The organism is Ghiorsea bivora, assembly GCF_000744415.1.
GTDB lineage: Bacteria > Pseudomonadota > Zetaproteobacteria > Mariprofundales > Mariprofundaceae > Ghiorsea > Ghiorsea bivora.
The window spans coordinates 153,993-211,663 of the sequence record NZ_JQLW01000005.1; the positions used below are offsets into that span (position 1 = coordinate 153,993).

General features: G+C 42.2%; 60 protein-coding genes and 1 pseudogene (2 of these 61 cut by a window edge). 26 read left to right on the forward strand and 35 right to left on the reverse strand.

The features are described 5' to 3' along the window. On the forward strand, positions 1-1,262 hold the 3' portion of the coding sequence (gene yidC, locus DM09_RS01260; protein ID WP_038246969.1) for a membrane protein insertase YidC. Its footprint begins 337 nt before the window's first position; only the last 1,262 of its 1,599 coding nucleotides appear in the window; its start codon lies off the left edge, out of view; it ends in the stop codon at positions 1,260-1,262. Between the two features lie 92 nt (positions 1,263-1,354). Then, positions 1,355-2,680, forward strand: a complete 1,326-nt coding sequence (mnmE, locus tag DM09_RS01265) for a tRNA uridine-5-carboxymethylaminomethyl(34) synthesis GTPase MnmE (RefSeq protein ID WP_038246971.1) — start codon at positions 1,355-1,357, stop codon at positions 2,678-2,680. A 68-nt stretch (positions 2,681-2,748) separates the two neighbouring features. Here the strand turns inward: mnmE and DM09_RS01270 are convergent, their stop codons facing one another. The 9 genes from DM09_RS01270 to DM09_RS01310 form a co-directional block, all read right to left on the reverse strand. Then, positions 2,749-3,255, reverse strand: a complete 507-nt coding sequence (locus DM09_RS01270; protein ID WP_038246974.1) for a hypothetical protein — start codon at positions 3,253-3,255, stop codon at positions 2,749-2,751. Between the two features lie 66 nt (positions 3,256-3,321). Next, positions 3,322-3,828: a hypothetical protein gene (locus DM09_RS01275; RefSeq protein WP_038246976.1), complete on the reverse strand. Its 507-nt coding sequence runs from the start codon at positions 3,826-3,828 to the stop codon at positions 3,322-3,324. 11 nt (positions 3,829-3,839) lie between these two features. Next, a complete protein-coding gene (gene purN / locus DM09_RS01280) occupies positions 3,840-4,415 on the reverse strand; it encodes a phosphoribosylglycinamide formyltransferase (RefSeq protein ID WP_198401635.1) in 576 nt (191 codons plus the stop codon). Next, a complete protein-coding gene (locus tag DM09_RS01285; protein WP_038246978.1) occupies positions 4,405-5,112 on the reverse strand; it encodes an ABC transporter permease in 708 nt (235 codons plus the stop codon). The genes purN and DM09_RS01285 overlap by 11 nt, the downstream gene beginning before the upstream one ends. After that, positions 5,112-5,918 (reverse strand): hemolysin family protein, encoded by an 807-nt coding sequence (locus tag DM09_RS01290; protein WP_038246979.1) that lies wholly within the window; start codon positions 5,916-5,918, stop codon positions 5,112-5,114. The genes DM09_RS01285 and DM09_RS01290 overlap by 1 nt, the downstream gene beginning before the upstream one ends. Beyond that, positions 5,918-6,403 carry an rRNA maturation RNase YbeY gene (gene ybeY, locus DM09_RS01295; protein WP_232507713.1) on the reverse strand — a complete coding sequence of 162 codons (486 nt, stop codon included), beginning with the start codon at positions 6,401-6,403 and terminating at the stop codon, positions 5,918-5,920. The genes DM09_RS01290 and ybeY overlap by 1 nt, the downstream gene beginning before the upstream one ends. Continuing rightward, on the reverse strand, positions 6,381-7,337 hold the full coding sequence (locus DM09_RS01300) for a PhoH family protein (RefSeq protein ID WP_081881037.1): 957 nt from the start codon (positions 7,335-7,337) through the stop codon (positions 6,381-6,383). The genes ybeY and DM09_RS01300 overlap by 23 nt, the downstream gene beginning before the upstream one ends. Further along, entirely contained in the window at positions 7,327-8,697 is a 1,371-nt protein-coding gene (gene miaB, locus DM09_RS01305; RefSeq protein WP_051937890.1) for a tRNA (N6-isopentenyl adenosine(37)-C2)-methylthiotransferase MiaB, read from the reverse strand. The genes DM09_RS01300 and miaB overlap by 11 nt, the downstream gene beginning before the upstream one ends. A gap of 259 nt (positions 8,698-8,956) precedes the next feature. After that, positions 8,957-9,235 (reverse strand): peptidylprolyl isomerase, encoded by a 279-nt coding sequence (locus DM09_RS01310; RefSeq protein ID WP_038246981.1) that lies wholly within the window; start codon positions 9,233-9,235, stop codon positions 8,957-8,959. Positions 9,236-9,355: 120 nt separating this feature from the next. Here DM09_RS01310 and DM09_RS11280 point away from each other — a divergent pair, with 120 nt between their 5' ends. Beyond that, the gene (locus tag DM09_RS11280; protein ID WP_198401636.1) at positions 9,356-12,004 is read left to right on the forward strand and encodes a hybrid sensor histidine kinase/response regulator; all 2,649 of its coding nucleotides are present in this window, start codon (positions 9,356-9,358) and stop codon (positions 12,002-12,004) included. Positions 12,005-12,010: 6 nt separating this feature from the next. Here the strand turns inward: DM09_RS11280 and DM09_RS01320 are convergent, their stop codons facing one another. Beyond that, on the reverse strand, positions 12,011-13,603 hold the full coding sequence (locus DM09_RS01320; protein ID WP_038246982.1) for an ABC-F family ATPase: 1,593 nt from the start codon (positions 13,601-13,603) through the stop codon (positions 12,011-12,013). Between the two features lie 182 nt (positions 13,604-13,785). Between DM09_RS01320 and DM09_RS01325 the strand changes: the two genes are divergently transcribed. The 5 genes from DM09_RS01325 to DM09_RS01345 are packed head-to-tail and all read left to right on the forward strand — an operon-like array spanning position 13,786 to position 18,317. Further along, a complete protein-coding gene (locus tag DM09_RS01325) occupies positions 13,786-14,685 on the forward strand; it encodes a DNA adenine methylase (protein ID WP_038246984.1) in 900 nt (299 codons plus the stop codon). Next, the gene (locus tag DM09_RS01330) at positions 14,648-15,619 is read left to right on the forward strand and encodes a type II restriction endonuclease (RefSeq protein WP_232507714.1); all 972 of its coding nucleotides are present in this window, start codon (positions 14,648-14,650) and stop codon (positions 15,617-15,619) included. The genes DM09_RS01325 and DM09_RS01330 overlap by 38 nt, the downstream gene beginning before the upstream one ends. A 2-nt stretch (positions 15,620-15,621) precedes the next feature. Further along, positions 15,622-16,572, forward strand: coding sequence for a ParB/RepB/Spo0J family partition protein (locus DM09_RS10950; protein ID WP_051937892.1), 951 nt, complete (start codon positions 15,622-15,624; stop codon positions 16,570-16,572). Positions 16,573-16,577: 5 nt separating this feature from the next. Next, positions 16,578-17,423, forward strand: a complete 846-nt coding sequence (locus tag DM09_RS01340; protein WP_038246988.1) for a hypothetical protein — start codon at positions 16,578-16,580, stop codon at positions 17,421-17,423. 3 nt (positions 17,424-17,426) lie between these two features. Continuing rightward, entirely contained in the window at positions 17,427-18,317 is an 891-nt protein-coding gene (locus DM09_RS01345) for a DNA-methyltransferase (RefSeq protein WP_038246989.1), read from the forward strand. 3 nt (positions 18,318-18,320) lie between these two features. On the opposite strand, the gene DM09_RS01350 is transcribed toward DM09_RS01345, so the two are convergent. From DM09_RS01350 to purE, 11 genes are all read right to left on the reverse strand, one after another. Continuing rightward, positions 18,321-18,659, reverse strand: coding sequence for a phenylpyruvate tautomerase MIF-related protein (locus DM09_RS01350; RefSeq protein ID WP_038246990.1), 339 nt, complete (start codon positions 18,657-18,659; stop codon positions 18,321-18,323). A gap of 3 nt (positions 18,660-18,662) precedes the next feature. After that, the gene (gene folD, locus DM09_RS01355; protein WP_038246991.1) at positions 18,663-19,520 is read right to left on the reverse strand and encodes a bifunctional methylenetetrahydrofolate dehydrogenase/methenyltetrahydrofolate cyclohydrolase FolD; all 858 of its coding nucleotides are present in this window, start codon (positions 19,518-19,520) and stop codon (positions 18,663-18,665) included. Between the two features lie 2 nt (positions 19,521-19,522). Further along, a complete protein-coding gene (gene ilvN / locus DM09_RS01360) occupies positions 19,523-20,005 on the reverse strand; it encodes an acetolactate synthase small subunit (protein WP_038246992.1) in 483 nt (160 codons plus the stop codon). 141 nt (positions 20,006-20,146) lie between these two features. Continuing rightward, the gene (gene ilvB / locus DM09_RS01365) at positions 20,147-21,847 is read right to left on the reverse strand and encodes a biosynthetic-type acetolactate synthase large subunit (protein WP_038246993.1); all 1,701 of its coding nucleotides are present in this window, start codon (positions 21,845-21,847) and stop codon (positions 20,147-20,149) included. Between the two features lie 87 nt (positions 21,848-21,934). Further along, the gene (locus tag DM09_RS01370; protein ID WP_038246994.1) at positions 21,935-23,092 is read right to left on the reverse strand and encodes an anhydro-N-acetylmuramic acid kinase; all 1,158 of its coding nucleotides are present in this window, start codon (positions 23,090-23,092) and stop codon (positions 21,935-21,937) included. A 3-nt stretch (positions 23,093-23,095) separates the two neighbouring features. After that, positions 23,096-23,710, reverse strand: coding sequence for an SRPBCC family protein (locus DM09_RS01375; protein ID WP_051937894.1), 615 nt, complete (start codon positions 23,708-23,710; stop codon positions 23,096-23,098). Beyond that, positions 23,698-24,153 carry a TlpA family protein disulfide reductase gene (locus tag DM09_RS01380; RefSeq protein ID WP_038246995.1) on the reverse strand — a complete coding sequence of 152 codons (456 nt, stop codon included), beginning with the start codon at positions 24,151-24,153 and terminating at the stop codon, positions 23,698-23,700. Before DM09_RS01380 ends, DM09_RS01375 begins: the two co-directional genes overlap by 13 nt. 57 nt (positions 24,154-24,210) lie before the next feature. Further along, positions 24,211-24,927 (reverse strand): lysophospholipid acyltransferase family protein, encoded by a 717-nt coding sequence (locus DM09_RS01385; RefSeq protein ID WP_038246996.1) that lies wholly within the window; start codon positions 24,925-24,927, stop codon positions 24,211-24,213. Beyond that, on the reverse strand, positions 24,924-25,490 hold the full coding sequence (locus DM09_RS01390) for a D-glycero-alpha-D-manno-heptose-1,7-bisphosphate 7-phosphatase (RefSeq protein WP_038246998.1): 567 nt from the start codon (positions 25,488-25,490) through the stop codon (positions 24,924-24,926). Before DM09_RS01390 ends, DM09_RS01385 begins: the two co-directional genes overlap by 4 nt. A 35-nt stretch (positions 25,491-25,525) precedes the next feature. Further along, a complete protein-coding gene (locus tag DM09_RS01395; RefSeq protein WP_232507715.1) occupies positions 25,526-26,074 on the reverse strand; it encodes an L-threonylcarbamoyladenylate synthase in 549 nt (182 codons plus the stop codon). Between the two features lie 6 nt (positions 26,075-26,080). Next, positions 26,081-26,554: a 5-(carboxyamino)imidazole ribonucleotide mutase gene (gene purE, locus DM09_RS01400; RefSeq protein ID WP_038247000.1), complete on the reverse strand. Its 474-nt coding sequence runs from the start codon at positions 26,552-26,554 to the stop codon at positions 26,081-26,083. Between the two features lie 86 nt (positions 26,555-26,640). On the opposite strand from purE, the gene mtnA reads away from it, so the two are divergent. Together mtnA and DM09_RS01410 are read left to right on the forward strand one after the other, a co-directional pair. Further along, the gene (mtnA, locus tag DM09_RS01405) at positions 26,641-27,720 is read left to right on the forward strand and encodes an S-methyl-5-thioribose-1-phosphate isomerase (protein WP_038247001.1); all 1,080 of its coding nucleotides are present in this window, start codon (positions 26,641-26,643) and stop codon (positions 27,718-27,720) included. Between the two features lie 102 nt (positions 27,721-27,822). Continuing rightward, positions 27,823-28,431, forward strand: a complete 609-nt coding sequence (locus DM09_RS01410; protein WP_051937898.1) for a class II aldolase/adducin family protein — start codon at positions 27,823-27,825, stop codon at positions 28,429-28,431. Positions 28,432-28,436: 5 nt separating this feature from the next. On the opposite strand, the gene fliP is transcribed toward DM09_RS01410, so the two are convergent. The 8 genes from fliP to DM09_RS01450 are packed head-to-tail and all read right to left on the reverse strand — an operon-like array spanning position 28,437 to position 33,628. After that, on the reverse strand, positions 28,437-29,186 hold the full coding sequence (gene fliP, locus DM09_RS01415) for a flagellar type III secretion system pore protein FliP (protein WP_038247003.1): 750 nt from the start codon (positions 29,184-29,186) through the stop codon (positions 28,437-28,439). After that, a complete protein-coding gene (locus DM09_RS01420) occupies positions 29,176-29,469 on the reverse strand; it encodes a FliO/MopB family protein (RefSeq protein WP_051937900.1) in 294 nt (97 codons plus the stop codon). Before DM09_RS01420 ends, fliP begins: the two co-directional genes overlap by 11 nt. Then, positions 29,470-29,784 (reverse strand): FliM/FliN family flagellar motor switch protein, encoded by a 315-nt coding sequence (locus DM09_RS01425; protein WP_038247004.1) that lies wholly within the window; start codon positions 29,782-29,784, stop codon positions 29,470-29,472. It abuts the gene before it with no gap. Between the two features lie 25 nt (positions 29,785-29,809). After that, positions 29,810-30,811, reverse strand: coding sequence for a flagellar motor switch protein FliM (locus DM09_RS01430; RefSeq protein WP_038247412.1), 1,002 nt, complete (start codon positions 30,809-30,811; stop codon positions 29,810-29,812). 20 nt (positions 30,812-30,831) lie between these two features. After that, the gene (locus DM09_RS01435) at positions 30,832-31,356 is read right to left on the reverse strand and encodes a flagellar basal body-associated FliL family protein (protein WP_038247006.1); all 525 of its coding nucleotides are present in this window, start codon (positions 31,354-31,356) and stop codon (positions 30,832-30,834) included. Between the two features lie 19 nt (positions 31,357-31,375). After that, a complete protein-coding gene (locus DM09_RS01440; protein WP_038247007.1) occupies positions 31,376-32,071 on the reverse strand; it encodes an OmpA/MotB family protein in 696 nt (231 codons plus the stop codon). A gap of 2 nt (positions 32,072-32,073) precedes the next feature. Next, positions 32,074-32,853: an OmpA family protein gene (locus tag DM09_RS01445; protein ID WP_038247009.1), complete on the reverse strand. Its 780-nt coding sequence runs from the start codon at positions 32,851-32,853 to the stop codon at positions 32,074-32,076. A 16-nt stretch (positions 32,854-32,869) separates the two neighbouring features. Next, positions 32,870-33,628 (reverse strand): motility protein A, encoded by a 759-nt coding sequence (locus DM09_RS01450; RefSeq protein ID WP_038247010.1) that lies wholly within the window; start codon positions 33,626-33,628, stop codon positions 32,870-32,872. Between the two features lie 148 nt (positions 33,629-33,776). On the opposite strand from DM09_RS01450, the gene DM09_RS01455 reads away from it, so the two are divergent. From DM09_RS01455 to DM09_RS01465, 3 genes are read left to right on the forward strand one after another with little or no spacing between them, the layout of a single operon-like run. Beyond that, entirely contained in the window at positions 33,777-34,163 is a 387-nt protein-coding gene (locus DM09_RS01455; protein ID WP_038247012.1) for a SpoIIAA family protein, read from the forward strand. 48 nt (positions 34,164-34,211) lie between these two features. Beyond that, a complete protein-coding gene (locus DM09_RS01460) occupies positions 34,212-34,613 on the forward strand; it encodes a hypothetical protein (RefSeq protein WP_038247014.1) in 402 nt (133 codons plus the stop codon). A gap of 53 nt (positions 34,614-34,666) precedes the next feature. Then, positions 34,667-35,347, forward strand: a complete 681-nt coding sequence (locus tag DM09_RS01465) for a methyltransferase (RefSeq protein ID WP_051937904.1) — start codon at positions 34,667-34,669, stop codon at positions 35,345-35,347. 37 nt (positions 35,348-35,384) lie between these two features. Here DM09_RS01465 and DM09_RS11510 read toward each other — a convergent pair. Then, positions 35,385-35,594, reverse strand: a pseudogene (locus DM09_RS11510) (transposase); the annotation flags it as partial. Positions 35,595-35,790: 196 nt separating this feature from the next. Between DM09_RS11510 and DM09_RS01470 the strand changes: the two are divergent. Next, a complete protein-coding gene (locus DM09_RS01470) occupies positions 35,791-36,543 on the forward strand; it encodes a GGDEF domain-containing protein (RefSeq protein ID WP_081881039.1) in 753 nt (250 codons plus the stop codon). 84 nt (positions 36,544-36,627) lie between these two features. On the opposite strand, the gene DM09_RS01475 is transcribed toward DM09_RS01470, so the two are convergent. Together DM09_RS01475 and DM09_RS01480 are read right to left on the reverse strand one after the other, a co-directional pair. Then, positions 36,628-37,437 carry an ABC transporter permease gene (locus DM09_RS01475; RefSeq protein WP_051937906.1) on the reverse strand — a complete coding sequence of 270 codons (810 nt, stop codon included), beginning with the start codon at positions 37,435-37,437 and terminating at the stop codon, positions 36,628-36,630. After that, a complete protein-coding gene (locus tag DM09_RS01480) occupies positions 37,434-38,360 on the reverse strand; it encodes an ABC transporter permease (RefSeq protein WP_038247016.1) in 927 nt (308 codons plus the stop codon). Before DM09_RS01480 ends, DM09_RS01475 begins: the two co-directional genes overlap by 4 nt. 234 nt (positions 38,361-38,594) lie before the next feature. Between DM09_RS01480 and ileS the strand changes: the two genes are divergently transcribed. The 12 genes from ileS to DM09_RS01540 all read left to right on the forward strand — a co-directional run bounded on the left by ileS (position 38,595) and on the right by DM09_RS01540 (position 55,373). Further along, complete coding sequence (gene ileS / locus DM09_RS01485; protein WP_232507730.1) at positions 38,595-41,309, forward strand: isoleucine--tRNA ligase; 2,715 nt, start codon at positions 38,595-38,597, stop codon at positions 41,307-41,309. A gap of 40 nt (positions 41,310-41,349) precedes the next feature. After that, entirely contained in the window at positions 41,350-42,804 is a 1,455-nt protein-coding gene (locus DM09_RS01490; protein WP_038247019.1) for a DUF3375 domain-containing protein, read from the forward strand. Between the two features lie 150 nt (positions 42,805-42,954). Continuing rightward, positions 42,955-43,566 carry a DUF4194 domain-containing protein gene (locus tag DM09_RS01495; RefSeq protein ID WP_051937908.1) on the forward strand — a complete coding sequence of 204 codons (612 nt, stop codon included), beginning with the start codon at positions 42,955-42,957 and terminating at the stop codon, positions 43,564-43,566. Further along, positions 43,566-46,937: an ATP-binding protein gene (locus DM09_RS01500; protein WP_038247020.1), complete on the forward strand. Its 3,372-nt coding sequence runs from the start codon at positions 43,566-43,568 to the stop codon at positions 46,935-46,937. The genes DM09_RS01495 and DM09_RS01500 overlap by 1 nt, the downstream gene beginning before the upstream one ends. After that, on the forward strand, positions 46,934-48,142 hold the full coding sequence (locus tag DM09_RS01505; RefSeq protein ID WP_038247022.1) for a Wadjet anti-phage system protein JetD domain-containing protein: 1,209 nt from the start codon (positions 46,934-46,936) through the stop codon (positions 48,140-48,142). The genes DM09_RS01500 and DM09_RS01505 overlap by 4 nt, the downstream gene beginning before the upstream one ends. Positions 48,143-48,201: 59 nt before the next feature. After that, positions 48,202-49,359, forward strand: a complete 1,158-nt coding sequence (gene thiI / locus DM09_RS01510; RefSeq protein WP_038247023.1) for a tRNA uracil 4-sulfurtransferase ThiI — start codon at positions 48,202-48,204, stop codon at positions 49,357-49,359. Between the two features lie 40 nt (positions 49,360-49,399). Further along, positions 49,400-50,299 carry a cation diffusion facilitator family transporter gene (locus DM09_RS01515; RefSeq protein WP_038247418.1) on the forward strand — a complete coding sequence of 300 codons (900 nt, stop codon included), beginning with the start codon at positions 49,400-49,402 and terminating at the stop codon, positions 50,297-50,299. Then, the gene (locus tag DM09_RS01520; protein WP_081881040.1) at positions 50,296-51,882 is read left to right on the forward strand and encodes a DEAD/DEAH box helicase; all 1,587 of its coding nucleotides are present in this window, start codon (positions 50,296-50,298) and stop codon (positions 51,880-51,882) included. Before DM09_RS01515 ends, DM09_RS01520 begins: the two co-directional genes overlap by 4 nt. A 157-nt stretch (positions 51,883-52,039) precedes the next feature. Beyond that, the gene (tyrS, locus tag DM09_RS01525; RefSeq protein ID WP_038247025.1) at positions 52,040-53,224 is read left to right on the forward strand and encodes a tyrosine--tRNA ligase; all 1,185 of its coding nucleotides are present in this window, start codon (positions 52,040-52,042) and stop codon (positions 53,222-53,224) included. Beyond that, the gene (locus DM09_RS01530; protein WP_038247026.1) at positions 53,221-53,652 is read left to right on the forward strand and encodes a disulfide bond formation protein B; all 432 of its coding nucleotides are present in this window, start codon (positions 53,221-53,223) and stop codon (positions 53,650-53,652) included. The genes tyrS and DM09_RS01530 overlap by 4 nt, the downstream gene beginning before the upstream one ends. Beyond that, positions 53,649-54,305 (forward strand): DsbA family protein, encoded by a 657-nt coding sequence (locus DM09_RS01535; protein WP_038247028.1) that lies wholly within the window; start codon positions 53,649-53,651, stop codon positions 54,303-54,305. The genes DM09_RS01530 and DM09_RS01535 overlap by 4 nt, the downstream gene beginning before the upstream one ends. Next, on the forward strand, positions 54,306-55,373 hold the full coding sequence (locus DM09_RS01540; protein WP_038247030.1) for a hypothetical protein: 1,068 nt from the start codon (positions 54,306-54,308) through the stop codon (positions 55,371-55,373). 180 nt (positions 55,374-55,553) lie between these two features. Here the strand turns inward: DM09_RS01540 and DM09_RS01545 are convergent, their stop codons facing one another. The 3 genes in view from DM09_RS01545 to lgt are tightly spaced (at most 3 nt apart) and all read right to left on the reverse strand, a layout consistent with a single transcriptional unit that may run on beyond the window. Then, on the reverse strand, positions 55,554-56,309 hold the full coding sequence (locus tag DM09_RS01545; protein ID WP_038247033.1) for a tRNA threonylcarbamoyladenosine dehydratase: 756 nt from the start codon (positions 56,307-56,309) through the stop codon (positions 55,554-55,556). Beyond that, positions 56,306-57,052, reverse strand: coding sequence for a TatD family hydrolase (locus DM09_RS01550; RefSeq protein ID WP_038247035.1), 747 nt, complete (start codon positions 57,050-57,052; stop codon positions 56,306-56,308). The genes DM09_RS01545 and DM09_RS01550 overlap by 4 nt, the downstream gene beginning before the upstream one ends. A gap of 3 nt (positions 57,053-57,055) precedes the next feature. Then, positions 57,056-57,671 carry the 3' portion of a prolipoprotein diacylglyceryl transferase gene (gene lgt, locus DM09_RS01555; protein WP_038247039.1) on the reverse strand. 176 nt of this gene lie beyond the right edge of the window, so the window shows 616 of its 792 coding nt (coding positions 177-792); its start codon lies beyond the right edge, outside the window; the stop codon is at positions 57,056-57,058.

Sequence of the window (57,671 nt, forward strand, 5' to 3'; positions counted from 1 at the left end):
ACCCAGAAAAAATCAAACTTCTTTTGCAAAATGAATTTCATCAAGCTTATATCAACAGCGGCGTACTTACGCAAAAACTCGTTGAACCCTTCAAACTTGTTTCACTTCAAGATAACAATGGTACAACAGTGGCTCAATTTGAAGGTAAATTGAGCGATGGTTACATCTGGCAACGTACTTACACTTTAGAACAAGGTTCGTATGTTCTTAAAACAGAAGACCGTATCAAAGGCGGTGCTGGGCTTAAATTATACCTACAAGTCGTTGAGAAAAATCCAATTGAAGCTGCAACAAAAAATTACAATGAACATGATGGTCCGATTGGGTTGTTTAACGGTGATTTAGTTGAAGTGACTTATGACGAGTTGGATGAAACGGGTGAGAAAAAATTTGCATCCGTTGGCGGTTGGACTGGCATGATGACCCGCTATTTCATGAACACAATTTATGCTGCAGACCAAGAAGAACACTACCGTTATTATTTTAAAGGTGATGGCAGAGCATATCAAGCTGGGCTTATCCATGATGGTGTCGTGGATAATGGTGACATGGTATTTGAAAATAATATCTTTGTTGGCCCTAAATCTGTGCCCGAGTTAGAAAAACTTGGTGTAGGTCTTGATCGAGCGGTTGATTTCGGATGGTTAACGGTTATCGCCAAACCATTACACGAAGTCATGCTTTGGTTGCACCAATATATCCCTAACTATGGTTTGATTATCATCTTGATGGTGCTTGCCCTAAAAGCGATATTATTTATCCCAACACAAAGTGGTTATCGCTCTATGGCGAATATGCGCAAACTTCAGCCTGAAATGGCAAGGCTCAAAGACCGCTACGGTGATGATAGACAAAAAATGGGCCAAGAAGTAATGGCACTGTATAAGAAAAACAAAGTAAACCCACTGGGTGGCTGCCTACCTATCTTAGCACAAATGCCTATATTCTTTGCGCTTTATAAAGTACTCCTTATTTCTATCGAATTGCGCCAAGCGCCTTTCTACGGTTGGATACATGATTTATCCGTACAAGACCCTTATTTCGTATTACCTGTGTTAATGGGTATATCGATGTTTATCCAAATGCAGCTTAACCCTGCACCAACTGACCCAATCCAAGCTAAGGTAATGAAATTCTTACCCTTGTTTATGACGGCGATGTTCTTGTTCTTCCCTGCAGGTTTGGTCTTGTATTGGGTTGTGAATAATATTCTTTCCATCATTCAGCAACGTTTGGTTATGCGGAGCATGAATGTTGACTAAGTTCCGAGCTTCATAGCTATTGCTCCCAATGACATCATGATCAAGGCAAAGGAGAGAAGTTTGCTAACACAGCAAATGAATAGCGCGTTACGATGAATGATACTATTTCTGCGATTGCTACCCCACATGGTCGGGGTGGCATTGGTATCATCCGTTTATCGGGGCCACAGGCTGCTAGCATCGCTTTAAAGCTATGCCAACGTGATAAACCCTTCACACCTCGCTTTGCCCACTTTCACCACTGGTACGATGATCAAGGTGAAACCATTGATCATGGCTTAACCATTTATTTTGCAGGCTCGAACGCTTATACAGGTGAAGATACTGTAGAACTACAAGCTCATGGTAGCCCTATGCTGCTGAAAGCCTTATTCGAACGCACCTTAATGCTTGGCTGTCGTGCTGCTGAGCCTGGTGAATTTACCCGCCGCGCAGTTGAACATGGCAAGATTGATTTATCCCAAGCTGAAGCTGTGGTGGCATGTATTGATGCAGCCACCCTAAGAGCTGCCAAACAAGCCCAAAAACAATTGGATGGCACATTTGGTCGCCGTATATCCCAGTATATGGATGATTTAACTTCTGTGGTGGCACATGTAGAAGCATGTTTAGATTTCCCAGAAGATGAAGTACCAGAACTTTTTTATGGGCAACTTCGCCAACGTGTTGAATCCGAACTCATAACGCCTATTCAGCAACAGTTAAACAGTAAACTTGGCGAACGTTTATTTGAAGGGGCAACCGTTGCCATTATTGGTGAACCCAATGTTGGTAAATCCAGTTTATTAAATGCATTGTCGGGGCGTGACCGAGCCATTGTCACAGATATTGCAGGTACTACCCGTGATACCCTAGAAGTTGATTTTGAAGTGCATGGTATCCCTATCCGCCTGACCGATACCGCAGGTTTGCGGCAAACTGATGATATTGTTGAACAAGAAGGGGTAAGACGCGCCAAACAAACTGCCGAAACAGCAGACTTGGTTATTTTTATTGCTGACGCTTCTCGACCTGAAACTTGGACACCCGAAACACATTTTGAAAACCTTCATATTCACCTCAAAGTCATGAATAAGGTCGATAAAACCAAAACCTTAGATGCCAAAGACTTCTTACCCATCTCCATCAAACAAAACCAAGGTTTAGAAACACTGATTGAAGTCATGGCAACCCAATTGGGAGACACTGATTTGACAGATGAGTCCGCCTTAGTGACCTCCTCCAGACATCGCGCAGCGCTTGAAGTATCACTCGCCCATATTGTTGCGGGTTTAGACATGTTAGGGCGAGAAGAAATGATTGACTTAACAGCCATGGAATGGCGCAGGGCATGGTCTACGCTTGGTGAAATTCTTGGTATTGGTGATGTAGAGTTTATTCTCGACAAAGTTTTTTCTGAATTTTGTATCGGCAAATAAACACATAAAAAAAGACCTAAGCTTTGGCTTAGATCTTTAAATCAACCACAACCACAACAGTGGGTGTATTAGTCTTCAACACTCACATTGGCATAAAAAGCAATACCAGTATTTTCATCTTCATCCAACATAAACCATCCATCAAAACCTTGTGAAGTATCTGGAATATTCGTATGTGGAATAAACAATGTTTTGCGCAAGTTTTCACCACGCCCTACTTTAATAATTTTACAAAGACCACCCAATAAAAACGAGGTATCTTCTTTGGTACTTTCATCTTTATAACTCAGCTGACAATCCACACCAAAATCACCAAGGCTGCCTGACTCATCACGCAATACGCTGGTCTGCAGAGTAATCACATCACCATCAATAGCACCTGCAGTGTGTGCTAAGGCAAGAATTTGTGAACCCTCCATCGCCGAAATAAAATCACTAAACGTTCCTTCTACAATCGGTGAAAATTCAAAACCTTTATCCACCTTCTGAAATGCCGCAAAATTCACGCTTCTAACCTCACCGGCTAAGCTTAAAGTTGGAATAAACAGAATGAAAACCAATAGATATTTAAACATCAAAAACCTCCCATAAACATAGCACTATGCGTTAAATGATAACCTGAATCAAATAATCAGTAATAACTAATCAGATACACTTACATTTGCATAAAATGCAATACCTGTTTTTTCATCTTCATCCAACATAAACCATCCATCAAAACCTTGTGAAGTATCTGGGATATTTGTATGTGGAATGAATAATGTTTCACGAACATTCTTACCGCGCCCTACTTGAATAATTTTACAAAGACCACCCAGTAAGTATGACGGGTCAGTGCCTACACTTTCATCTTTAAAACTCAATTGGCAATCAATACCAAAGTCTCCAAGGTTACCTGATTCATCACGCAATACGCTGGTCTGCAAAGTAATCACATCACCATCAATAGCACCTGCCGTGTGCGCTAAGGCAAGAATTTGTGAGCCACGCATTGCTGTAATAAAATCACTAAATTTACCTTCTACAACCGCTTCAAACTCAAAGTCTTTATCCACCTTCTGAAATGCCGCAAAATTGACGTTGCGGGCTTCACCTGCTGTCGCTAAATGTGGTAATAGCAACAACAAACCCAATACATATTTTAACATTTTCTCTCCCCTCAACTATCTTTTATAAGTTTATCAATCACATCAGGATAAATCTCATATTCTTTTTCTTGAATCCGAGCATGCAATGAAGCATGGTCGTCTTCAATTAACACAGGCACACAAGATTGAGCAAGTATAGGCCCACTGTCTAGTTCTTTTGTGACAATATGCACCGTACAGCCTGAAACCTTTACCCCATACCGCAGTGCATCACCTACAGCATCCGCCCCAATGAAAGACGGAAGCAGCGAAGGATGAATATTAATAATGTGCTGTGGAAAGGTCTGAATAAAACTTTCAGATAAAATGCGCATATAACCTGCCAGTACAATCAACTTACAATCAGCATCTTGAATCACTTGGCTACACGCTGCATCAAATGCTTCTCGTCCTACATAATCTTTTGGATTAATAAAATAAACATGGGGCACCCCAGCCTTTTTAGCAATTTGCAAAGCACCCGCATCCGCTTTATTACAAATCACCACTTCAACTTTTGCGCAACAGTCGCCACGCGCAACAGCTTCTAAGATTGCTTTTAAATTACTTCCTTTGCCTGATGCCAATACTGCAATTTTATTGTTCATTTTTTACTTCTACAACCCCTTTATGCAAATGTTGCATCATTAAAAAGCTGACCACACAGGCCGTAAAGCTGGAAGCAACAATCATATACAATACCACCAATTGCGCTGATGCAGCCGCAAACACTGTGCTCCCTGCTAAAATCATGCCAACAAAAATTCCCGGCATATGTACCAAACCCACTACTTTAAGCGTATTAATCGGTGAAATCATCGCTGTTCTCAACCCTTCTTTGACTGTGGTTACCGCTACACCCTCAACAGGTTTTACACGTTCAAACATAATCGAGATAGCGTTCATACCATTGGCTGCAACCATACTGCCCAAAGGAATAAGTGTGCGCGCATTATCTTCAAAGGCTTGTACAAAAATAAGCCAAGGTAATGTCACCAAACAAGCTACAGCAAGCCCAAAACTCGACGATAACCAAGCATGTCCAAAGCGATAATGGTAGCCCGCGGAAGTATAACCAGCGAGAATACAAAAGCCTAAAATAATACCCGCTTGTGCCCAATACGATTGAATATCAAACAACCAATGCAACACAAACGCCAACAATAACAACTGGAGTGGTGCGCGAACCGAAGCAATGAGCATGTCTTTGGTTAATCCCAACGCTTGTCGGTGTGCCCAATACCCAACGGCTACCAATAACAGCCAAGCTGCCATAATCGTAGCAACGACTTCTAAACCATCCATCAATCTTGCGTTTGTGGACGAATACGAACCCGTATCACTCGCCTTGGGTCTGCCTCAACAATCAACATATGAAGCCCTGCAATCTGCACCCGCTCTCGACTCACAGGGATACGCCCAAGTTCACTGGTAATTAAACCTGCCACGGTATCGTAATCACCCTCAGCAAATTCCATGTTCAAAGCCTCGCCAAGCTCTTCAATGTGTACACGCGCCAATACTTCAATATCACCATTCTCAAGCCGAGTAATACCTGCATCATCCTCTTGGGTATCTTCATCAATCGAGCCTACAATTTCTTCCAGTAAATCAGACAATGTTACCAAACCCGCCGTGCCGCCAAACTCATCTTGTACAATGGCAATATGGCTGCCTTCGCGCATTTCTGACAATAATCCTGCAACCCGTTGCAGCTCAGATATTTTAGGGCATGGACGCAACATATCCGACAAAACAATCGTTTGGTTTTTGATACGCGCCGCAAACAAATCCCAAAGATAAACAACACCAACAACCTTATCCAAATCACCATCCGTCACGGGCAACCGAGTAACTTTGGCATTCATCATTTCTTCTTCTAAATCAGCGGCTGAAATGGATAAGTCTATGGTGTGGAGATTTGAACGCGGTGTCATGATTTCACGCACCCGTGTATCATGAAACTCTACAGCTTGAATCAGCATACGTCTTTGCTCATCCGAACGAATAAACTCAGCACGTTGCACAATATTTAACAACTCTTCCTCTGTTTCACCAGGTCGCAGCCAATCCAGCAATTTTTTGCGTAATTTACAGCGCCATTGGCTCATCAATTCACCTCATCGGAGTATTCAGGGTATGGCTGGTGTAATCCGAGCTTTAACATCACTTGATTCTCTAACCGCTGCATCACTTGCGCTTCATCATCGGCAATATGGTCATACCCCAACAAATGCAATATTGCATGTGCTATCAAATGCATACTATGTGCCTCTACAGATAAGTTTAGACGCATCGCTTCTGATTGTACAAAAGGTACAGCTAAAATAATATCACCAAGCGATTCATCAGCATCAAAACTAGCCCCATCTTGCATGGGAAAGGATAACACATCAGTGACTTTATCTTTTTCGCGCCATTGTGCATTCAGTTGCTGTACCACTTCATCACTGGAAAAACGAATACAAACGGATGGTTGTCTGATGTTTCTAGCTTCTAAACAACTTACTTTCACTGCGCTTTCAATATTTTGCTGTGAAACCAGTAAATTCACATCATCATCTACAATAATATCAATCATATTTATCATAAGCATGTACAATGCTTTCAACCAACCTATGCCGAACCACATCTTCGGCACTCATACGACAAATACCAATATCTTTCACACCAGCCAACACCGTCAATACTTGCAATAAACCACTGTCTTGCTCGCGTGGTAAATCCACCTGTGTTACATCACCCGTAACCACCATTTTTGAGCCAAAACCCAGACGCGTTAAAAACATTTTCATTTGTGCTTTGGTTGTATTTTGCGCTTCATCCAAAATGACAAAGGCATCATTGAGTGTACGCCCACGCATATAGGCTAAAGGTGCAATTTCAATCACCCCTTGCTCCATCAAAGCTGCCATTTTCTCTGTGCCAATCATATCCGAAAGGGCATCAAAAAGAGGGCGCAAATAAGGATCAACCTTTTGCTGTAAATCACCTGGCAAAAAACCAAGGTTTTCACCGGCTTCTACAGCGGGTCGTGTTAAAATAATCTTCTCAACTTGATGGGTTTGCAAAGCAACAACGGCATGTGCCACTGCCAAATATGTCTTCCCACAGCCAGCAGGCCCTACACCAATACTTAAAGTTTTATCGGCAATGGTTTGTAAATATTTACGCTGATTCGGTGTTTTACCTTGAATATTCCTGCGCCCTGCTGCCAATACAATAGCATTCACCTTTTCATCATAACTTTCTTTTGACACAGCACCGCTCCGAAATTCGCGCAACATATCTTCCACGCCTTGTTTTTCTATCTTGCCCTGACTGACTTGTTGTTTCAAAGCTTCAAGTGCCAATACGGCATCTTCAGCCTGCTCACCCAAGATAAACCATTTACCCATTTGACCGCGCAAACTGACATGAAATGTATCTTCAATTTTTTTGATATGCTGATTATTCGTACCACAAAACAGCGCCAATGTTGCAGCATCAAGCTCACTACACTCAAATAAAACAGGCTCTTTAATCTTCAATGAGCAACTCGCCCCTTAACGACATATTATAGGCAGCTGTAATTTTTACTGGCATGGTTTGTCCAATCAAACGTGGATTACCTTTAAAATGTACAATTCGGAAATCAGGTGTGCGCCCTTGCAGGTCACCTTCATTTTTACCTTTGCTTTCCACCAATACTTGGCTGGTTTTACCCACTTGTTTTTCCATGCGCTCTCGTGATTGCTCGCGCAACAAAGCCAATAAACGTTGCAAACGCTCATCTTTTACATGCTCCGGCACATCATCTTCCGCTTTGGCTGCGGGTGTACCTGGTCGCGGTGAATACTTGAAGGAAAAAGCAGAGTCGTAACCTACTTTACGAACCAAGTCTAAAGTCATCTCAAAGTCTTCTTCTGTTTCACCAGGGAAACCCACGATAAAATCTGAAGACAAAGCAATATCAGGTGTATGCAAGCGCAACTCATCAATCGCCTTAAAATAATCATCCCGTTTATGTCCACGGTGCATGGCTTTGAGAATAACATCTGAACCCGACTGCACAGGTAAATGTAAATATGGCATCAAGGTTGGAATCTCAGCAAATGCTTCACAAAGCTCAGTGGTCATTTCCATAGGGTGAGAAGTGGAAAAACGCAAACGCTCCATACCTTCTAAACCACCCACCAAATGCAATAAATCCGCAAAACCTACTGTTTCACCATCTTCATTTTCACAGTGGTAAGCATTCACATTTTGCCCTAGCAATGAAATGTCTTTTGCCCCCGCATCAATCAGTTGTTGGCATTCTTTTAAAATATCTTCTGGCGGACGTGAAATTTCAGCACCCCGTGTATAAGGCACAATACAGAAAGTACAAAACTTATCACAACCCTCCATAATCGTGACATAACCCGTCAAACCTTCCACTTTGGGTTTAGGTAAATGGTCAAATTTCTCAATTTCGGGCATGTCTGTTTCTGTAAGATTCACACGATTCCGGCGAATCTCTTTCACCATTTCAGGTAAACGATGGTAAGTCTGCGGTCCAAACACAATATCCACATATGGCGCACGTTGTTGAATGCGCTCGCCTTCTTGCTGCCCTACGCAGCCACCTACACCAATAATCAAGTCAGGGCGTTTATCTTTAATCTTTTTGTAACGCCCCAGCTCTGAATACACTTTATTTTCAGCATTTTCGCGAATCGAACAGGTATTCATCAAAATCACATCTGCATCAGCAGGTTCATCAACAATACGTAAACCATAAGCTGATTGCATCAAATCACTCATGCGGGAGCTATCATAAACATTCATAGCGCAGCCATAAGTTTTAATAAATAATGTATCTAAACTTTTAAGCTTGGACTTTTTTTCGGTTGTTTCGGTGACTAACATGCCCGCAAACTAAAAGGCTAAAGGCAATAGTGCAACGTATGGCTATGATGTATCAATAAAACGGCCTACCCACAGAACCCTTTTCGCTTAAGTGGGTTATCGTACTCAGGCATTAGGCAACCCAACCAGTGGGCTTCACACAGCAAAAGTAACATCAAACCCCTACAGAGCTTATCGACTCAAGTGGGTAGGCCGCAAAACCTATCGCCAAGTTTTATCATACGCAAAATCGTGGAAAAGTCAACCTTAAACGTAACAGTTAGTTCCTGAAATATACGACAATAAGGTGGTAGCCAAACTTGGATTTAATAGGGCCATGCACTTGTGATAAAGGCTTTTTAAAGACAACTTGCTCTACAGCTTTCACCAGCTGCCCTTGAAATACTTCGCCCAAATCTCCACCTCGCTTGGCAGTAGGGCAAATAGAAAATTTTCGTGCTAACTTGGCAAAGTCTTCGCCTTTATTCAACTTAATCTTAATAGAATCTGCTTCAGCTTTGTTTTTGACCAATATATGTTTTGCCATTGCACTTTTCATACATGCTCCTTTTTGCTATATAAATTAGCAAACCCTAAACCCATATTATAAAGGCAAGTGATTTTTTCTATGCGCAATGCTACGATTCGACAGGGTGGGATAGTAACTAATGGAGGGCCTATGGACACTATTAACACCACACAAGCCCTTAAAATCCGTAAAGAGCAAGTATATTTACTCTACAACTCCTCCTTCAAGGCTGCTATAGCCACAACTATAGCCGCTTGCGTACTAACCTATATGCAATGGTCTTACATTACACATATCACCCTTATACTATGGTTAAGCCTTATAGCTGTCATTAGTATAGCTCGTATTGTTTTTTACTTCGCATTTAAACAAAAACAACCTGCGGCTCAAGATATTAAATTTTGGGAAATGTCTTATACTTCCTTAACTATAGGTGCAGGTCTTGCTTGGGGGGCTGCAGGTATATTCTTGCTCCCCGAAAACAACTTTGAGTACCAAGCTGCTACGATTATTCTTTTAGCAGGTATGGCAGCAGGCGCTACCACTACCCATTCCATATTACGTACACCTGTTTTTATTTTTCTTTTCTTAACCATGGTACCACTTACCATTAATTTACTTCTTGATTATACAAAGTTATCACTCTCCTCTGCTTTCATGTGCTCTCTTTATACGGTCTTTTTAGCCATCACCGCCAACAACCTTTATAAAACACATTTACAAAACATTACCCTACGTTTGCAAAGCGTGACCCGTGAAAAATTCATGCGGGCGTCCCAAGATATGGTGCATCAAACATCCAAAATATTAGAGATGATTGCTAGGGGGGTGCCCGCAACTGAAGTATATAATGCCGTCGCCCTGCTTTATGAAAGCAGACATCCTGGCATGCGCTGCTCATTATTAGAGCTAAAAGGAGATACACTCATTCACGGTGGTGCACCAAGTTTACCCAAGCCCTATTGTGATGCCATCAACGGCTTAAAAAATGGGCCGAATATAGGTTCATGTGGCACATCAACCTATACCGGGGAACGTGTACTCGTGGAGGATATTGCCACAGATCCTAAATGGGAAAACCTCAAGGATGTTGCTCTGCCCCACGGTATGCGCTGCTGTTGGTCTGAGCCAATCAAAAACAACAAAGGGAAGGTGTTGGGTGCATTTGGCATGTATTATAATCACCCCGCGCTACCCAATGAACTTGAACTGGCAGACTTAGAATCAGGCGCAAGGCTTGCCGGCATAGTCATGGAGCGCCAGCAACATGAAGACCTGTTACAAAAGCTTTATGGTGCCTTTGAGCATACCCAAGATGCCATCATGATCTGTGATTTAGAAGCGAAATTGGAGTATGTGAACCCCGCTTTTGAAAAGATGACGGGGTATTCAGCGCAAGAAGCTGTCGGTCAGTATATCAAAATACTACGCAGCGACCAGCATCCACCAAGTTTTTATGAAAAACTAGAAGCCCAAGATCATGCTGGGCAACATTGGCAGGGTGAAATCATTATCAAACGCAAAGATGGTACTTTCCTTGAAGTTGAACGAACAGTTTCCCCTATTTTTGATCAACATGGTGAAGCCATTTTCCTCGTTGCTATTCAACGCGACCTGACTGAGCACAAATTACTTGAAGCCAAGTTTTCACAAGCACAAAAAATGGAGGCTGTTGGTACACTTGTGGGTGGTATTGCCCATGATTTCAATAATATTTTGGCTGGCATCACAGGCAATTTATATTTATTACAAATGCGTTATGCTCAAGATAGCGATGCCATGCAAAAATTAACGCGTATCGAACAGTTATCCGACCGCGCCACCAGTTTAATCCAGCAAATGTTAACTTTTGCCCGCAAAGACACAGTTAGCATGACAGACCTTAATCTTAACCAGTTGGTCACTGAAGTATTTGGTTTAATTCGCACCTCCATACCTAAAAATATCGAACTTAATCTTGATATAGAACAAAATACGACCTTTATTCATGGCGATACCACTCAAATTCACCAAGTATTACTGAACCTTGTCAATAATGCCCGTGATGCCGTGGAAAACAGCAGCCAACCATGCATTAATGTCACACTAGGTACTTATGATGTTGATGAAGATTTTGTGCAACAGCGACCTTATTTCAAGACTGGTCACTATGCTTTGTTAAGTATACAAGATAATGGCTGTGGCATACCCGATGAACACTTGGAACACCTCTTTGAACCCTTTTTCACCACCAAAGATGTCGGCAGAGGTACAGGTTTGGGTTTATCCATGGTCTTTGGTGCTGTTAAACGCCACCAAGGTTTTGTTGAAGTGGCTAGCCATGAAAATCAGGGCACAACTTTCCATGTCTACATTCCTTTATTACAAAACAAAACAGCTCTGCCAAAAACTGAGAACAGCGACAAACTCACTACCAAAGGTCATGGTGAACTTATTTTATTGGTTGATGATGAAGCTATGATGCTTGAAATGGGCACCGATGTATTACAATCGCTGGGTTATCGCGTATTACAAGCATCAGATGGTTTAGAAGCTGTTGATATATTCACAGCCAATCAACACGACATTGCCTTGGTGATTACCGATATTGTGATGCCCCGCCTTGGTGGTATTGAAGCAGCCGAGCGTATTCGAAACATTCAAGCCAATAGCAAGATTATCTTTTCTTCAGGTTATGACCCCGACAGCACCTTGACCCAAAATATCCTTGCTAAGAATGAAATTATATTAAGTAAACCTTATCACATCAATGCCTTAAGCGAGGCGATTGCCAAGGCACTGCGTAACAAACAAAATTAACTGTGGTTACACTACACCTTGAGACTTAAGGTATTCTTCATATGTACCATGATAATCGGTAATACCATTTTCAGTAATTTCAATAATGCGTGTCGCCAATGATGATACAAATTCCCTATCATGAGACACAAAAATCAACGTACCTTCGTAACGCTCCAAAGCTGAGTTTAGCGACTCAATAAATTCCATATCCATGTGGTTGGTGGGCTCATCAAGCAACAATACATTGGGGTTTTGGAACATGAATTTACCAAATAACATCCGCCCTTTTTCACCACCGGACAATTGTTGAACACGTTTTTCAATATCTTGCTTGGAAAACAACATGCGTCCAAGGTTTCCACGGATTTCTTGCTCACCATGTTCATCTTTTTTCCACTGTGCCATCCAATCAAACACGGTTTCATTGTCTTTAAAGTCATGGGTATGGTCTTGGGCATAATAACCAATATTGGCATTTTCAGACCATTTGACCTCACCAGTATCCACAGTTAAATCACCCGCAAGGCAACGCAATAATGTTGTTTTACCAATACCATTGGCACCAATCACTGCCACCCGCTCCCCAACAGGCACCATCAAATCAAATTTCTTAATCACCTGCTGGTCATCAAAGCTTTTGCTCACACCTTTGAGCTCTAAAGCAATTTTAAACAGCTTCTTATCTTGCGTAAAACGCATAAACGGCATCACACGACTGGATACTTTGACTTCATCCAGCTTAATTTTGTCCAATTTTTTAGCCCTAGATTGTGCTTGGGTTGCTTTGGATGCATTGGCAGAAAAACGGCGCACAAAAGCTTGCAGCTCTGCAATTTCATCTGCTTTTTTGGCATTGCTTTGCAATAGTTTCTCTTGCACCAAAGCTGCGGCTTCCATGTAATCGTCATAATTACCCGGATACAAACGAATCTCACCATAATCCACATCCGCCATATGCGTGCATACACTGTTTAAAAAGTGTCTATCATGCGAAATAATAATCATGGTTGCATTGCGCGATAAAATCACCGTTTCCAACCAGCGAATGGCATTAATATCCAAGTTGTTGGTCGGTTCATCAAGCAGAATAATTTCAGGGTCACCAAACAAGGCTTGGGCTAAAAGTACGCGCAACTTCAACCCCGGCGCAATAGACTTCATTTTCTCATCATGCAATTCAATCGGCACATTCATACTCAACAACAAATCAGCCGCATTGGCATCCGCGCTATAGCCATCAAGCTCGGCAAACGCAGCTTCCAAATCACCCGCGCGCATCCCATCTTCTTCGCTCATTTCAGGCAGCGCATAAATCGCATCTTTTTCTTCTTTGATTTTCCACAGCTCTTCATAACCCATCATCACGGTATCAAGCACAGTATGTTCTTCAAAAGCAAAGTGATCTTGGCGCAATTTACCAATGCGCTGATGTTCCCCAATCTGCACAGAACCCGCCGTAGGCACCAAATCACCACCCAAAATCTTCATAAATGTAGACTTACCGCAGCCATTGGCACCAATCAAGCCATAACGGTTATTGTCACTAAATTTGACCGTAACATTTTCAAACAAGGGCTTCTGCCCGAATTGCATTGTAATACCAGTTGTAGAAATCATTGTTTATAACCGTGAAACACATAAATTTAATCACTACATCGCACACATAATGATTTTGAGGGGAAACGCAGGATAGGGTCGGATTAGAGATATACAAGGAAAGCCCACAATGTAAGATTTTTTACTGGCAAAACAACAGCTCAAACCCTAGTGTTGATCGCGTTGTTTATGAGGGGAGTTTCATGTCAAAACAAGTTAAACCTTTTTTGAAGTGGGCAGGTGGTAAAACACAACTTCTTAGCGATATTCAGTCCCGCTTCCCTTTCCAAAAGCATGATAAGTTCACTTTTATTGAGCCGTTTGTAGGTAGTGGTGCTGTCCTTTTTTGGGTGCTCAACAACTTCCCTAATGTGAAAAAATGTGTCATCAATGATATCAACGCCGATCTTATCAATACCTACAATACCATCCGCAGTAATGTGGATGCCCTCATCAAGCAATTGGCAGTATGGGAAAAAGAATATCATCAGTTAGCTGAAAATATAGATGTAAAAAAAGAATACTACTATGCTAAGCGCGCAGCGTTTAACACAAAAAAAGAAAACAATCTTACCCAAGCAGCCTTGTTTATTTTCTTAAACAGAACATGTTTTAATGGTTTATATCGCGTAAACAGAAGTGGCGGGTTTAATGTGCCTATCGGCAGCTATAAAGCACCTAGGATTTGCGATGCGGAAAACCTGAAAAAAGTGAGCGAAGCACTACAAAGGGTAACTATTCTTCATGGTGACTTTGAAGAAACGGTTAAATATGCCGAAGAAAACACCATGTTTTATCTCGATCCGCCATACAAACCCCTTAGCGAATCATCTAGCTTCAATGCTTACGCTAAAGATGAATTTAACGACCGCGAGCAAGTCCGCCTAAGAGACTTCTGTAACACCTTGAATAACCATGGTCATGCTTGGATTTTAAGCAATTCTGATGTAAGCCAGATGGAAGAAAAAAACATGTTCTTTGATGATTTATATTCAGGTTATAAAATTAACCGAGTTTTGGCGAAACGATCTATCAACTCGAACTCGGCAAAGCGTGGCAGTATCCATGAGCTTCTTATTACGAATCAAGCGAGTGTCGCTTAAGATGAAGAAGTTAACGGAGTGGCTAAATCTTAAATCAGATGATGAACTCTTTGAATACTTTCAAAACACTTTAAAGCTTAAAGGCATCACCCAATGGGATTATTATGTGAATTGGGACAAAGTTTACCGTGGGGTTCTCCCATATGAAAAAGAGTTGAACTTATTGAATGTATTGATTGGCAAAGATGATATTTTCACTGAACTCACAAGCTTAATTTTAGAATACCCTAAAGTTGTTAACGCAATCCCTCTCTTGCTAGCCATTCGTTTTAAAACAAAAAAAGCGCAAGAGTTTAACATTTTAATTGACCCCGTGAATTACCAATATGATAACTTTGACCTCTCTATTAAAGAACCAAACCAAGAAGAAGCGCAAAGTATTGCAACTTTCTTTATAAATTCAGGCTTAGGCAAGCTTGTCCAAGACAAAAAAGTGAAAAACCTTGTTGATTTTGCAACAGGTGTGGAAGTAGGGCTAGACAGCAATGGTCGTAAAAATAGAAGCGGGCACCAAATGGAAAATTTGGTGGAACGATATATTCAAGAAGCCTGCACTGAGCTGAGTCTTCCTTACCTCAAAGAAGCAAATGCAAAAACCATCAAAGATGCTTGGGATATTGATATAGCCATAGATGAAGAAATACTGAAATCCTCAAGAAGAATGGACTTCGTTGTAAATAAACAAGGTAAGTTGTTCTTCTTTGAAGTGAACTTCTATAATGGTGGTGGTTCTAAGCTTAAATCAACAGCTACAGAATACATAAAAATGAATGAGCATTGGAACAACCAAGGTATTGAATTTGTTTGGGTTACAGATGGTGCTGGCTGGGTTAAAACATTGCAGCCACTTCGCGAATATTTTGATACGGCTAAGTACTTATTAAACTTGGAAATGCTAAGAAATGAAATTATCCTTAAAGTTTTGAGGGACTAATTATGTCATATAAAGCAGAGCTAAAAAATATTCCAATTAAATCCTTGGATAGAAATCCTGAAAACCCAAGAATATTTTTTAGACAAGAAGAGTTGGAGCAGCTATTAGTCTCAATAAAAAAAATAGGGTTACAGGTTCCGATTTCAGTTTATCGTGATGATGATAATAAATTCATTATTATTGATGGTGAAAGACGCTGGAGAACCTTCTTAAAGTTAAACTACCCTTCCATTCCCGCTATTATACAAGAAAAGCCTTCTGAATTAGAAAACTTATTACTCATGTTTAATATTCATGGGCTCAGAGAACAATGGGATATTTTTACTATTGCCAATAAGATTGAGCGTGTAATTGATCTAATAAGAACCAAGAAAGGTTCGGAACCTCTTGAACGAGAAATAAGTGCTGAAACAGGAATGACCTCTGGAGTTATCCGACGTTGTAAACTAATTATTGCATTACCAATGAGGTTTAAGAATCTAATCAAGGAAGAGTTGCAAAAACCAAAAAAAGACCAGCTTTACTCTGAAGATTTCTTCCTTGAGATGGAGCAGTCATTAAGAAGTGTTACGAAAAGGTTCCCTCAAATATTATCAGAAGATAATATTGATAAAGTCCGAGATATTTTGATTGAAAAGTACATACGGAAAGATATTAAAAGTGTTACTGACTTCAGAAAATTGACCAAGATTGCAACTGCCATTGATGGCGAAGCTTATAGCCCTGAATTAATAGAAAAGGAATTGAACACAATATTTACTGATAATAGTGTTGGTATTATTGAAGTTTACAATGAGACCGTTCAATCTCACTATGAAGACAGGCTTATTTCAAATAATATAAACTTGTTCTTTGCGAAACTTGATGCCTTGTCAGCAGAACAAATTCAAGACCCTCTACTGAAAGATGCTCTTCTTAAAATCCGAAATCGTATTAATGACCTTTTACAATAACAGATATGAATACATATTTGTTATTAGAACCCGATTTGGCGGAAGTTGCAGAGGCATCAATAAAAAAAATTCAACAAAGGCTTGGTTGTAAAAAACCTAAAATAGAGGAGCCATTTGATCCCAACATAAATTACTGTCCAACAATTCATTGGAAAACTAAAACTCATATAGTTGTTTGTGATGTTGCCTCAAGTCCTTTTCCAGATTCAATTCGTGATTTCTATTCTGATGTTTCTGTAAAAGGTATAGCTGTAAAAGTTATTATTGCTTACCCTCTTGAGCGACAGACTGACATCAAAAAATATGAAGCGGAGAAAAAGAAAGCCAAAGAGTATGGTATAGGTCTAATATCATTTGATTCTGGTGGTTTCGCCGCAATTGAAAATTTAGGTGTCTCAATACCCTTACATTTATCACCAATTAGACTAAGTGATTATAAACAAAAAATTCGCCCTCTAATTGAAGAGGCATATGAAGCCTATATGATTGATGGGAAGCCTGAGGTTGGACTTCAAAAGCTAGGGCAATCTATAGAAAATATCGTATTAAATTTAGCCTGTGAGGCTAAGAAAAAAGATAAGTTTACCTTTAGTGGCTTTAATCCGCCAACATACATAGCTCAAAGCAAACTAATTGGGGAACTAATTAAAGAAAGTATTGTTGATGTTGGTGTTCTGGGGATGTGTAAATCGTTTTGTAAGGATCGCAATGCAGTTAGTCATAAGCCTAAGTCTCGCAAAGAAGCAATATCAATTGAAGAAAAAATGAAAGCCAACTTTAATATTGGCTTAAGAATTTTACTCGACTTACCTACAGCTTTGACTCAAAAACATTATAAGTTAAAGCCTTGATAAGTGATTCGTTCGTATTTTAAATCTAATGACCATGCTTTTACTATACTAAAGAATGACTCTTTAAAAATTCTTCCAAAATTCAAGTTTGAATTTGATATGATTTTTGCAGATCCACCTTATTTTTTATCTAATGATGGTTTAACAATAAAGAATGGAAAAATAGTTAGTGTAAACAAAGGAAAATGGGACAAATCGTTAGGTGCGAAAGAAATGAACAAGTTTAACCGAAGATGGTTAAAACTTGCTCGAAATAAATTAAAAGATAATGGCACTATTTGGATTAGCGGCACAGCACATAATATTTTCAACATTGGGCAACTATTAACCGAACTAGATTTCAAGGTTTTAAACATCATTACATGGGAAAAGACCAACCCACCACCAAACTTCTCATGTAGGTATTTCACGCATTCCACAGAATTTGTTATCTGGGCAAGGAAGCATGAAAAAGTGCCTCACTATTATAATTATAAGCTGATGAAAGAACTAAATGATGGCAAACAAATGAAAGATGTATGGCGCTTGCCTGCTATTGCAAAATGGGAAAAGTCTTGTGGCAAACACCCCACGCAAAAACCATTGTCATTACTCACAAGAATCATTCTTGCATCCACGCAAAAAGGTGCTTGGATTTTAGATCCTTTTGCAGGCAGCAGTACAACTGGTATCGCTGCAAACCTGCTTGGGCGTAGGTATTTGGGTATTGACCAAGAAGAAGCGTTTTTAGAAATAAGTAAGGCTAGAAAACTTGAAATTGAGAACCCTGCTATTGCTGATTTATACCGTTCAAAAATTAGAGGGTTTATCGACAAGCGGCAGCTTTCAGAGTTTGTTGCAAATGAACCTGAAAGTGAATATTTAGTTCAGTCTCTTGATAAAATCATCAAGTAAAACCTAAAAAGTACCGCCGTTCCAGCCGAACATAACCCGCTCAGGTGCTGAAAATTCGATGTAAATGCGCGATGCATCAATGGATAGTGTTTCGCTCAAGAAATTGCAGATATGCTTGGATAAACTTGCCGTTTGACCACTGGTTAAACCCAAGCTTTTAAGCTCAACATACGCCAATGGTTCGCTTGTACCTGCAAAACTCATGGCTTGCGCATCCGAGATATGAATCATAACATAACTTTCGGGTTTGCTTAATTCATTCGCCACCAAAGCCAATGCAGATGTTAGAAATGTTTCTTTATTTGCAACTTTCATATTGGTTTGAATACTTAAAACAGGCATGGATTAAACAAGCCCTACATGATTTTTAAATGCTGAAATCGTATTGGATAACAACATTGTAATCGTCATAGGACCAACACCACCCGGTACGGGCGTAATCCAACCTGCATGTTTGGATGCAGCTTCAAAATCTACATCTCCTGTAAGTGAGCCGTCTTCCAACCTATGGATTCCCACATCAATCACAATCGCACCTTTCTTAATCCATTCACCTTGGATTAAACCTTGTTTACCCGCTGCGGCAACCACAATATCTGCACGTTCAATATGCGATTGAAGGTTTTCGGTAAACCGATGACATACTGTAACCGTTGCCCCTGCAAGCAACAATTCCAAAGCCATAGGGCGACCCACGATGTTGGATGCCCCTACCACCACGGCTTCTTTGCCATGAAAGGATATGCCTGTGGTCTCAATAAGTTTGATGCAACCATATGGTGTACATGAACGAAGCGCAGGCTGACGCACAGCCAAACAACCCACATTAAAAGGATGAAAACCATCTACATCTTTATCTGCGTGAATGGTATTCAATACTTTATCAGCATGAATATGTTCAGGAAGCGGCAATTGAACCAAAATACCATCCACTTTAGGGTCGTTATTTAGCTCAGCAATCAACCCCAAAAGATGTTCTTGCGTGGTTGAAGCAGGCAATTTATGTGAAATGGAGGCAATACCTACTTCTTCACAAGCAATTTCTTTGTTTTTCACATACACATGTGATGCAGGGTCATCCCCAACAAGAATCACTGCCAAACCAGGTGAGCGACCATGTTTTTGTGCCAAAGTGGTCACATCCATTTGCATATCCACTTTTAGTTTTGCAGCTAAAGCTTTACCATCAATAATTTGTGCCATGATTAAACCACAAACCCCTTGCTACCACGGCGCATACCCACTGGGCCTGTACGCGAAGCTTCAATAATATATTCTGCATCAATACTCACCAAAAAAGTATCCACTTCTTCAGGTGAACCCGTAAACTCAGCAATAAAATAACTGTCTGCTTCATGGTCAATAATTTTAGCACCTGAAGTTTCAGCAGCTTTACGTAAACCCTTTACATCAATCACCTTCAACATCAACAAGCCGCGCTCAAGGTGCACCATATGTGAAATGTCTTCCACTTTGATCACAGGAATCAATTTGTTGAGCTGTTTCTTGATCTGCTCGATGATTCTTTCATCGCCACGTGTCACCAAAGTTAAGCGACTCACTGTTTCATCCAAGGTTGGCGCAACATTTAAGGTTTCGATATTGTAACCACGGGCTGAAAACAAACCTGCAATACGCGTAAGCACACCAAACTCATTTTCAACTAAAATTGTAATTGTATGTCTCATTTCATTTACCCACGAAAATCAGGATTTTTGTTCGAGTGCAAGGCGAGTCAGCTTCGAGAAGCGGAGTGTATTTCAATAATACATGAGCATCACAGAAGCTGTCACAACGCTGAAATCGGGGAAAAAGACGATTTTCCTTCATCATGCCAACACCATCTCATTCAATGCAGCCCCTGCAGGCACCATTGGGAATACATTTTCTTCTTTTGCCACGGCAATATCAATAAACACAAAGCTTTCTTGACTACCAAATGCCACTTCCAAGGCTTTGTCCAGTTCATCCAATGTATCCACTTTGATGCCCACACCACCATAAGCTTCTGCCAATTTGGCAAAATCAGGCAATGAATCAAAATAAGAATGTGAAAAACGTGATTCATGGAACATTTCTTGCCACTGACGCACCATGCCCATGTAGGCGTTGTTTAATAACACCACCACAATTTTTTGGCGATACTGATAAGCCGTTGCTAGCTCTTGGATACACATTTGAATCGAGGCATCACCTGTAAACACCACAATCGGTTCATTCGGTGCAGCCATGGCTGCACCGACCGCTGCGGGCAAACCATAACCCATCGTACCCAACCCACCTGAAGTTAAGAACTTATGCGGCTCTTTAAAGCCATAGTGCTGCGCAGCCCACATTTGATGTTGCCCCACATCCGTGGTCACAATGGCATTACCCTTGGTAATATCATGCACTTTATGAATCACGGTTTGTGGTTTAATCGGTCCTTCTTCACTTTGTTCAAAACCTAATGAATCCTTAGCCCGCCACTCATCAATTTGTTGCCACCACAATTTCAATGCTTCCAAATCAGGCACACCACCTTGATGACTTAACTCATCAAGAAGCTGCTGCAATACAATACCCACATCACCCACAATAGGTAAATCCGCATCTACATTTTTAGAAATGGATGTTGGGTCAACATCGATATGAATAATCTTGGCATCGGGTGCAAAAGCATCCAAACGACCTGTAACCCGGTCATCAAAACGTGCACCAATGGACACCAATAAGTCGCAATGCGATACCGCCATATTGGCTTCATATGTACCATGCATACCCAACATACCCACGAAATGTTTATCATCAAACGGAATACCACCCAAACCCATCAAGGTATTGGTCACAGGTGCATTCAACTGATGTGCTAAGGTTTTCAACAAGGCTGCAGAACCTTGCGCATTCATGATGCCGCCACCTGAATAAAGCATAGGACGTTTGGCCTCAAGCATGGCTTTAATGGCTTTCTTAATTTGCCCCGCATGCCCTGATGTACGCGGTTGATACGAACGCATATTCACTTTTTCCGGCCATACAAAATCACACTTCGCGAAACCCAAGTCTTTAGGAATATCAACCACCACCGAACCGGGGCGACCTGTGGTTGCAATGTGGAAAGCTTGGCGAATGGTTAATGCCAAATCCTCAACATTTTTCACCAAAAAATTGTGTTTGGTAGCCGAGCGCGTAATACCAATAATATCTGCTTCTTGGAATGCATCCGTACCAATCATGGGCAGCGGTACTTGCCCTGTGAAACAAACATTGGGAATCGAGTCAGCATTGGAATCAGCAAGCCCTGTGATGGCATTGGTTGCGCCTGGTCCTGATGTGACCAAAGAAACACCACATTTGCCCGATACACGCGCATAACCATTGGCTGCATGAAGTGCTGCTTGCTCATGACGCACAAGAATATGTTTAAAATGGCTTTGTTGGAAAATAGCATCGTAAATTGGCAACACCGCGCCACCAGGATAGCCAAAAATGACTTCCACGCCCTCGCGTTTCAAACATTCTACAAAAATTTCAGCGCCAGTCATTTGCATGAGAAATCATCCTAAACCTAGTAATATCAAAGAGCGGCAAGCTAAAACTCTGCCGATTAGTGTCAACGCCTTATAAATTCATGGTTTTTAAGTATTTACCACAACTTTTGCATTCTTGCCTAAAATAACCTGCCCACCACTGACATCATGTAACGCACCTGTCACTGCCGATAAAGTATTCACTTCACCCGCCAGCGTACGCTCTGCAAGCACCGCAAAAGCCACGGCTTCTACCGCTTCTACTGGCAGCCCAATATCCGTGGTGGTTTGCACTTGGGCAGGTGCAAGTTCTTCCCTAAGCTGCTGCATAAGATGTTTGTTAAACGCGCCACCGCCACAGATATACCAAGCATCAGGCTGCTCTGGAAGGTGCTGTAAGCTTGCCACAATACTTTGTACAGTGAATGCACATGCCGTTGCCATTTTGTCGGCATCAGGCATATCCACAGCCATAATTTGCTGCACAACATCTTCACCAAAATCTTCCCGACCTGTAGAACGCGGTGGTATTTTTTTAAAGAAAACGTGTTGAAGTAAATCCTCCAACAAAGGTTGATAAATATCACCAGAGGCTGCCAATTCACCCCCTTTATCATAACAAAAGCGTGCGTCTGTCATGGTTTGCATTAAAGCATCCATCAACATATTACCTGGACCTGTATCAAAACCTAGAACCAATCCATTCGCGCCTAAATAGGTGATGTTGGCAATGCCGCCGATATTGAGCACCGCAATATTTTTATTGGCTTGGGCAAACAATCGCTGATGCACAAAAGGCACCAACGGCGCACCTTGACCGCAAGCTGCAATATCTCGTTTTCTAAAATCAGATACCACTGTAATACCTGTTTTTTCAGCAATGGTTGCTGCGTCACCGATTTGCAGCGTAAATGGTAAACTGTTGTCTATACCTTGCGGTCGATGACGTAGTGTTTGCCCATGCGAACCAATGGCAACAATTTGTTTGGGTTCTAAACCTGCTTTTTCAATCGCCTGTAAAGCCGCATCAGCAAAAGCAAAACCCAACGCTCTATCCAGCATGGCCATGGCATCAATTTCATCAAACCCTGGCTGATTTAAGCGCAAAATGGGTTCTTTGAGCTTGTCTTCAAGCGTACACGTTACAAAAGCCACAAGCTCAACATCATCACCAGCCATACTGACCACCGCTGCATCAATACCATCCAATGATGTGCCTGACATCAACCCCACATAATACACTGTTTGTTGCCCAATTTTTGCCATGTTTTATTTTTCTTCCGCCTTGGCTTTGGTATTTTCTAATAATTTCACCACAGTTTTTTCTGTTAAATAATCCACAAACCACCCCAAACCAAATGGCACATGCCCTGGGTCAGTCTTAGTATAATAATGCAACTGCGTTGTTTGCGTATCCATCACTTGCAAATACCAATAACCCCTAGTGTCAGCAATCGTATGTTCAGGCTCCAAACCTTGCCAATCCAGTTGATGCCAAGCCATACGCCAGCTATTCGGTTGTTTATCATAATCCAATTTTAAACGGTATTGTTTATGCACACCAAAAGGTAAATCCAAATAATAGTTCACCACAGCCCCAGTATCATCTTTGTTTAACACTTCTGTACGCGCAAGATTGGGCATAAAAGAAGGCAAATGCGCATAATCGGTAATCAGTGAAAAAACCTTCTCTGCAGGCGCTTGAATAAGCAAAAAAGCATGAATTTCCTTAACATAGCTATCTTTCACGGATGTAGCATGGATAATTAACGCACCCGTGCCCAATTGTTTAGCCTCTTTTTCGCTAAGTATGATACCTGTGGCATATGCAGTGGATACCAACAACAAAGAAAGACTCAAAAGCCAAATGTTTACCGCAGCCAATCAAGCACCATCAAACTCACACGCTCATCAGCCCAATTCAAATCACCCATATGTCGTTCCTTAATATTTCCATCGGCATCAATGACTAGGGTTGTCGGTAAACCACGCACCCCCAGCGCCATGGTATCACGTTGATTTCCCATATTAAGTGGCTGCTGAATGTTTTTCTGCGCATAAAATGCTGCTGCACCTGCTTGGTCAGCATCCAAAGAAATCATGACAACTTTTACATCAGGATGTTGCTGTACCCAGTTGTTCATCTCGGGCATCTCGGAGCGACATGGTGGACACCAACTTGCCCAAAAATGAAGTATCACGGGTTTACCTTTATAACTATCCAGCTGCACAGTTTCACCTTGTACATTGCGCCATTGGTATTCAACACTTTGCGCTGCCACAGGTGCAACCAACAACATCATCAAAATGATCCAAATATATTTCATATGTTCTCCGTGTTCTGTTTTGTATTTATGTCGAACACCACACCATAAACTTACAGTTTAACCACCAATTTCCTTACATGCAGACACAATTCTTGTCTCACATTCCGCCAAAATATCATTGCGTTTTTTCTCTTGCACATCTTCTGCAGAAATCGGCGGCAACACACGCAAAGTAATGGTTCCCTTGTGCTTAAACCATGAATCTTTAGGCCAACACGCACCCGCATTATGGGCAATGGGCAAAATAGCAACACCTGCTTTTTTCGCCAACACCACTGCCCCCGGTTTATATGTACCTGGCTGCCCTACAGGTCTGCGTGTACCTTCAGGAAAAATCACCACACAACGCCCAGATTTGAGTTGGGCAGTGCCTTTTTCATTCACTTGCCTCAAAGCATCGCGGGTGTTTGAACGCACAATCGGAATGGCATCAAGCGCATACAATGCCCAGCCAAAAAATGGAATATACATCAGTTCTTTTTTCAAAATCCATGCAAATGGCGGCAACACTACAGGCAATGTTGCGGTTTCCCATGTGGATTGGTGATTGGCAACAATCACACATGGCTCATCAGGAATATTTTCTTTCCCCTCAATCACCACTTTAATGCCATAAATCAATTTGAGCAGAAAGTTTCCTACCATACTCCACAAATAACCAACCTTCCAAGCCACATCACGCCCAAAAACACGCGCTAAAATACATGCTGTCGCAATGCTAACTGTGGCGATGATATAAAGGAAATAGAACAGGATAGCTTGAATATATTTCATAGGGTTTTCTCCTCAATGAGCGTACCCACAGCTTCACCCAAGTTGGCAAACATTTGAATACTTGGCATCAATACCTTGGATTTTTCAAAAATTTTATCCGCATCCCCATAACCACTACTCACCAATATCGCATCAATACCTGCCGCATGCGCTGCTTGTACATCACGGTAAGAATCACCGACCATAACAACTGTCTTTTTATCTTGAATATCCAAAACTTGAAACGTATCCAACAGCATGCCCGGCAAAGGTTTACGGCACACACAGCCATCATCAGGGCCATGCGGACAATAAGCAATATAGTCAAAACGACCACCTACTTTTTCAGTTTCAGCAATCATTTTCGCCTGAATATCATCAAACGTTGTTTGCTTTATCATACCACGTCCAAGTGCCGATTGATTGCTACAAACAGTCACCTGCTTGCCCGCTGCTTTGAGCTTGGCAATGGCTTCAAGGCTACCCGGAATCGGCAACCATTGTTCTGGGCTTAAAATGTAGTCAGGAGAATCAAAATTGATAACACCATCGCGGTCTAACACTACGGTTTGAATATTGTTCATGGTGCAAACATACGCAAGAAGAGCAAAACTTAAAGTTATCGCAGTTTCACCACTGTTCGGGTTGTGATTTTATACATTGTTGATGCCTTACCTATGGGTTGCTGCACGTTGGCTAATACGGTATGAATATATTGATGATAACGCATGCGAGACTGTAAATTCAGAGGCAAAACAGCACCGCCTTTGCGGTTAAAACTGCTCGACAGCATCAAACCACCACATAACTTGGCAAGTTGGCATGTTTGTTTATCACCATCCACACGTATCGCAATATACCCGCTTTGATAACATACTGGATTTAAACCTTTCTTGGCGCGAAAAACCAAAGTCACAGCCCCCGGCCATGCGCTTTTGGCAAGTTTTCTTAAACGGGGAGAAATATACACAGCTTGTTGAAGCGCGGTACTTATCGAGTCGGCAAGCAACAAAAATGGTGCCTTACGTTGCTTGAACCTTTGTGCCTTGCGCACAGCCTTTGTATGACTCACGTCTGCCGCAATGCCTGCCAAGGTTGATGTTTGATGCGCAATCAACCCACCTTGCCTTAAAGCTTTCGCCGCAAGGCGGGTCTGGTATGTCATCATGCGTGATTAATCGTCTGCTAAAATAGCTTCAGCTTGTTTTGCGCGATCAAAGCGAAGCTTGTGCGCCAAATCTTCATCGTTTTGTGCCAACATTTGCACAGCCAACAAACCCGCGTTTTTTGAACCATTGATACCCACAGTCGCCACAGGCATACCCGGCGGCATCATCACAGTTGAAAGCAACGCATCTTCACCATTTAAAGCACCCGATGCAATCGGCACACCAATCACTGGTTTCACTGTTTTCGAGCAAACCACACCCGCCAAATGTGCTGCCATACCTGCCGCACAAATAAACACTTGGCAGCCCGCTTCTTCAGCTTCTTTAATGGCTTCCACAGTAGCTTCAGGTGTACGGTGTGCTGAACGCACCAATGTTTTATATGCCACACCAAACTCATCAAACACAGCTTCGGTTTTTTTCATTACAGGCATATCATTTTTACTACCCATCAAAATCAAAACTTGAATATTTTCCATCATATACCTCTTTAAATTTTTATTGATAGTAGCGCAGCATAGCCAAGTTCCCTTTAAATGCCTATTGTTGTGCTACAGGGGTAACAATGAACGGACAATATCGTGCATTATGGTTAAATAAAGCGGATGATTTAGAAGTCATCGACCAACGTTATTTACCGTTTGCAAAGAACATTTGCGTGCTAAAAACTGCACATGATATTTGTGAAGCCATCAAAGATATGACGGTGCGTGGTGCAGGTGTGATTGGTAATGTGGCAGCATTTGGTGTGTTTCTGGCAGCCCGTGAATTTGAAGGTGATAAAACACAAATCAAGCAAGCTGCGATAAAAATTCGGGAGTCTAGACCCACTGCAGTGAATTTAATGTGGGCAGTGGATAGAATGTTACATGTGGTTGAACACGCTGATGATGTGATTGCCGCCTGCAAAGCCGAAGCCATTGCTATCGCCGATAAAGATGTATTGAGAACACAAAAGATTGGGCAAATTGGCTGTGACATCATTGAAGACATCATGGTAGATAAAAAGATAAACCAGTTTAATATCCTAACCCACTGCAATGCAGGTTGGTTAGCGATTGTTGATAGTGGCTCTGCCCTTGCACCCATCTATGAAGCACAAAAACGCGGCATCAATATCCATGTTTGGGTGGATGAAACTCGGCCTCGTAATCAAGGTGCAAGCTTAACATCGTGGGAGCTTTTAGATGCGGGTATTCAACATACCATTATTCCTGACAATACAGGCGGGCATTTGGTGCAACAAGGTTTGGTCGACATGGTGATTACGGGCGCAGACCGTGTGGCATTAAATGGTGATGCAGCGAACAAAATTGGTACATATCTTAAAGCACTGGCTGCCAAAGATAATGATGTACCCTTTTATATCGCACTGCCTATCAACACTTTTGATTTTGATTGTAAAAATGGTGTGCAGGATATTGAAATCGAACAACGCAGTGAAGATGAAGTGCATATGATGCGAGGCTTGGATAATAAGGGTAACGTACAAACTATTCGCATCACCCCTGAACACAGTAAAACTGCCAATTATGGCTTTGATGTCACCCCCGCCCGCCTAATTACAGGTTTGATTACGGAAGCAGGTGTGATTGCGCCCAATCAAGAAGCGATTAGACAATTACAACCGTCATGCTCAACTTGATTGGGCATCCATATCAAAATAAATGGATACCCGCCTGAAGGTGAATGGCAAAGCCAGAGAGACCACCCTGGGGTGGCGCGGGTATGACACAGGAAGGAAATAATGATTGATGGCGTTATCAAATATCATGTATCACACACGCAGATACCAAGCCCTGAATTTACCGCATTTCATGATTTAGAAGCGTTAAGGTGTCGCCTTTTTGCTTTGGGTTTGATTGGCGAAACACCCGACGGTATTGGTTATGGCAATATATCTTTCCGCAACAACGGCGAGCGCAGTTTTACCATCACAGCCACACAAACAGGAAAACAACCTCACCTAAAACCCAACGCATACATTCATATAGTAAACTATGATTTCGGCACCTTCACCGTATTCTCAGAAGGTGAATTTAAACCCAGCAGCGAAGCATTAAGTCATGCTATGATTTACGAAATACACCCTGATATTCAGGCAGTTATTCATGTGCATTCCGCAGCCCTTTGGCAAATGATGATTAAACAAAAAATACTCGCTACTACGGCAGAATATGGCACCGCAGAAATGGTACGGGAAATCGCAGCCCTCTATCAATCTCGCAACCCATTTAAATACAATGCTTTTGTCATGAAAGGGCATAAAGATGGCATCATTACGTTTGGAAAAAATATCAAAGAAGCAGAGCTTAGGCTGTACCATTTGATACAAGAAACCTTAAATCAAATATAGGTTCTTTATCTAAAACTCGCCAACAATGATGCGGTTATCAAGTGCCAACCATCTACCAGCACAAATAAAATAATTTTAAGTGGCAGTGAAATCATCACAGGCGGTAACATCATCATACCCATACTCATCAATACCGATGCCACCACCAAATCCAATACCACAAACGGAATATAAATTAAAAAGCCGATTTCAAAGGCTGTTCTTAACTCGCTGATGACAAAGGCAGGAATCAATACATACATCGGTGTTTCTTCTGCTGTTGCAGGCTTTTCAATGTTTCCTGCATTGATGAATAAGATTAAATCATCTTCTCTGGTTTGTCGCAGCATGAATGCACGTAATGGATCAATCGCTTTTTCCATAGCTTCGGACTGCTTAATCTCTTTATTTAAATAAGGGGTTAGTGCTGTGCTATCAATCTGATTCCACACGGGCATCATGATAAACATGGTCATAAACAAAGATAAACCGACCAAAATTTGCGTGGGTGGACTTTGTTGCGTACCCAATGCCTGACGCAAGAAAGCGAATACGATTAAGATGCGGGTAAATGATGTCATCATCACCAAAATCGATGGGGCAAGCGCGAGAACGGTAAGCCCTGCGATAATTTTGAGACCTGTAAACCATGAATCAGGATCTTCAGTCTCACCTAAGCTAATGGATAATGTGGGTACATCTGCAGCCGAAGCAAGGCTTGGCAATAAAAACACAAATAAGAATAAAATACGTAATAACAATGAACTACGTATCATTTCCCACCTCTTTCTCGGGTGAAATGTCTGCAATTTTGTGAACACCGCCTACACCTACACTCAAAAGGTAACTTTGTTTACCATGTTTAATTTCAACCACGCTATTTTTACTGTCGATATGCAAACGTTGCACCACTTGCATCTTGCCTTCTTTCACAGGTACAACCTTGTCTTGAAAACGGCGCATTAGCCATACCAAGCCTGCAAAAATAGCTAATACCAATGCCAATGCACCTATGGATTGTGCCATCATGGCAGCAAAACTGGTCTCCTCTGTCATCATTTACGATAAACTCTGGATACGGTCGCCTTGTGGCACCACTTCCACCACACGCACCCCAATTTTACCATCCGCAGACACCACTTCACCTCGCGCAAACACACGCCCATTGGCTAAAATATCCACTTCCGCATTGGCTTCTTTTTTTAAGTCCAGCACCATACCTCGATGCAGCCTTGCCACCACATGCAATGGTAATTGAATCCGCCCAAGCTCTACGCTCACATCCAAAGGAACATGCATAATGGCTTCAAGGTTTACCTTTTGCTCACTTCCTGTTGCGACATCAGGGTTTTGTATTTCTTCAACTTCTGGCATCGTATTCTCCTTCTACCACTTAAGCTTATGTATCTTGTGCCAACTGATTGGTCAGCTCTGCTGCTAATTGTCCATCTTGACTACCCGGCATCGCTTCAAACATCGGTGTGGAACCCACCCAAAGCATGGCTGGCTCGTTAGCACTCTTTCGTAATGGTAAAAAATCTCCCTTACGCAAGCCCAAAAATTGTTTGATACTTAATTTACACTGCCCAAGCTCTAAACGGACATTTAAAGGCACCTGCTCTATACTTTTTTGCAATTGCTGCTCCCATTCAGGGTCTTTACCCAAGTCTTCAGACACTGATGTGCGTAAACTTTCTAAAACAGGCTCCAAAAAAGTGCGGGGATAATGTAAGTGTACAGAACCTTGCAAATCATCCGATATTTTAACACCAAACTTCACCGAAAAACATGGGTCGGTCACCGGCGCTACAGCCAAAAACTGTGGCTCAGTGTCCAACTTGGATAGATGGTGTTTCATTTCAACAACAGGTTTCCACATATGTAACAATAGTTTTTCTAAACCTGTACCAATACGATTGGCTAAACTCTGCTCTACAGGAGTCAGATCGTTGGCATCATCACCAAAGGACTCTCCCATACCACCCAACATGGCATCAATATACGAAATCACCAAAGGCAGCTCTATGGTCACCATCATTCGCCCAAAACCATCCACTTCATACACAAAAAAGACTTGTTGTTTTTCTTTATTATCTTCAATGATCTCTTGATACAGGCGCTCATCAATACCTTCACTATTTAGCTCTACATCACGTTGAAACGTTTCATCCCATTGTTCATTGAGTGATTCAGACATACGCTGCTGCAGATTAAAGAATAGCGGGTAGCGTTCTGGACCATTGTCCGATTCCACCGATGCAAAATCAAAGTCTTCCACCACCTCAGGTTGAGGCACAGGTGGCAGGGTAGCCAATAAAGCATGCGCTTGCTCACTTGGTGCAACTGCCTGCATCAGCGCATCAATTTCCTCAGGCGCTAAAATTGGTTCTTTATCAGCCATTGCATCAGCTTTCTTTTCACTCATTGCGATACAAAATCTGTGAAGTATAAATTTTTAATCGGTTTTCCACCCACCAAACGGTTCATGCGGTAAATCAAATCTTCTTTAAGATCATATTTACCTTGTGGCGTACGAATTTCGGCAAATGTTTTACTCGAAAGCAGTGTGATCACCATATCATTGATTTTAATCATATTCTGTTCAACTTTGGCTTGTGCTTCAGGACTGCGTACTTCCAACTTGATTTTTGCTCTTAAAAAACGGCTCACATCTGTATCTGCCAAGTTAATCGTGATATCCGCAATATCCACAAAAATAGGTGGCGCATCAGGATTTTCATCTTCAGGCTCTGGAATCATAGTTTCTTCTGTTTGCGCTGGTGCCGCCTGCTCGGTTGCTGCAGGTATTTGTTCCATTGCCATCATTTTCCATGCAATAAAGCCACCGACAGCCAACACCAATATCAATAAAACCAAATTAATAATGGGTAGTAGTCCACCCGATGATTTCTTTTCTTCTGCTGCACCATCTTTTTTATCTGCCATGGTTCAAACTCCTTACTTGTTACTTATATACCACGATATCAACACGCCGATTATGTTTTCGGCCTAAAATCGTGGCATCTGTCGAAATAGGTCGTGATGGTCCATAACCTGCCAGCGATAAACGTGATGGATTCACACCTTCTGCTTCTAAGATATGCAAGACTGATGCCGCTCTAGCCAAACTTAAGCTCCACAAGTCTGGATAACGGCTACCCGTCGCCATTCTATCATCGGTATGCCCATTCACACTGATACTACCTGGGGAGATAGCTAGCATCTTAGCAAGCCTTCTAAGTGCTTTAATGTTCTCAGCTTTTAGACGAGCAGAACCTTCTTCAAAAAGTGCTGCATCATCCATACGTAGGTATAAACGATTCTTTACAATCAAGGCACGTACATGGTGTTCCAAAGTACTATTCTTCAAAACAACGTTACTATTTTGACGCATCGCCAACATCAACTCACGTGGGCTTACAATACGTTGTAATTCCAAAGGACGAATCAAGTTAATCTCCGTGCCCGCGCCTGCATTTAAAACGGAAACAGCAGATTCAAAATACGTTGAAATATCTTGTAGCCCTGTTTTATCCAAAGTGGACATGGACACCAATAAAATAAAGAAGGTCAGCATTAAACTGATTAAATCTGCAAAGGTGGTCATCCATGCTTCGGGGTCTGCCAAAACCTCAGGTTCAAGTTTCTTTTTACGTGCCATGATTAAAAACTCTTACCTTGGGGTGCCACCACATGCCGCTGCGGAGAAACCAATTTTCCCGTGGATATGTGGCTTTCTGGGTTCACGGTTACGGGTCTAAATTTAAGTTCTATCTCAACCCTTCTGCTCATGGCAGGGTTGCCAACAATCGGGTGTTTATCCCCCATGCCCGCCGCAATCATTCGTCCATTGGGTACACCACGCTCTGAAAATGCATGAAATAAACTCATAGCACGCGCCGCCGAAAGTTCCCAATTCGATGGGTATAATACACCTCGAACAGGGGTATCATCGGTATGCCCTTCAATACGAATTTCAATCACTTCAGGGCGCTTAAATACTTTGGCAAGTTTATCCATCAAAGGAAACATATCAGAGCTAATCTCTACTTGGCCCGGAGCAAAGACTATCGTCTCAGGAAAACGTATACGCACTTTATCTTGATCAAGAGGCAATACATGAATGGCATCACCCAAACCCAATTCCCTTGCCACCTCTGTCAATTCTTTGGCGGTTCGGCGTGGGGCACGGTTACCATCAACAATATCTCGTGCGGGCATAGATGGGCCATTACCTTCTGTTAAGTTTGCACCTTTAGGCAGCGGGCTAAAAGTGCCCGCCAATGAACCAATCGCTGCAAGCCTACGTTCATCCACAATCACCGCTATTGATGTCAGTAAGATAAAAAATGCCAGCATTTGCATCATTAACTCTAAAAATAATGCAGCACCAGGGTCTTTATCAGGTAAGACGGGGTCAGGTTTCTTTTGTCGTTTAGCCATAATGTGTTATGCCATATCAATCAAATGCTGATGCGCGATCTTTAGGCGGCAAGAAGCCGTGTAACTTTTGTTCCATCACGCGTGGATTCTCACCTGCCACCAAGGACTGAATGCCCGCCAAAATAATTTCATGCACAAGTAACTCTTCTTTGCTGCGTGTTTTCAATTTGGATGCCATAGGCAAAAAGATAATATTTGCCATCAATGCACCATAAAATGTGGTCAACAATGCCACCGCCATTGAAGGACCAATTGATGCTGGGTCTTCCATATTTGCAAGCATAAGCACCAAACCCACCAATGTACCAATCATACCCATGGATGGTGCAAAGGTGCCCAGTGCGGTCATCATATCCGCACCGCGTAAATGCCGCTCACCCAATTTATCCATTTCCATATACAAAATTTCTTCGATTTCCGTGGGTTCTTGCCCATCAATTGCCATTTGCAAACCTTTGGACATAAAGGGGTGGTCAATATCTCCCACCTTACTTTCCAAAGCTAAAATACCGTCTTTACGTACAATCTGTGCCAACTCTACAAACTCAGTGACTACCGATGGGCCATCAGCAGGTTTATTTAAAATGGTTTTAAGAATAATTTTGACTACACCAATACAGTTTGCCATGGGGTATGCCACCAGCAATACACCAAAAGTACCCCCAATCACAATAGCAATTGAATTGATATCAATAAAGCCTGCAACCGCATCACCAATGGCAAACAATACCAAACCAAAGGCAACCACCATGCCGATTATCGTTGCAATATCCACGCTTTCACCTCCAAACAACATCTACATATATATGTACAATCAAGGTATAAGCGAAAATCATGCCAACTCATCACACACACACTTAACCTTGAACTTTTTGTGGTTTATGATAATGTGATGGTATCTCTTTAATCATTAGGAGCTTAAGATGAGCACATCACTACGACACGGTTTATCGGTTGGTATTGAACGCTTTAATGAACATATCTTTATCACGCTCAAAGCCGTAGGCACACTTACCCATGAAGACTATGAAATTATTACACCCATGATTGATGCAGCCATTGCAAAAGTAACAGAGCCTCATGTTAAAATGCTTATTGATGCGTCCGAAATGCAAGGTTGGGAGCTCAGAGCAGCTTGGGATGATTTTAAGCTTGGTTTAAAACACAACAATGACTTCAAAAAAATTGCTATCTACGGGCATAAAACATGGCAAGAAGCCATTGTAAAAATTGGTTCGTGGTTTGTTTCAGGAGAGGTTCAGTATTTTGAAAGACTTGATGATGCCGTAGCTTGGTTACAAGAAACATAAGACCTTAAACAAAAAATATGCTATCCTTACATTTTGCGAGGTTTGTTCATGAATAAACTATTGGTGGTCTTTGCCGCAGGTTGTTTTGGTGCGCTAATGAATAGCTTGGTAGTATGGTTGTTTGGTAAATATGGTATTTCTGCCATGTTAGATGTAACAATTGCCCCACACTTAACCCCTGCATGGTTATACCCCCGCATTGTCTGGGGCGGCATTTGGGGCATCTTGTTTATACTCCCTTTTCTTGAAGAAAAATGGTTGTTCAAAGGTTTTTTACTAAGCTTGTTCCCTACGGCTGTACAACTCTTTTATATTTTCCCTGAAATTGCAGGCAAAGGTATGGCGGGCATGGATTTGGGCATGTTCACACCACTGCTGGTATTCTTTTTTAATTGGGTATGGGGTATTATGACTGCCTATGCCATAAAAGTTTCACCCGCTGCATATTAACCGCGCCATTATTCAATACGATTGGTCAGTCACGGTATTACGAGGCAAAAACAATGAATAAAAACATTTTTCAATACCAAACATGGCACCTTTTATCACTCAGCGGCTTACTTTTCCTACTGGTCACATATATATCGAAAAAACCACAAATACTTTCAGGTTCATACCTTAATATCAGTGCAAACACTTGGTTCTGGCTGGCAATTGCCGTTCCCATCATTCACCAAACCTATGTGATGCTGGTGTGGCGCTTTGAATTGTATCAACGCACATTCAGCCAACGTTGGGGTATTGCAAAAGCATTTAAGTATTACACCATTGGTTTTTCTATTCTATTCGGCAGCCGTTTAATCAGCATCATATTTGTAGCCGTAAGTACCCAAAATTCATGGAATATATCAGCAACATCAGCTTATGCCCTTGCTGCCATCATCACACCTTTAGTTATTTATTTGTTTTATTCAGTCAAAAAATATTTTACCATAGAAAGAGCCTACGGCATCGACCATTTCGACCCCGATTATGATGAACCTTATGTCAAACAAGGCATCTTTAAATACACGGATAATGGCATGTATGTCTTTGGTTTAATGATTCTTTATTTACCAGGTTTGCTGCTCTTCTCCAAAGCCGCTCTACTCGCTGCCTTATTTAACCATTTATATATTTGGGTTCATTATTACTGCACCGAGAAACCCGATATGCTAAAAATTTATGGAAAAACAGCCTCATAATAAACACGGCGAATTCAAGTCCCAAGTGCAACTCGAGTTAATTTAGTTTTTGTATTGAAAAACACTTCATGGGGTGTTTTGTACTCAGTGTTTTTCGAGGTCGATGATTTATCCTGTGCATAATGAAGTCAATCTCTTGGTTTGATACGGTGTTAAACATGCGGTGTTTGGGTATGTACTGCCTCACTAAACCATTGGTATTTTCATTTACCCCTCTTTCCCATGAGGCATAGGGGTTAGCAAAAAAATGTCTGTTTTAAAGTCATAATGATAATAGCGCAAAACTTCACGCACCTGATCCATCAATTGCGGTATAAATGGACGAAATATGGATTTTCGATTGACTTTATCCTGATATTATGCAAAATTAATTTATACAGCCCTTATTTGAAACTTAATATCCAATAACTAGAAAATTAAGGGTGTGTACATAGGGGCAATAAATGGAAAACCGAGTCCTCTTCTTACCAAGCAAACAACAAAAAAGAACTCTGGAAATACCGACCAAAAAAGACATCCTTATACGGATAACTGCTATTATTGCCTTGGTAGAGTTTGCCATCATGCTTGGTTTCGCGAACATGACGTTTGATATAGGAAGATACGCCAAAGCCATTCTGGATGTAGCTATACTAGTAATAGTATCCACGCCAATGATTTATATTTGGATCATAAAACCATACGTCGTTGCACGCGACAATGCTATGCATCAAATTAACCATATAGCATCTCATGACCCGTTAACACAATTGGCAAATCGCCATTTGTTAAAAGAATATCTAGAAAAGTTGATATCCAAACATGCTAGAAGGGGATCGTATGGAGCAGTTCTATTTATAGATTTGGATGGATTTAAAGCAATAAACGACACTCATGGGCATGATGCAGGAGACGCTGTACTTATTGAAGTTGCTAAACGCTTAAATTCTTTTGTGAGAAATGAAGACATTGTCAGTCGTGTTGGCGGGGATGAATTCGTTGTTGCTTTAAGCGAAATCGGTACTGATGAACAACTGGCACATAACGAAGCACTGGTGATCGCCGAAAACAATATTTCACTTCAAATTGATGCTAGTATTGGGGTGCGTTTTTTGACACCTGAAAGAATAAGTGTTGAGTCTGCTCTAAAAAATGCTGATACTGCAATGTATAGTGCTAAGCGAGCGGGAAAAGGTCATATTGCCGTTTATAAATAGATCCAATGCCTAACAATCAGTTCCAATGGACGTTATATTAACGAAAATGAGCCGTGCTCTATTCTAAGGTGTCATTTAAGAAGCTTACCGCTTGCTGCGCACATCCAAATAATCTCGCAAGGCATCTCCCGCAAGGTTTGCACTCATCACAAGAAGAAACAGCATTAAACCTGGGTAAACAACCTGCATAGGCGCAACCAACATCAGTTGAGAGCCCTCTCGAATCATGGTACCCAATGATGCATCAGGCGGTTGAATGCCAATACCTAAAAATGAAAGCCCTGCCTCACCAATCATAACTGCGGCAATCCCAAAACTTGCTTCAATCAAAAGTGGTGCGGCGATATTGGGCAACAAATGTTTGGTTGCGATATGTATGGTATTTTGACCGCTAGCAATCGCTGCTTCAATGTAGGGTGCATGACGAAGGGATAACACTTGCGCGCGAGTTAACCGCGCAAAACCCACCCAGCCTACAGCCGCCAAAGCAATAATCAGTTTATCTACGCCTGGGCCAAGCACAGCCGCTAAAGCAATTGCTAATAAAATGCCTGGAAATGAAAGCACAATATCTACAAAACGCATCAACACACTGTCCACCCAGCCACCCAGCCAAGCCGCAATCATACCCACGCTGATACCAATAATGGCACAAAGTGTTATCACACTTATAGCCACGGAAAAAGAAAGGGTAACACCTTCAGCAAGCCTGCTTAAAATATCACGCCCCAACACATCCGTGCCCAACCAATGCGCTGTAGATGTACCTTGTAATACATCATGTAAATCTACGGCGTGACCATCCATATTTTGTAATGCAGCAATCAATAAAACCAAGGCGGGCAAAAACAAACAAGCGTAAACACTTTGGGGGATACCTTTGAATAAACTCATGATTGCTTACGCTGCCTTGGATCTAACCACAAATTCAATAAATCTGCCAATAAATTTGCCAACACATAAAACAAAGCAATGATAAGCACACAACCTTGCACCAAAGGGTAATCACGACTTTGAATCGCCTCAATGGTCAACAAACCAAGTCCAGGCCAATCAAATACGGTTTCTGTAATCACCGCTCCACCAAGCACAGCACCCATTTGTAAAGCAAACATGGTAACCACAGGAATCGCAGTCATACGCGCTGAATGTTTCCACCATAATGTCGTTTCTGATACACCCATGGCTCGTGCCGTACGAATAGCATCCGACTGCATGGATTCAAGCCAACTTGCCCTAGCCATACGTGATAACACGGCTGCCAATGCAGTGCCCATGGCAATGGTCGGCAATATAATACTACCCGATGCATCCATACCCGACACTGGCAACCAGCCTAAAAATACAGAAAACACCAACATCAACATCGGCCCCAACCAAAAATTGGGAATCGACACCCCCAGCAAAGAAAATGTCATGGCCAATTTATCTTGTGGTTTATTCTGAAAGCGTGCAGCAATCATGCCCAAGGGAAGTGCTAGAATAATGGCAAGCAACAAGCTGGTTACGGCAAGCTGAGCTGTGGCAGGCAAACGTTCTGTGATCATTGTCCAAATATCGCGCTGGCTGATAATGGACTTACCCCAATCACCTTGGGTTAAGCCGCTAATATAATCGATATATTGTGCATACAACGGCTCATCCAAATGCATACTGGCACGCAAAGCTTCTTTATCCGCAGCAAGCGCTGTTTCACCCAACAATGCATCGACAGGGTCGCCAGGCACTAGGTGCAACAAAAGAAAAACAAGCGTGACCACACCCAAAACCGTGGGTAATGATTCCAAAATACGAAACAAGATAAGCCTAGCCAACATAGCGTAAACGTATCTCTAAGCCTCAATTTTGTCATTATTTTATAAGCGTTTGCAGGATATTTCAGTGAAATGAGACAAAAGCCTTGATTTTGTTTAGGCTGCGCGGTCTTTTGATAGCTGTAATAAGCAAAAAAGATAGACCGATTTTGGAGAGCACAAGCCGTGGCAGACGATAAGAATCAAGACACATTCAATTATAAAGACACCGTTTTCCTGCCGAAAACTGATTTCCCTATGCGCGGTAACTTGCCCGCAAACGAACCCAAACGCTTGAAAAAATGGGACGAAGCCAATCTTTACCAACAAATTCGCGACGCACGCAAAGATGCACCCAAATTCATCCTGCATGATGGTCCACCTTATGCCAACGGCTCCATTCATATCGGTCATGCAGTGAATAAAGTGCTCAAAGATATTGTGGTTCGCTCGCGGACTATGATGGGGTTTGATGCGCCTTATGTGCCTGGCTGGGATTGTCATGGCTTGCCGATTGAACTGAAAGTCGAAGAAAAATTTAAGAAAAAGAAACGTAAAAAAGAAGACATTTCCGACAGTGAATTCAGAGCCGAATGCCGCGAATATGCCAAAGGTCAGATTGATATTCAGCGCGAAGAATTTAAACGTTTGGGTATCACTGGTGACTGGGAAAATCCTTATGTGACCATGGATTACAACTTTGAAGCCAATACGGTTCGTGAAATTGGTCGCTTCCTCGAAAATGGTGGTTTATACAAAGGTGCTAAACCTGTGCATTGGTGTGTTTCTTGCGCTACGGCTTTAGCAGAAGCTGAAGTAGAACATGAGGACCATACTTCTTCATCTATCTTTGTGAAATTCAAAGCAGGTGAAGATTTAAGCGATATTGATGCAGCTTTAACCGCTAAAACTTCAGTTGTGATTTGGACAACCACGCCGTGGACGATTCCTGCGAACTTAGCAGTCTCTGTTGGCCCTGACTTGGATTATGTTGCCAAAAAAGTAACCGATGCGGGTGAATGCGAAAATATCAGCGTGGGTGAAATATTGATTTTAGCCGAAGGGCTTGCTGATGCTGTATTGGCTGAAATCGGCATCACCGCAGACACCGTGGCTCACTTTAAAGGCGCACAACTCGAGAATCGCAAATTCCGTCATCCCTATTTAGACCAAGATGCACCTATTTTAGTGGGTAGCCATGTCACACTTGAAGCGGGTACTGGCTGTGTACACACGGCTCCTGGTCATGGCCAAGAAGATTATGAAGTCGGTCTACGCTACGGACTTAAAGGCTTTAACCCAGTCGGTGATACAGGCATTTTTGAAGAAGGTACACCTGTGGTTGAAGGACAACACGTATATAAAGCCAATGCTATCATGGTTGAGCATTTGCAAAGCTGTGGCGCATTATTGGCAACCAATCAAATTCGTCATTCGTACCCCCATTGCTGGCGTTGCCACAAACCTTTGATTTTCCGTGCCACACCGCAGTGGTTTATCAGCATGGATAAAAATGATTTAAGAAGTAAAGCCTTAGAAGCGATTAAATCAACCGAGTGGACACCTGCTTGGGGCGAAAATCGTATTCGCGGCATGGTTGAGCAGCGTCCTGATTGGTGTGTTTCTCGTCAAAGAAACTGGGGCGTTCCGATTACAGCCATCAAATGTTCATCGTGTGAAACACATTCAGTCACTACCCCTGAAGTGGTGGAAAGCATTGCCAAACAAGTTGAACAAGCAGGTGCAGATGTTTGGTTTGCCAAAGATGTTGCTGAATTCTTACCAGGTGGAGCAACATGCCCTGATTGTGGCGGTTCTGAATTTGAAAAAGAAACCGATATTCTTGATGTTTGGTTTGATTCAGGCTCAACCCATGCTTGCGTTTTAGAACATAGGGATGAATTACAATCACCTGCCGATTTATACTTGGAAGGTTCTGACCAACATCGCGGTTGGTTCCAATCATCATTGCTTGAAAGCATTGGTACACGTGGTGTTGCGCCATTCAAAGCTGTATTGACCCACGGTTTTGCAGTGGATAAAAACGGCAATAAAATGTCCAAGTCCAAGGGTAATGTGGTTGCACCACAAAAGCTCATTAATCAAATGGGTGCGGATATTTTGCGCCTGTGGATTGCCTCGGCTGATTATTCGGCAGATATTCGGGTGTCAGATGAAATCATGAAACAATTGGCAGAGTCTTATCGTCGGATTCGTAATACGATTCGTTTCCTGTTGAGTAACTTGGAAAACTTTGATGCTTCGCAATCTATTCCTTTGGCTGAACGTAAACCTTTGGATTTATGGGCAATACATCGTTTGGCAGATGTGGCAAGCAAGGTAAACGCATCATATGAAAGCTATCAATTCCACCAAATTCACCAAGAAGTGCATAATTTCTGCTCGGTAGATTTGGGTGGTTTTTATTTGGATGTGATTAAAGATCGTTTGTACTGCGATGAAGCAGGTGCACATCAGCGTTTATCCGCACAAAGTACCTTGTATGACATCGCACATACCTTGGTGCGTCTGATTGCACCGATTGTGCCCATGACCGCCGAAGAAATTTGGGATTTCTTGCCCGGTGCAAACGATGAAAGCATTCATTTGCAAACCTTTAACACCGTTGAAGATGTGAACATCGACACGGCTGCATGGGATAAGTTTTTCGCTATGCGTGAGTTGGTGAACACAGAAATGGATGTTGCCAAAAAAGATAAAATTATCGGTTCATCGGTAGCAGCCAGTGTAACCATCCCTGATTTGGATATGGATTTCGCTCAAGCTGTAGGCGAAAGCTATGAGCAACTGTTGATTGTTGCCAAAGCACAAGCAGGCGATGCGCTGAACATCACAGCGGCAGAGGGCATCAAATGTCCGCGTTGTTATGTGGTGAGTACACCTGCACACCCAGAGCATGAAGTTCACCATCAACTTTGTAGCCGCTGTTTTGAAGTCATAAAAGACATTTGAACATGCACAGCATACCCATGTGAAAGGCTAAAATAAGCAAATGTTGGAATCGCAAGCACTTACCCATGAGGTATTGGAATCACTAAGCAAGAGTCACCCCGCTTGGCGATTACTGCGTGCTGATTCAGCACCCTTGGTGATTAGCTTTTTACACCGTATCTTTATTGTGCCTAACCTGCGTGATATTGCCCAATCTGATTTACAAGAAGCATTGGAAGATGAACTTTTTGCGCTCAGAGAACGCCTTGGTACAGACTGTTATCCACGCCAAGGTTTAGAATACCTCAATGATTGGGCTGATAATGCACAAGGGTGGTTACGCAAATTTTATCCACCCAACTCGGATGAACCGCATTATGATTTAACACCTGCTACAGAAAAAGGTATCCGCTGGTTAGCGGGTCTAACAGAGCGCCATTTTATTGGTACAGAATCGCGTTTGCTGACGCTATTTGATTTATTGCAACAAATTGCCGACGGCAGTGAAACTGACCCTAAGCGACGTATCGCTGAATTGCGTAAAAAACGCCGTGACATTGATAATGAAATTAAACAAATACAAGCTGGCGAGCTTTCACTGCTGGATGAAACTGCACTCAAAGACCGCTTTCAACAGTTTGTAATGATGGCCAATGAATTATTAAGTGATTTTCGTGAAGTAGAGCAAAACTTTCGCACACTGGATAGGCGTGTACGCGAACGTATTGTCCTATGGGAAGGAGGAAAAGGAGAGTTATTGCAAGATATTCTAAATGCCTGCGATGATATTTCCGATTCGGATCAAGGTAAAAGCTTTCGTGCCTTTTGGGATTTTTTAATGTCCAGCTCCCGTCAAGAAGAGCTCACAGCATTACTGGATAAAGTCATGGCATTACCCCCTATCGCAGAATCTAAGCCTAATACCCGCTTGCGTAGAGTCCACTATGACTGGTTAGAAGCGGGCGAACATACCCAGCGCACAGTGGCTCAACTATCGGGGCAACTGCGCCGTTTTCTTGATGATAAAGCATGGTTAGAAAACAAACGCATCATAGAAATTCTACATCATATTAAAAGCAATGCTCGGGAAATTACTCACCAACCACCAAAAAATTGGAATATGAACATGGATGATGTAAAGCTAGATATTGTATTACCGATGGAAAGGCCTTTGTATCAACCACCTCTGCAAGCTGTGATAACATCACTAAGCTTGGAAATGGGAGATGAAGATACCGATGCTGAAGCTTTATTTTCACAAGTTGTGGTTGATAAAAACCACTTGAAACACACATTGGCACAAGCATTGTTGCAGCAATCTCAGGTGTCATTGGCTGAACTATTACAAACCCACCCCCTGCAGCATGGTTTAGCTGAACTGATGGTTTGGTTACAAATTGCCAGCGAGCAACCACGCTGCATGATTGATGAACAAAAAAGTGAAAAAGTACAATGGCGAACAATACAAGGTTTAGTTAAGCAAGCCACCCTACCGCATGTGTTATTTGTCCGATAAACGTATATGTACAAAACTATATTCTCATACCTTGTTCAGAGGAGTATATTATGCTTCATCATACCAATACATTAAAATATGCCTCTTTACCCGAACATCCATACCTATGGCATGCAATGTTAAACACAAACAGGATGGACTTATCCAGTCATGGATGATTTAGAAATGCAAACCTCTTCCTCAAACCCACAGTTATCCGTGGTCGTGATTGCCTTGTGTAAAGGCATCATTGATAGGGAAACAGACCATTCATTATGGCAAAGCCTGTTAACCCTACAGCAACCAGTTAGGGAATATGTCAAAACACTGGGCTTGGAAATGATTCTGGATGAGGCCGAGGGCTATGCCTTTTTACGCACCCGTGAAGTTACAGCAGATGAAGTGCAACTACCGCGCTTGATTGCCCGACGACAGTTGTCATTTCATGTCAGTCTATTGCTTGCGCTATTGCGTGAAAAAATAGCAGAATCAGATGCTTCAGGGGGTGAGCTTAGGGTGATTGTATCCCGAGATGAAATATTAGAAATGATTCGGGTCTTTATGCCTGAGGGCAGCAATGAAGTGCGTTTGATTGACCAAGTCGATAGCTATATCAATCAAGTGGTCAAAATGGGCTTTGCTCGACACCTCAAAGGCTCTGAAAAAATGTTGGAGCTACATAGAATCATTAAATCATTTGTTGATGCACAGTGGCTGGCTGAGTTTGACCAACGATTGGAAGAATACCGTAAGCAGCTGATGCCCAAATCGGGAGATGCATAATGGATCAGTTATTAAATTTAGATTTTGTGCAAGATGATACATTAACAGGGTTCCGCTTGCATCGTTTGGAAGTATTCAATTGGGGAACATTTGACAAAAAAGTTTGGTCATTTCACTTGCACGGTAAAAATGCCCTACTGACTGGCGATATTGGTTCTGGGAAATCAACATTGGTGGATGCTGTCACAACCTTACTGGTACCTGCCCATCGCATTGCTTATAATAAAGCCGCAGGTGCAACAGCCAAAGAACGAGACTTGCGTTCTTATGTGTTGGGTCACTATAAATCTGAGCAAAGCGAATCTGTCGGCACAGCCAAGCCCGTGGCACTGCGCAAGCATGATAGTTATTCTGTCATTCTGGGTGAGTTTTACAATGCTGGTTACGAACAAACTGTCACCTTGGCACAGGTATTCTGGTTTCGCCAACCGCAAGGGCAACCTGAGCGTTTTTATGTAGTTGCAGACAAGAGCCTATCTATCCAGCAGGATTTTGGTGACTTTGGTTCAGAAATGGCAGGGCTACGCAAACGCTTAAAACAGCAAGGGGCAAATATTTTTGATGCTTTTCCTGCCTACGGTGCTTTTTTTCGTCGTCGTTTCGGCATTGACAATGAGCAAGCTTTGGAGCTTTTTCACCAAACTGTATCGATGAAATCGATTGGCAACCTGACTACATTTGTACGAGGACACATGCTCGAGCCTTTTGATGTACAGTCGCGCATTGATGCTCTCATTGCTCATTTTGATGATTTAGATAGAGCGCACAAGGCTGTATTAACGGCAAAAAAACAAATCAATTTGCTCACACCTTTGGTTGAACATTGCCATCAGCATACAGCCCTAGATCAAGAAAAAGCACTGCTAGACCAGTCGCGAAAAGCACTGCAGGCGTACTTTGCTGATATAAAATCTTCTTTATTACAACAACGTATGGAAAAACTCGATGCTGAGCTAGAACGTTTACAATTGCGGGTAGCCCAGCTTGATGAAAAAGTTGAAAAAGGACAACAAAAAGAACGTGAGCTGGAGCGTGCTATTGCCGACCAAGGTGGCGACCGAATTGCAGAGCTTGAGCAAAAAATAAAAGAAAAAGAATATGCAAAAGAGCGTTGCTTGCAACGCGGCAAACAATATGATAATTTGATTGCTCAATTGGATTTAGCAGCAGTTAAAGATGCGGATACATTTCTACAGCATCGTCAGCATTGTATCACAATGCAGCAAAGCCTTGAAAATGAAGAAGCACAAATCCAAAATAGCATCAATGAGTTAGCCGTCGACTTAGCTGCAGGCAAGCGTGATTATGAAGAGCAAGACCGTGAGCTGGAAAGCTTAAAACAACGCAAAAGCAATATTCCATCACAACAAATTGCTATTCGTCAGCGCTTATGCCACGACCTTGACATTGATGCAGACCAGCTTCCTTTTGCTGGCGAATTGATTCAAGTGCGAGCTGATGAGCATGATTGGCAAGGTGTAGCAGAGCGGTTATTGCACAACTTTGCCATATCCATGCTTGTGGCAGACACATATTATTTACAAGTCGTAGAATGGGTGAATCAAAACCACCTCAAAGGGCGATTGGTGTTTTTTCGTGTACGTGACCACCAGCAACACCACCAAGTACAGCAAGCATCATCTCTTGTCCAAAAACTTGAAATCAAACCCGGATCCTTATTTTATCAATGGTTGCAACAAGAGCTAATCATTCGCTTTGATTATGCTTGTTGCACTGATATGAAGGTGTTCCGAAGGGAAAGCCGAGCTATCAGTATCACTGGGCAAATCAAAGCCAAAGGCGGAAGACATGAAAAAGATGACCGTCACCGCTTAAATGATAAGCGCAGATACGTATTGGGCTGGAGCAATAAGGAAAAGATTACGGTGTTGCAAGACCAAGCCAAGCAAATGAAAGCGTCACTGGCAACCATTGGCAATCAAATAACACAGTTACAACAAACCCTGAAAGGAAAACAAAAACGCTTATCACTTTTAAATCAGCTCAAAGCCTATCTTGATTTTCAAGACATTGATTGGCGACCTTTAGCAAGTGAAATCACGGACTTGGTTAAAGAAAAAACCAAACTTGAAGCAGCTTCAGATCAATTGCGTCTCTTAACCAAGCAACGTGAAAAAGTATTGCAGGATTTAGAAAAAAACAAACAAGCTTTGTTAAAGCGGCGAGAAAAATATGCCAAAACAGAACAAAAGCGTGAAGATACCGAACAATCCCGCCTTGCTTTGCTAGGCTTTCTCAAAAATGATCCTGAACCATTGGCTACTTTTAAAGATACCCTCGATGCTTTGGTGCAAGAGGTGTTGGGCAATGCTGTGCACACTGTCGAGTCGTGTGCAAATCATGAGCAACAACTGCGTATCAGCTTAAATAAACGTATTCTAAGCTTAGAAGGTAAGCTATCACGTTTGCGTGATAAGATTATCAAAACCATGACTGATTTCCATCAAGTTTACCCCTTGGTCAGTCAAGAAATGGATGTGGACTTACGCGCTGCCCATGAATATGAAAAACTACTATCCAGTCTCAATGCTGATGATTTACCACGCTTTGAAGAGCGTTTTAAAGCATTATTGAATGAAAATACAATTCGTGAAATTGCCAATTTCCAAAGTCAGTTGCTGCGTGAACGCGAAACCATCAAAGAGCGCATTGCGCGTATCAATGATTCTTTGATGCAAATTGATTATGTAGAAGGTCGTTATATCACCTTATTGGCACAACCCGCTATCGATGCAGAAATTCAAGGGTTTCAACAAGACATGCGGACATGCACGGAAGGCACTGTGACAGGTTCAGAAAATAGTCAATACTCAGAAGATAAGTTTTTGCAGGTGCAAAAGATTATCTCACGTTTTCGTGGGCGTGAAGGGGAAACCGATGCCGATGCACGTTGGCTGCGCAAGGTTACCGATGTTCGCAACTGGTTCCGGTTTGCTGCTTCTGAACGCTGGCGTGAAGATGATACTGAATATGAGCATTATGCCGATTCAGGCGGCAAGTCGGGCGGACAAAAAGAAAAATTGGCTTATACCATCTTGGCTGCAAGCTTGGCTTATCAATTTGGGCTGGAGTGGAATGCTGTACGCTCCCGCTCTTTCCGCTTTGTGGTCATTGATGAAGCATTTGGTCGTGGCTCAGATGAGTCGGCAGAATATGGCTTGCGTCTGTTTACACAACTTAATTTGCAATTATTGATTGTCACGCCTTTACAAAAAATACACATCATTGAGCCACATGTCCAACATGTGGGTTATGTAAGCAATGATGGTGGAACAAGCTCTAAGCTGCGCAACCTCAGCATAGAAACCTACCGTGAAGAAAAGAAAAAACGTGACGCGCATACCGTATGAAATGGACAACAACTGCGGAAATTAAAGCACAAGTTGAACGACGCTGGCAACGGGGTGATATATGCCGAGCACACGTGGGGCATGAAAGCACTTTTCCTTTATCCATCACATTAAGCAAGCCCTCGGCTAAAGTGATGTTGGAAGCATTTTCACAAATGCAAGATTGGGTCAAAAGCATACTTGCTTATGCCAATCAACATCAGCTCACTGTAGAGTGGCATAACATCAACCACCGCATCTTAGGTCAGCAACGAATACCTGCTCGTTTACTCATCCAGGCCCCAGAGCAGGCGGCTCGTTTGATTGGTAAGTCTCAAACACTCAAACAATATGACAGTTTAAACCATTTAACCTATAAACGCCTACTTACTATACAGCCATGGGTATTGGAGCATCCACTTAAAGTGCTTAAACTTGCTTCTGTATGGGATAAAATCTTAGATATATGTGTATGGATAATGGCACACCCACGCCCAAGAATCTATTTGCGGCAGGTGAATATTCCTAACATCGACAGCAAATTTATTGAACAACATAAGCAAGTACTTACAGCACTCTTTGATATAATTTTACCAGCATTTGCTATTGATGATGATTATACAGGAACCGCTGGTTTTGCACGGCGCTATGGTTTTTTAGAAAAACCTGCCATGCTTCGTGTGCGCCCACTGGATGTAAAGGTGGCTATTATTCATAGTGCCGCTAGCCAAGACATAATGCTCACTGCCAATGCCTTTGCTTCGCTAGACCCATCCATTGTGCAACAGATTAAGACAGTATTTATTGTCGAAAATGAAATCAATTACCTAGCCTTTCCCGAGCAAAAACAAGCCTTGCTTATTTTTGGGTCGGGTTATGGCTTTGAGGCCCTAAAAAAAGCTAGATGGTTGCAATATTGTAATTTGTATTATTGGGGAGACATAGATACCCATGGCTTTGCCATTTTAAACCAACTACGTACCATATATGCTCATACTCAATCTTTTCTGATGGATGAAGAAACCCTTTTGCGACATCAATCATTTTGGGGAACTGAGCCAAAACAAAAGTGTGGCAACCTCAGCCTCTTGCATCCCGAAGAAAAAAGGCTTTATAATCAGCTATGCTCAAATACGCTATCGCAACATATCCGACTGGAACAAGAACGGATTGCTTTTTCTGATGTACTTGCTGCCATCCAAAGTTTAGCGCTTAACCCAAGCTGAGGATGTCTCTATACATAAATATCATTTGTTATCCTCTCCGCTTAAACTAAGCTGCGCCAATGAAGCTTATACTTATTCACTATGCAGAGCTGGCACTTAAAGGCAAAAATCGCCGTGAGTTTGTGCGCCAGCTTGCCAAAAACATCAAACAACTCATTGGCACAAGCAAAATTGATAAAGAACATAGCCGCATGTTGCTGTATGTAGAAGAAGTCACGCCTGCCATGCTTGAGCATTTGGCATTGATTCCTGGTATCAGTAATTTTGCTGTCACTTTTGAATGTGAGTCCAATATTGAAGCCATGCAAGAAACCGCCAAAAAAGCGATTGAAGCCGAATTCCCGCATCCACAAGGAAAACGTTTTTCCGTGCGTTCGCGCCGCAGCTTTAAACGCTTCCCCATGATTAGCACGGAAATCAATTTTGAGGTGGGTGGATTCCTCAAAAATGCATTTGATTTAACCGTGGACATCAACAACCCTGAAATCACCGTTCACGTTGAAGTGAGTGAACATGCTACCTTTATTTACACCAATAAACGTAAAGGTGCAGGTGGTTTGCCCGTTGGTTCATCAGGGCATGGCATTGTCTTGTTTTCAGGTGGCATTGATAGCCCAGTGGCTGCTTATATCATGATGAAACGTGGTATGCGTGTCACTTTGGTGCACCTGTATAACAGCAGCATCAACCGTGATTTCACCAAAATTGAGAATTTAGCCAAACAACTGTCTTTATACCAAGGGCGGGTGCAGTTGATCATGATTGATTTGGAAGAATTTCAACGTCATGCCATTGCTCTTGTTCCGCCCCGCTATCGCATGATTATTTATAAGCGACACATGATTCGTAACGCAGGTATTATTGCCAATGAGATGAATGCCAAAGCTTTGGTCACGGGCGATTCTTTGGGGCAAGTGGCAAGCCAGACCCTTGAAAATATCCATGCCATTTATGATGCAGCAGATTTGCCGCTGCTTTCACCACTCATGGGTTATGATAAAGAAGAAATTATCACCGTGGCACGAAAAGTTGGCACCTATGACATTTCTATTGAAGAATATTGCGATATTTGTTCGTATTTGATTGCCAAACACCCTGAAACCAAAGGAAAACGGGCAGAAGTTGCCGAATTTGAAGCTGAATTGCCCACCACAGGTTTGGACATGATCAAACAAGAACGTATCTTTTTTGCAGGAGCCAAGGTTGAACGAAAATAATTCATCACTGTCGCATGTAAGTAGCAAACAAGCGCGTTTGATGCGCCTTGCAACCTATGCCTCTGCGACCGTGGCAATCATTTTAATTATTGCCAAATTGATTGCTTGGATGTGGACAGATTCCATCACTATTTTAGCCACCCTGATTGACTCGTGTTTGGATGCTGCGGCTTCATTAATCACCCTGTTTGCCGTGCATCACGCGCTACAGCCTGCGGATAGAGAACATCGCTTTGGACATGGTAAAGCAGAAGCTTTGGCAGGGCTTGGACAATCCATGTTTATTGCGGGTTCAGCCGCCTTCTTATTGCTTGAATCTATCAATCGTTTATTGCACCCCAAAGCATTGGAAGTATTAAATATGGGCATCGTCGTGATGCTAATTTCGATTGCTTTAACCGCTGGTTTGATTGCATTCCAACAACATGTGGTCAAACAAACAGGTTCGACTGCTATTGCTGCTGATTCCGTACATTATAAAACGGATTTATTGGTCAATGTTGGTGTAATTATCGCACTTTTACTTGCCATGTATGGCTGGCCAGGATTTGACCCCATCTTCGCCATTGCCATTGCTTTTTATATTTTACACAGTGCATGGGACATTGCTTCAGGGGCCATTGATCAGCTCATGGATAAAGAGTTATCCGATGAAGATAGAGCAAACATCAAACAACTAGCGACCTCACACCCTGAAGTGAAAGGTATTCATGATTTGCGTACCCGCAAAGCAGGTTTGACCAATTTTATTCAATTTCATTTGGAATTGGATGGGCATTTAAGTTTGATGCAAGCCCATACAATTGCCGATGAAGTAGAAGCGATTATCAAAGAAAAATGGACAGATGCTGAAGTCATCATCCACGAAGACCCGCATGGGCTTCAAGAAGCAACACCAAACTTCGCTCATCACAGCGATAACACGAAGGAAAACACATGATTTCAAGTTTGATTTCTAAAATTAAATCCGTTTTTAAAGGTAAACCTGAACAAGCGGCTGAAGTAAAAACACCCCACAAACCCAAGCGACCTGCTCGTAAACCCAAAGCACAAGCTTCACCACAAAAACAAAGCAAGAAACCACCACGTTCACATGCAAAACCAAGTCCGCAAACTAAAAAGGTTCACAAACCACATAATGAACGTATTCAAGCCAAACCCGCAGAACCCATCAAAGCTGATGATGACTGGGTAGCTGAAAAAGAAACCGAATTTACAGCTTTGGAGCTACCCAATGCTTTATTGCATGCCATTGATGACTTGGGTTACACCGAATTATCCGCTGTACAAAAAATTGCATTCCCTATCACCATGGCAGGTAAAGATATTGCAGGGCAAGGCAGAACGGGTACAGGTAAAACAGCAACCTTTTTGATTACAGCCATCAAAAACATCATTGAAAACCCAGCCAAATCAGGACGCAAAACCAACCAACCACGGGTATTGGTGATTGCCCCCACCCGTGAGTTGGTGATTCAAATTGCCAGCGATGCCAAGAAACTCACCAAGTATACCAATATCAATGTACATGCTGTATTTGGTGGTGTGGATTATGAAAAACAACAGAAACCATTTGAAACAGGTGTAGAAATACTGATTGGTACACCGGGTCGTTTGATTGATTTTCATAAAAAGCATTGTTATGACCTACAAGCTGTAGATGTCATGGTGCTTGATGAAGCTGACCGTATGTTTGATTTAGGTTTTATTAAAGACCTTCGCTTCTTGCTCCGCCGTTTGCCCAAGTATAATGAGCGCCAATCATTGATGTTCTCTGCCACGCTTTCACATCGCGTGATGGAATTAGCGTATGAACACATGAACAACCCTGAAAAAGTACAAGCGGAAACGGGTGATATCACTGCAGCAAGCATTGTCGAATCTATGTATCACACAGCGATGGATGAGAAACTTCCGCTATTGATTCACCTGCTCAAAAGCATGGATGTGCAACGCGGCATGGTGTTTATCAACGAAAAGCGTACGGGTGAAAAACTCGCAGCTGACCTCGCCAAACATGGGTTTAATGTAGGCATTATCTCAGGTGATGTTCAGCAGCGTAAACGTATGAAAATATTGGAAATGTTCACCAAAGGTGAGCTAAAATTATTGATTGCAACTGATGTAGCAAGTCGTGGCATTCATGTCGATGATATTACCCATGTTTTTAACTATGACTTGCCTGAAGATGCAGAATCGTATGTACACAGAATTGGGCGCACAGGTCGCGCTGGTGCTAATGGTGTTGCCATATCCTTTGCATGTGAACGTTATTGTTTTGAAGTACCTGCCATTGAGGCATACATCAAAAAATCCATTCCTGTCAAAGAAATCACGCCCGATATGATTAAACTTGAAAAACCAACCAACCCAACAGCCAAAGCTGAAGGTTTAAAAGCTGGCGATGCCGCAGAAAAACGCCCACGACAAGGTGGGAAAGGAGGAAACAATCGAGGTGGCAACAACCGAAGTGGAAACAGAAGCGGACAAAATCGCCGCCCACGTCGCCCTGCTAACAAATAAAAATTGTTCGTCATTCCCTCGGCAAGGTGAATTGCGAAGCAAGAGAGAGTGCCCTGGGGTAAGATGGGAGCGAAGCAACGACTGCACAGGAGATTTATCCATCTTTACAGATGGTGGATGCCCATTTTCATGGGTATGACAATGAAAGAGGAAACACATGAACATTGAACAACAAATGCAATTATTAAGCCGCGGCACTTTAGAAATTTTGCCCGCAGGCAGCTTGGAAGAAAAGCTTAAGCTTGCAGCCAAAGAAAAACGTCCACTTCGTATCAAAGCAGGTTTTGACCCGACTGCGCCCGATTTACATTTGGGGCATACCGTGCTTTTGGAAAAGCTGCGTCAGTTCCAACAATGCGGACACCAAGTCGTATTTTTGATTGGTGATTTCACTGGCATGATTGGTGATCCCACAGGCAAAAGTGCAACCCGCCCACCACTTACCCAAGAAGAGGTGTTGGAAAATGCGGAAACCTATAAACAGCAAGTCTTTAAAGTGCTTGATGAAAGCAAAACTGAAGTGCGTTTTAACTCCGAATGGTTGGGTAAAATGGGTGCTGCTGATTTGATTCAAATTGCTGGTAAAGCAACCGTCGCTCGTATGCTTGAGCGTGATGACTTTGAAAAACGCTACAAAGGCGGGCAAGCCATTGCCATTCATGAGTTTTTGTACCCCTTGGTGCAAGGTTATGATTCAGTAGCTTTGGAAGCTGATGTGGAATTGGGGGGCAATGACCAGAAGTTTAATCTGCTTATGGGTCGCCAATTACAACAAGCTTATGATAAACCCACCCAGGTGATTTTAACCATGCCATTGCTTGAGGGTTTAGATGGCGTGAATAAAATGTCCAAGTCGTTGAACAACTATGTGGGCATTCAAGAGCCTGCCAAAGAACAATTTGGTAAAATCATGTCTGCATCCGATGATTTGATGTATCGCTATTATGAATTGTTAACCGATGTGGACTTGGATGAAGTCAAAGCCAAACACCCAATGGAAGCCAAGAAACAATTGGCATCATTGATTGTTTCGCGTTTTCATGGTGAAGAAGCGGGCATTGCAGCAAGAGCAGGGTTTGAAAACCAGTTCGCCAAAAAAGAAATTCCTGATGATATTCCAGAAAAAAATATCACTGTGGCAGATGGTCAACTTTGGATAGTCAAAGCCTTGTCTGAGGGTGGTTTGACTGCATCCAACGGTGAAGCCATGCGTATGATTAAACAAGGTGCAGTATCGATAGATGGTGAAAAAGTTACGGACAAAGATACCCAGCTTGAAGCAGGCTCTTACTTGCTCAAAGTGGGTAAACGTAAGTTTCTACAACTGACGGTGAATGAATGACAGCTCAAAAAATAGACACCGTTTGGCTGCTCCTATTTATCGCATGGTTGATTGCAATGGCATCAACACTAACCAGCTTATTTTTTAGTGAAATCATGCATTTGGAGCCTTGTGTCTTATGCTGGTATCAGCGTATTTGTATTTTCCCTTTATCCATTATTTTGATGGTTGGTTTGTTTCCTTTGGATAAATCAGTTCTGAAATACGCATTACCACTTGCTATGCTGGGTTTGGGGTTCACAATATATCATATCGCACTGTTTTATGGCTTTATTCCGGAAGGTTTGAAGCCATGCACCCAAGGCATACCTTGTGATGATGATAGTATGATTTTATTTGGCTTTTTGCCAATTCCACTGCTCTCTTTGGCTGCATTTTCTGCCATTATTGGGTTATTGCTTGTCGCTAAATCGAGATTAAACACATGAATCAAAAATCTATTCTTTTTATCACACTTGGTGCACTACTTATTGCATTTGGTGGTGCGGCTTATTGGTATAATGCCAAGCAAGCTGCTGAGAAAACAGCCTTAGCAAGCAACAACAGCGAAGCTTTAGAACAATTTCATTCGCCGCGCGTGGGTAGCCCTAGTGCAAAGGTCACTATTGTTGAGTTTATGGACCCAGCATGTGAAACATGCAGCGCGTTTCACGATGCCGTTAAAGCCACCATGAAACAATATCAAGGCAAAGTAAAATTAGTCATTCGTTATGCACCATTTCACCCTGGTTCGGATAAGGCGGTGGAAATTTTGGAAGCCTCTCGCAACTTGGGAAAATTTAATGATGTGTTGGATCTCATGTATGGCACCCAACATGGCTGGGCATCACATCACAACCCGCAACCTGAATTGATTTGGGAATATTTGGCATATTACAAGTTTGATGTTGCTGCATTAAAGAAAAATGTAGATAGCGTAGCCACTGCTAAACTGATTGCTATTGATTTGGCGGATGCCAAAACCTTGGGAGTAAACAAAACACCAACCTTTTTTGTCAACGGCAAACCTCTACCAAGCTTTGGTTATGAGCAATTTCAAAAGCTTGTGGCTGATGAAGTCGCAGCCGCTTACAACAAATAAATGCTACATCTCAAACGCCGTGGTTTTGATTTAGGTTGCATTCAAATACCTGAGAAAACTGCAATGCCTAGTTCTTCACAAGTGCAACAGGCTTGGCAAAACGATGCTGCCATCGTTTTACCCCAACTTTTGCGTAACGATTTAGAAAAATATACTGAAAACATAAAAGAATCACATATTTTGATGCAAAATGTGCTAAGAACTTGTGATTTTGTTCCTTTTTTAGAACAAACCCCTTATGTAGAACGCATTCAACAAAACTTCTTTATCGTTGCCGCTTCCCCCGAAGAACATGATGAACAAGGCATTGAGAAGGTATATTTTGATGCTTTCGATCAAGATGAAGATGATGTGGTCGCTGAAGAATTATGGTGCAAGGCATCTTGGCTTTCTTTTCATGATGAAGATGCCTCACTTCGTTTTCGTTTTTCATGGGGTATGGAAGGTTATGAAGATGTATCAGCAGACCCACTCAAACAAGCGTGGGCAGGCAAACTTTGCGATGTTTTGTTTCCAGAATCACACATTATTACAAATAATGCGACTATTTTAAGTCATTTATCATCTATTTTAAGCAAAAAACCATCATTTGTGGAAAGAATCGTCTATTTTAATGCACCCAACGGTGGCGCACAATTCCATCATGATGTGGAACGCGGTCATGCAGGTGTTGTGTTTGCCCAACTCAGCGGCAGCACCTTTTGGTTAGCACTAGCCAAACCTAAATTGATGGATGAAATCATTAGCTTTGTAACCAACGCTAAAAACCAACAAGCCATAGCCTCTGTTTTGCCGCAAGAAAACGACCAACAAACACTCAAAACCCTTTGTCATAACCGCGAAGATTTAAGCTGTCATATGGAAGATCCTGACCACGAGCTTGTGGAAGCATTGATTGATAGGTGTCCTGAATTTATCGCTCACCTTGTCGCCCGCGGCCACAGCCACATACTTCAAGCAGGTGATGTATTGCTATTACCGCAACGCGATTTAGATAACTGTGTTTGGCATTCGGTGTTCACCCTTGGCGATACCCCTGGCGAGGCTTTATCCTTCGCTGTTCGTTAATTTCACCACAAAGCACAATCAACACTGCCCCCCTATTAACCCAAGGTAGAAATATCCGCTTTTGAATTTGTGATTTTAGCATGGATGGTCGGAAGGTGGGCCCTTCATCGAATTTACAGTATTATAGGGGCTTAACCCGATTATAGAGTTAAGCCGTATGCTTAGAAAAAAACTTAACCATTAAGTGTCTGAAGTTTGATCTTTAAGCATTTGTTGAATGGCATAACCAGCTGTCATAAAGCCAAAGATATTTGGTAAATAGGAAATCGTACCATTGGTGGCGCGAGGACGAGCATTGGGTTCACCAGGAATGGGTTCGTGGGGTAAGGCATTGATGGCGGGTTCGGATGAGAAAACAACAGGGTAATTCAAATCACCCCCCAGCTTTCGCAAATGACCTCGCAATGCTCTGGCAAGACCGCAAGTATGTGTTTTCTTTAAAGTGGTAACTTCAGCTTTGGTGACATCAGTACGTCCACCTGCGCCAAGTGCTGTAATCACTGGGATATTGGCTTGTTGGCAGGCATAAACCAATGCTGCTTTGCAAACTATAGAATCAATGCAATCCAGTACATAATCAGGTTTATAAAATGCGAGTAATTCAGCTACATTTTCAGGGTGGATAAAATCATCATGAATATTAACGGTTGTATCAGGATTGATATTGGCAATGCGATCTGCGGCAATGGCTGTTTTTTTATCACCGATATTGGATTGCAGGGCAATCAACTGACGATTGAGATTGGATAAACCCACCACGTCATGGTCAAGCAAGGTAATTTTACCCACGCCAATGCGCGCAATGGCTTCTGTGGCAGCACCACCTACACCGCCTAGTCCGATAATCAGTACATGTTTATTCATGAGGTTTTGTAACCCTTGTTCACCAATGAGGATATGGGTGCGTTCGTGTAGAATATTGGATGTTGGGCTCATATATTAAATAACTCCTGCGCATTTTGGCTACAAATGTTTAAAATTTCTTCGGGATGCTGTCGGCGTAGTTTAGCCATGATATTGGCAACTAACATCATTTCTTTGGGCTCATTACGCGCATGTTTGCCCAAACCATCCGGCGAATCGGTTTCCAATAAAATTGATGCTAGTGGTAACTGGGTAACCAAATCCTTTGTTTTGTGGGGGTTGGCACAAATAAGTCGAGTTCCAATAGCTATATGGAAGCCTAGTTGAATAAATATTCTTGCTTGTTGTAAACTACCCGAAAAGCCATGGATCACGCCGTATGTTTTTGGGTGCTTTTTCAAGCAAGAGGCAACTTTGTCTCCTGCTTTGACGCTATGAACAATTAACGGCAAATCGTGTTTTTCTGCCAGTGCTAATTGCGCCTCAAACCACCACAGTTGTTTATCTTGTTTGGGTTTGTTGGGCATAAAATCCAACCCACATTCACCAACAGCAATGGCATGATCCAACAAATCATCCAGTTGCTCTAAATGTGCCTCTTCATGCAAATCACAAAACCAAGGGTGTACACCATAAGCATGAAAGGTGTTGGGATGTTCTGCTTGAATGCGTTGTTGTTCTTCCCATTGGTGGAAACCAACACTAGGCACAATAAATTGTTGGATGCCAATATCATGGGCTTGTTGTAATACTTGGGGTAAATCATGGTTAAAACTCACATGATCAAGGTGGCAGTGGCTATCTATCCATGCCATGTCTTATCCCTTACGTTTTATCCAAACCAATACAGCAATACCTGCTACCACCATGGCAGATGATTGCAGCATACCCATGGTGATGTTGGCAAAGATGAAGCCGAGCTGTTCATCGGGTTCACGGTAGTTCTCACAAAATATACGTGCCGCGGCATAACCCAACAAAAATATGGCAATGCGTGTACCAACTGCCCAATCTCTTTTGCGGGTAAACCATAAAATGATAAAAAGCAGTAAACCTTCTAGTGCCATTTCGTAGAGCTGGCTAGGGTGACGCGGTAAATTACCTGCATGAGGGAAAATCATTGCCCAAGGTACTTGAGCTGGGTCGGCAACACGTCCCCAAAGTTCACCATTGATAAAGTTGCCTATACGTCCAAAGGCAAGCCCAAGTGGTGCAACCACGGCAAAGCGGTCAAGCAACTCTACATAGGGCAAACCAGCGCGTTTGCAGTATATATAACCCGCAAGCACCGAGCCTAAGAAACCACCATGAAAAGACATGCCGCCATTCCATACATAAAATACTTCGATGGGGTGTTCTAAATAATAAGAAGGGTTATAAAATAAGACATACCAAAGTCTGCCACCTAAAATCACGCCAAGAATCAGCCAAGTG

Excerpts from the sequence above, each read along its gene's own strand:
- DM09_RS01550 (WP_038247035.1), bottom strand. The coding sequence starts at position 57,052 with ATGGCATGGATAGATAGCCACTGCCACCTTGATCATGTGAGTTTTAAC.
- purN (WP_198401635.1), bottom strand. The coding sequence starts at position 4,415 with ATGAACAATAAAATTGCAGTATTGGCATCAGGCAAAGGAAGTAATTTA.
- DM09_RS01285 (WP_038246978.1), bottom strand. The coding sequence starts at position 5,112 with ATGGATGGTTTAGAAGTCGTTGCTACGATTATGGCAGCTTGGCTGTTA.
- DM09_RS01385 (WP_038246996.1), bottom strand. The coding sequence starts at position 24,927 with ATGAAATATATTCAAGCTATCCTGTTCTATTTCCTTTATATCATCGCC.
- DM09_RS01470 (WP_081881039.1), top strand. The coding sequence starts at position 35,791 with ATGGAAAACCGAGTCCTCTTCTTACCAAGCAAACAACAAAAAAGAACT.
- DM09_RS01425 (WP_038247004.1), bottom strand. The coding sequence starts at position 29,784 with ATGCCAGAAGTTGAAGAAATACAAAACCCTGATGTCGCAACAGGAAGT.
- DM09_RS01465 (WP_051937904.1), top strand. The coding sequence starts at position 34,667 with ATGAATAAAAACATTTTTCAATACCAAACATGGCACCTTTTATCACTC.
- DM09_RS01460 (WP_038247014.1), top strand. The coding sequence starts at position 34,212 with ATGAATAAACTATTGGTGGTCTTTGCCGCAGGTTGTTTTGGTGCGCTA.
- DM09_RS01330 (WP_232507714.1), top strand. The coding sequence starts at position 14,648 with ATGAGCTTCTTATTACGAATCAAGCGAGTGTCGCTTAAGATGAAGAAG.
- DM09_RS01530 (WP_038247026.1), top strand. The coding sequence starts at position 53,221 with ATGACAGCTCAAAAAATAGACACCGTTTGGCTGCTCCTATTTATCGCA.
- DM09_RS01370 (WP_038246994.1), bottom strand. The coding sequence starts at position 23,092 with ATGGCAAAAATTGGGCAACAAACAGTGTATTATGTGGGGTTGATGTCA.
- DM09_RS01480 (WP_038247016.1), bottom strand. The coding sequence starts at position 38,360 with ATGTTGGCTAGGCTTATCTTGTTTCGTATTTTGGAATCATTACCCACG.
- DM09_RS01430 (WP_038247412.1), bottom strand. The coding sequence starts at position 30,811 with ATGGCTGATAAAGAACCAATTTTAGCGCCTGAGGAAATTGATGCGCTG.
- DM09_RS01535 (WP_038247028.1), top strand. The coding sequence starts at position 53,649 with ATGAATCAAAAATCTATTCTTTTTATCACACTTGGTGCACTACTTATT.
- DM09_RS01420 (WP_051937900.1), bottom strand. The coding sequence starts at position 29,469 with ATGATGACAGAGGAGACCAGTTTTGCTGCCATGATGGCACAATCCATA.
- DM09_RS01270 (WP_038246974.1), bottom strand. The coding sequence starts at position 3,255 with ATGTTTAAATATCTATTGGTTTTCATTCTGTTTATTCCAACTTTAAGC.
- DM09_RS01395 (WP_232507715.1), bottom strand. The coding sequence starts at position 26,074 with ATGATGACATACCAGACCCGCCTTGCGGCGAAAGCTTTAAGGCAAGGT.
- ilvB (WP_038246993.1), bottom strand. The coding sequence starts at position 21,847 with ATGCAAATGACTGGCGCTGAAATTTTTGTAGAATGTTTGAAACGCGAG.
- DM09_RS01500 (WP_038247020.1), top strand. The coding sequence starts at position 43,566 with ATGGATCAGTTATTAAATTTAGATTTTGTGCAAGATGATACATTAACA.
- fliP (WP_038247003.1), bottom strand. The coding sequence starts at position 29,186 with ATGATACGTAGTTCATTGTTATTACGTATTTTATTCTTATTTGTGTTT.
- DM09_RS01515 (WP_038247418.1), top strand. The coding sequence starts at position 49,400 with ATGCGCCTTGCAACCTATGCCTCTGCGACCGTGGCAATCATTTTAATT.
- DM09_RS01380 (WP_038246995.1), bottom strand. The coding sequence starts at position 24,153 with ATGAAATATATTTGGATCATTTTGATGATGTTGTTGGTTGCACCTGTG.
- DM09_RS01410 (WP_051937898.1), top strand. The coding sequence starts at position 27,823 with ATGATTGATGGCGTTATCAAATATCATGTATCACACACGCAGATACCA.
- DM09_RS01310 (WP_038246981.1), bottom strand. The coding sequence starts at position 9,235 with ATGAAAAGTGCAATGGCAAAACATATATTGGTCAAAAACAAAGCTGAA.
- thiI (WP_038247023.1), top strand. The coding sequence starts at position 48,202 with ATGAAGCTTATACTTATTCACTATGCAGAGCTGGCACTTAAAGGCAAA.
- miaB (WP_051937890.1), bottom strand. The coding sequence starts at position 8,697 with ATGTTAGTCACCGAAACAACCGAAAAAAAGTCCAAGCTTAAAAGTTTA.
- DM09_RS01390 (WP_038246998.1), bottom strand. The coding sequence starts at position 25,490 with ATGAACAATATTCAAACCGTAGTGTTAGACCGCGATGGTGTTATCAAT.
- mnmE (WP_038246971.1), top strand. The coding sequence starts at position 1,355 with ATGAATGATACTATTTCTGCGATTGCTACCCCACATGGTCGGGGTGGC.
- DM09_RS01340 (WP_038246988.1), top strand. The coding sequence starts at position 16,578 with ATGAATACATATTTGTTATTAGAACCCGATTTGGCGGAAGTTGCAGAG.
- folD (WP_038246991.1), bottom strand. The coding sequence starts at position 19,520 with ATGGCACAAATTATTGATGGTAAAGCTTTAGCTGCAAAACTAAAAGTG.
- DM09_RS01350 (WP_038246990.1), bottom strand. The coding sequence starts at position 18,659 with ATGCCTGTTTTAAGTATTCAAACCAATATGAAAGTTGCAAATAAAGAA.
- DM09_RS01475 (WP_051937906.1), bottom strand. The coding sequence starts at position 37,437 with ATGAGTTTATTCAAAGGTATCCCCCAAAGTGTTTACGCTTGTTTGTTT.
- DM09_RS01505 (WP_038247022.1), top strand. The coding sequence starts at position 46,934 with ATGAAATGGACAACAACTGCGGAAATTAAAGCACAAGTTGAACGACGC.
- DM09_RS01455 (WP_038247012.1), top strand. The coding sequence starts at position 33,777 with ATGAGCACATCACTACGACACGGTTTATCGGTTGGTATTGAACGCTTT.
- ilvN (WP_038246992.1), bottom strand. The coding sequence starts at position 20,005 with ATGAGACATACAATTACAATTTTAGTTGAAAATGAGTTTGGTGTGCTT.
- DM09_RS01490 (WP_038247019.1), top strand. The coding sequence starts at position 41,350 with ATGTTGGAATCGCAAGCACTTACCCATGAGGTATTGGAATCACTAAGC.
- DM09_RS10950 (WP_051937892.1), top strand. The coding sequence starts at position 15,622 with ATGTCATATAAAGCAGAGCTAAAAAATATTCCAATTAAATCCTTGGAT.
- DM09_RS01520 (WP_081881040.1), top strand. The coding sequence starts at position 50,296 with ATGATTTCAAGTTTGATTTCTAAAATTAAATCCGTTTTTAAAGGTAAA.
- DM09_RS01275 (WP_038246976.1), bottom strand. The coding sequence starts at position 3,828 with ATGTTAAAATATGTATTGGGTTTGTTGTTGCTATTACCACATTTAGCG.
- DM09_RS01320 (WP_038246982.1), bottom strand. The coding sequence starts at position 13,603 with ATGATTTCTACAACTGGTATTACAATGCAATTCGGGCAGAAGCCCTTG.
- DM09_RS01545 (WP_038247033.1), bottom strand. The coding sequence starts at position 56,309 with ATGAGCCCAACATCCAATATTCTACACGAACGCACCCATATCCTCATT.
- DM09_RS01495 (WP_051937908.1), top strand. The coding sequence starts at position 42,955 with ATGGATGATTTAGAAATGCAAACCTCTTCCTCAAACCCACAGTTATCC.
- ileS (WP_232507730.1), top strand. The coding sequence starts at position 38,595 with ATGCGCGGTAACTTGCCCGCAAACGAACCCAAACGCTTGAAAAAATGG.
- DM09_RS01435 (WP_038247006.1), bottom strand. The coding sequence starts at position 31,356 with ATGGCAGATAAAAAAGATGGTGCAGCAGAAGAAAAGAAATCATCGGGT.
- purE (WP_038247000.1), bottom strand. The coding sequence starts at position 26,554 with ATGGAAAATATTCAAGTTTTGATTTTGATGGGTAGTAAAAATGATATG.
- DM09_RS01440 (WP_038247007.1), bottom strand. The coding sequence starts at position 32,071 with ATGGCACGTAAAAAGAAACTTGAACCTGAGGTTTTGGCAGACCCCGAA.
- DM09_RS11280 (WP_198401636.1), top strand. The coding sequence starts at position 9,356 with ATGGACACTATTAACACCACACAAGCCCTTAAAATCCGTAAAGAGCAA.
- mtnA (WP_038247001.1), top strand. The coding sequence starts at position 26,641 with ATGAACGGACAATATCGTGCATTATGGTTAAATAAAGCGGATGATTTA.
- DM09_RS01290 (WP_038246979.1), bottom strand. The coding sequence starts at position 5,918 with ATGAGCCAATGGCGCTGTAAATTACGCAAAAAATTGCTGGATTGGCTG.
- DM09_RS01325 (WP_038246984.1), top strand. The coding sequence starts at position 13,786 with ATGTCAAAACAAGTTAAACCTTTTTTGAAGTGGGCAGGTGGTAAAACA.
- DM09_RS01540 (WP_038247030.1), top strand. The coding sequence starts at position 54,306 with ATGCTACATCTCAAACGCCGTGGTTTTGATTTAGGTTGCATTCAAATA.
- ybeY (WP_232507713.1), bottom strand. The coding sequence starts at position 6,403 with ATGCTTATGATAAATATGATTGATATTATTGTAGATGATGATGTGAAT.
- DM09_RS01445 (WP_038247009.1), bottom strand. The coding sequence starts at position 32,853 with ATGGCTAAACGACAAAAGAAACCTGACCCCGTCTTACCTGATAAAGAC.
- tyrS (WP_038247025.1), top strand. The coding sequence starts at position 52,040 with ATGAACATTGAACAACAAATGCAATTATTAAGCCGCGGCACTTTAGAA.